This window comes from Bacillus sp. AFS012607, assembly GCF_002558005.1.
GTDB classification, from domain to species: domain Bacteria; phylum Bacillota; class Bacilli; order Bacillales; family Bacillaceae_G; genus Bacillus_A; species Bacillus_A thuringiensis_S.
Genome location: NZ_NTVM01000002.1, coordinates 346,027 through 403,697 on the forward strand (window position 1 = coordinate 346,027; position 57,671 = coordinate 403,697).

Consider the following 57,671-nt stretch of genomic DNA (forward strand, 5'->3'; position numbering starts at 1 on the left):
AAAAATCCTGCATGTTATTCTAATTACTGTTAAGTAGCAAGTCTACGTGACAAAACGACTGACACCTATTCGGCGAAGGTGTCTCTTTTCATTTGCAGCCGATATGAATTGCCTCTTTCAGGCACATTCAATTTTTGACACTACACACTCAACACCATTCCCTGTATCAGGCTGCTTTAGCAGTCTTTTACTCTACATACTCCGTTATTTTAAGAAAAAAAGAGAGCTTAGCTCCCTTTTCTCGCCTTATACAATACACCTTTTTCAGCATAGAGATATTCATCAGCTAATGTAATTTTCCCATCCAGTTTTAGTTCGTCTAATAATCTTGATAAATAAAATTGATGCAACATCTTTTTCGTGAATTTTCCTTCATGATGCGAAACGATATGTTCTTGAATATCTAACAATGATATCGGCTTATCTTGCTCTATCATATATTCATAAACTGTACTACGCAGTTTTACGTATTTTTCGAGTGTCACAGTAATGCGCAACCCCTTTCTTCTTAATATAAATTTTCGTAATCGGTTTTTTTGCAATAAAAAAACCTCTCCGATAAGAAGAAGTTACGTATATATCTTCGTCTTATCTCCCAGAACAAATATGTTCTGCTGGAATTAGCACCTGCATCGCGGTTGCTGGGTTTCATCGGGCCAGTCCCTCCACCTCTCTGGATAAGAAAATATTCACTTAATTCTTACTATACGTAATTCCACTTTAATTGTCAAACAAATATAATAAATATAACAAATTATATTTTCTTCCTTACTGTTCATACTACCCATATACGAACATGCAAGGAGGATTATGAAATGCATCAAAATGCTCGCGGATATGTACAAGATTCTTTTCAATCATTACAAGAAGCTAAAAATTGTTTAGAAGAAGCGCTCGAAACAGTTGAAAAAGATTTTAATCGCGCTCGTATTGAACAATCACTTTATGCTGTTGAACAAGCTATTCAACGTTGCGAGTACACCGTTCACATTTTAGAAAAAGATTAAAAACTTCCCATCTATTGATGGGAAGTTTTTTCAAATGGCATACTTCATAATTATTGCCGTTATGATTAAAAAATATACAGAATTAGCAATTTCTAAAATTCCTACTTTTATAATAGAAATTTTTTTGCCATACAACACAATTGCTCGAATGACACTTGGTATAAAAATAAGAGAACACCACGGATTAATCGCAAATACAATTATCGTTAATAAGATATGATATCCCCAAGATATAAGACGATACTTCGGGTTATTTTTTTCACGAATCATCGTTTTCACATAGAACGTACTACCTAAAAAGTATAAAAATGAAATAAGTGCAATGAATAAAGCTGTATGATCGATTTGCTTCATTGAAAAGTAATAACTAATTAACCCACCGATACAAAACACAATGATTGCACAAATATCATTTAATAGTGCTCTTTCATTTTTTTGACGGGCGTAATACATATTCACTATAAATAATGGAATCATTACTATTAAGAATAAAAGAATTCGCCACTCATATAATAAAGAAATCATCCCAAATAGGAACGCAATGCTGAAATAAACAATGGCAGCTTGTAAAAACTCTTTTTTTCGTCTTTGCTTTATGTACGTAAGAAATGGATACGTGGCTAAATAGATAAAAAACCACGCTAAAAACAATGGAATATGATAAATAGTAGGTTTCCCAAGTACGACACTTAATAAAAAAGGAATAACAAGCATGGCCCATGCACCATGTTGCTTCGGAATAACTAACTTCATTAACTATACACCTCACTTTTGAAAAAAGTTCTCACCTACCATTATACAAATAATTTTATATAATAACGGATGCATATTAAATCAATTTTTTGACAAAAAAATGCTCCTTACAATATGTAAGAAGCATGAAAGAGGCAAACGAATATGTAAGTCGCGACCCTACCTTATATGAGTATGCTTTTCTATGTCACGTTATGCTCATCTAATATACCGTATTTCTTTTTAAATCTTGTAAGAATCGTAATCCATGAAGTACTAAATAGTAATAAGAAAATAACATTCGAAATCGCATGGCTCAAATCAAAGTAAAAACTTGCGATATAATACGAAATGACAGTTTCCCACGTTGCTTCTCGTATAAAACCGAGAAGGCCCCAGAAATTCATAATCCAGCCAAATAAAAAGCCAACAATTACTCCGTAAAGAAGTCTTCCCCATAGCTTTTTCATAAAAAATGTATTACGAAGTAGACCTGCTATAAAACCAATCATGCCCCATGAAAACATTTGCCACGGTGTCCATGGACCTTGTCCTAAAAAAATATTGGATATGATTGCTGCTGTAGCACCAATCATAAAACCAGTTTCACTTCCAAATACAATTGCAGAAACGATAATGACAAAAGAAGTTGGTTGTACACTTGGTAAAATAGAAAATGGCACCCGGCTTACTGCTGCAATTGCCGCTAATACAGCAACGAGAACAATTTCACGTGAAACAAACGCCTTCCTTTCAAAACGGATATAGAAAGGTAACATAATAACAACTAATAAAAACAAACTACTTAACATGTAATAACCGTCCATAATAAGTGTAGTAAAGAGTAATGTGCCTATTATTACTGCAAAAATACATATTATGAATGCAACATATCGTTTGGACACGCTTCGTACACATCCTCCCACGTTAATGCATATGGTAATTCTTTTCGAATGAATCGATTAATAGATGTTGTATAAAAGAAGTTACCACTAAAAAATTCTTTCGGTGCATCATTCATAATGACTGTCCCATCAAATAACATCATACATTGATCCACGTATTTCGCTGCAAACTCAATATCATGCGTTGCCATTACAATTGTTGTACCTTCTTTTTGTAGCTTCCTAAATAGCTCTCCTACTCTTTCTTTCTTCCACGGATCTAGCCCCTTTGTCGGTTCATCCAGTAATAATAAAGTTGGCTTTGATAATAATGTCGTACATAACGCAAGTAATTGTTGCTCTCCTCCGCTACAATCGTGCGGATGGCGTTCTTTAAGCGAGTACAACCAAAACTGTTTTAGCGTATCTTCTGCTATTTCTTTTCCTTGTTCTCCGTATAATTCACGTGCACGTTCATACACCTCATCCCACACTGTATCAAATGTAAAATGATAATATGGATGCTGCGATACATACCCAATACTTTTAAATCGTTCTTTCGAATCAATTTTATGTATCACTTTCCCATTCCACTTTACTTTCCCTCTTCTCACTTTTTGCAAACCAGCTAAAAGCGTTAACAGTGTAGACTTCCCTGTCCCATTCTTTCCAACGAGCGCTACCCATTTTCCTTTTTCAATCGAAACTGATAAATCACGTAAAATAAGCGGACTATTTTTTTCGTACTGGAACGAAATATGCTCTGCGCTTAAAATTACCTCTTGCTTTTCACTTTGTGCTATTAGCTCATTTACATATGATATCGCTGAAAAATTATTCATTTTCATTTGCGCCTCTCGCACCGTAAACGGAATATCTCTCACATTCCACTCTAAAAATAGCCTTGGAATTTGCGGAATAAATGGACGGAATGTTTCTACTCCCCACATATTCGTAATAACAGTTTTAGGACTACCATCATACATAATACAGCCATTATCCATACAAACAACGCGTGTTGCAAGCGGGATAACTTCATCTAAACGATGTTCACTTAAAATAATCGTAATTCCAAGTTCTTCATTAATCCGTTTTAATAATCCTAAAAACTCTTTTGCAGCAATTGGATCTAACTGCGCTGTCGGTTCATCTAATAATAGCAATTTCGGCTGCATAACTAATACCGCAGCTAAATTGACAAGCTGCTTCTGCCCACCAGATAACGTATGAACAGATTGATGCAATAAATCTTGAAATCCTAAAAAGCTAATAAGCTCTGCTATTCTTTTTTGAATAATATGTGATGGTAACCCAATATTTTCTAAAGAAAATGCTAATTCTTGAATAACTGTATCCATTACGAGTTGATTTTCTGGATTTTGAAATACCATACCAATTTCTTGAGCAGATAACAAATCAGGTACATTTTCTAATAAAGTACCATCATAATATGTATCCCCAGTACGCTTACCAATTGGAAGTAATTCTTTTTTTAAATGTTTTAATAAAGTCGTCTTCCCGGATCCTGATCCGCCGGCAAGTGCAATAAACTCTCCTTTTTGAACAGAAAGAGAAATATGCTGTAACGCTTTTTCGTTTTCATCAGCATATACAAATGATAAATTGTTTATTTCTGCATGCGCCACCATAACCATTCCCTTCCTTCCATTATAATTGGCAAACTAATAAACATCGTAAATACGATAAACATCATCCCATCGTATTGCTGAAATAAAATAGATTCGACTTTCGGATAAATGATTAACTTTCCTCCGCCATACGTACTACATATGATAGCAATTATAAATAGAATACTTAAATAACTGAGCGTATACCAATCTCGTTTTTCCATTCTATAGCGAATATATGTCGTACGTTTCGTTACACCAAATCCACGAGCTTGCATAGAATCTGCCGTTTGCAGTGCATCTTCCAATGAACAAATTAATAATACTTGCAGCAATTGCATACCATTTTTGACGCGTTCAATTATCGAACCTGAATCTACCTGCACACCTTTCGTCTTTTGAACGAGTGTGATTTTCTTTAATCGCCTTATAAACAAAGGAACAAATCTCACTGTAATCATCGTTAACAATGCAACTTTCGGTGAAATTCTTGAAAACAAATATAAAAATTTATGACTGGAAATAATATCATTGTATGACGCAAACGTAAACATAACTGCAACTAGTAATAACCCCATTACTATTCCAAACATAATCGCCTCAAGCTTAATACGGCTATCACCTAACCAAAATAATGTCGTTCGGCCTCTATGTGTTAATAACGAATTAAATAAAATGACCATAAAAAAGAAAATAATTGTGCTTGGTAACATCTTTCTTATCTTTTCGCTATTCCCTTGCATCACATTTAAAATAACAATTAATAGTATTGCTCCAATTAAAAAAAGAGGATGAAGACACATCATACATAGTATCATCACCCCGATATAATAGAAAAAATTCACAAAAGGATGTAAAGAAGAAAAACTTATTTTCATAGCCCTTTACCGAATGCCTTTCTTATTGTAATACGTATACCCACTCAATTGTATCTCCTGGTTTTACCGTAGCTACACCAGCACTATGGTTTGGAAAAGCACCGTTCACACGATATTTCCATCCACTAGTATCCGCAATATCTTTTTCATATAAATCATTAATACCTTTTACATAAATACTATCTCTAGATCCGCTTGCATCAACATCTAATCCTGTACGTTGCAATACTTTATACACTGTATCGCCTTCTTGTACATCCATCTTTTTCGCACCCATTATATATCCGTTATTTCCTTTTACCGAGATTGTTACTTGTTTTGCTTTAGGTACTGGTGGTACTGGTGGTGGTACTGGTGGTGGCACTGGGTTTGGTGGTGGTACCGGTGTTGGTGGAGCTGGTACACTATTATTCTCTTCTGACTTTTTCTTTTGCTCCTGCTTCGGTGTTTCTTTCGGCTGATTCACAACCTTTGCTTCTTCTTTTACTTCTGGTGCTTTCGGTTGTTGTTTCTCTTCTTGTGCTTGTTGCTGCTCTGGTTGCTTATTTACAGCCGGCTGTTCTTTCGGTTGTTCCTGTTGTTTCTCTTCTTTCTTTACCTCTGGTTGTGCCTGCGGCTTTTCCTCTTTCGGCTTCTCTTCTACTTTTTGTTCTTGTTTCTCTTTCTGCTCTTCTTGCTGCTTTTGCTCTGATTCAGCTTGCTTTTCTTCTGTTTTTTCTTCCGGCTTCGCTTCATCTTTTTGTTCTTCTTGTTTCGCTACCTCTTCTTGCTTCGGTTCTACCTTCTTCTCAGGCTTTACAGCTGCCTCTTCACATCCGGCAAGTAGCCCAAGCGAAAGCAGTAAAGAAATGAACCATTTCACCTTACTCATCCTATCTCTCACCTTTCATACGAAAATTAGGAGCAAATAATTGCTCCTAATTTTTTGTTAAGCTGCTTTACGTCTCCATAATACATATGCAGAAGCAATACATAATACACCCATACCTACTTCTGTTGCTGCACTATGAGAAGATGCTCCTGTTTTTGGTAGACTGTTACCGTTTCCGATTTTTTTATTCTTAACCGGTTCGTTATCTACAACTACTTTTAGATTTTCATCTTTTGTTTCTTGTTGTACTTGGTTTTGTTCTTTCGGTTCTTCAGTAACTTCTTTTTCTACTACATTATTTTCTGGTTCAACGACCTTTTCTGGCTCTTCAATCGGTTTTGGCTTAATTACATCACCAGCGTCTACATTAGACCAATCATAAATAGATTTTCCCATTTCCTTAAATTGAAGTAATGCTAAAAGAGCCTGTTCTGTAGCCATTCCGTTACCATTTTGATCACTTGGTAACCATTTAAATTCACCATTTGAAAGTTGATATGATAATAGGTTTTGCATTGCCTTATGAAGACGATTTTGATCTACATCTTTAACAAGTGATAATCCAATAATTGCTTGCGCAGTACTATTTGAATTTTCTTGTCCATCAGCTGAAAAACCGCCATTTTGCAGCTGTTCGTTATATAAATACGCAACAGCTTTTTGTATAGCTGGTTTCACATCTGATCGCTCTTGATAAGGAGCTAATGCTGATAAAACCATACCTGTTACATCAACGCTACTAGCACTATCTTTACTACCTGAACTATTATAAGTCCATCCACCGTCTGTATGCTGATTATTTAACAGTGCTTCCACTAGAGCAACTCTGTTCCATTTTGATTCAACTGGAATCTCATACTTCTTCGTATCAAATGCAAGTAAAGCAAATGCATAACCTGTAACAGAATTCACTTTATCTGACTCATACAATTTTTGAACTAAATTATGTCCACCTACATTTTTAGGGTCTGCACTCATTGCATTCATCATAATAATTGTTCTAGCTAAATCTGTCGCTGAAAAACGATTAATGCGCTTTTCTACTTTTTCAGTTACTGACTTAACATAATTTAATTTTGCCTCAATTGGCACATTCTTTCCAGAACGAGAAAGCGCTACAGCTACCCAATCACTTTCAATTCCATCTTGTAACATCTTGTCTGATGTTTTAGAAATGGCTTCATTTAATTGTGCACTTGGAACTTGAATGTTCTCTTGCTGTGGTTGTTCTGGTTTTTTCCCATCTGGCGTTTTACCGTCTTGATCACCTTGGTTTTTCTCATCTGGCGTTTTACCGTCTTGGTCACCTTGGTTTTTCCCATCTGGTGTTTTACCGTCTTGACCTTCTGGTTTTGGTTCTTCTGTTTTGCCACCGTTAGGTTCTTCTGTTTTACACGTTCCGAACTTATCTAACGTTTCTTTCAATGTTTCCTGGCTTATATTGCTCCAGTCTGAAACAAAACGAAAGACAACAACGTCTCCAGATTTTAATTTATAACTATCTGCTCCGACTTCTGCAGACTTATCATTTACATCATACAGCCAAGCACTTGTAGCCCCGGCCATTAAACCATCGATGCCTTTTACATATGTTCCAAACGACATCGTTTCAGATTCTACCTTGTCCCCCATGACCTTTTGCAGCAAACTTAAAGCTGTTTCCCCATCTTTAATTTGCTCTTCTTTCGGACATAACATAATGCCTTTTTGTGATTCCCCAATAATTGCAAGTTTTGCTGTATTTCCTTCAGCAAACGTAATATGTACTGTATTCGCAAAAGAAACAAATACAAGTGTCACTGCCATTAACGACGTAAGCAGCCATTTTTTCAACATTGCCATCCCAAAATTTCCTCCCTTACTACCATTTACACAAAAAAAGGCCCTTCAAGGGCGTGCGATTGACACTCTCTTTTTGTAAGTGTCGAACAAAAATGTACAACACCTCCTACCCGCATCATTCGCGGCTATATTTGTATAGGAAAAATAATTTTGTTTATGAACGTATCATTGTGATAACATTCACTTTTCTTGGCACAACTTACTCCCATTTAAGTTATCATAAAACGATAAACCTATACATTCTGTAAATTTTAAATTTCTGTATTATTTTACTATTGACAAAGAATTTTGTCCATGCTTTATCGGATTTATTTTCTAAGAATAATAACTTATTAACTCTTAACTATGTAAACTCTTTTCACTAATAATGACGCCATCTTCATCCGCATAGACATATTCATTTGGATTCCATTCTACTTGTCCAAAGTGCAATGAAATATTTCGTTCTCCTTTTCCTTCTTTCACACTTCTATTTGGCATCGTTCCTAACGCTAAAATACCAATATTAATATTCTTTAGTTCACTAGAATCACGAACATACCCATTCACAATAATTCCTGCTAGCTTTCTTTCTTCCGCAATAGCTGCCAAATTATCACCGAGTAAAGCACAATTCGTAGACGCTCCGCCATCAACAACTAATACTGTTCCTTCTGGTAATGTTTGCAATCCTTCCTTCACTAGTACATTATCATCTTTCACTTTTACAGTTGCAATTTTTCCGTAGAATTGTTCTTTCTTCCCAAAAGACCGAAAAGACTGGCGACATATTTGTAATTCCTTTTCAAATTCATCACATAGATCTGTAGTTTTCCACATCTTGTTCCCTCTTTTCCTTTTTCTTTCTACATAACATATTCTTGGCTTATTATCGTTTCCCTGTCTAATATTGCAATAATTTGTATGTACGGGAAAGGATACAAAAACTATTGCCTTAAGAAGCTACCTTTATTATAATCTATTTCACAGATTAAATTCAGAATATTAAAAATTAACAAAGTGAAGAAGGAGGGATTTTATGCAAATACAAACTGAGGCAAAAAAACAACCTAGTAAACCAAAGTTTAAAATGCCTGATGCGTACGTACTACTATTTTTTATTGCCTTACTTTGCGCCATTGCTACTTATTTCGTTCCTGCTGGAGAATTTAAAAGGGTTACAAACGGGACCGTTACAACGACAATACCAGGTAGCTATCATTCTGTTCCGCAATCACCTGTAGGATTTGTTTCTTTTTTTACCGCTATTGAAAAAGGAATGACACTTGCTGCTCCTATTATCTTTCTAATTTTATTTACAGGTGGAGCCATTGCAATTCTTGAAAAAACAGGTGCCCTTGACGGTTTAATCTATCATGTTATTAACAAATTTCGTAATCAGCAATTACTTTTCATTTGTATCGTTGCTGCACTTTTTTCTATTCTTGGAACGACTGGCATTATCGTTAATTCAGTTATCGGTTTTATCCCCATCGGCATCATCGTTGCACGCACATTGAAATGGGACGCTATCGTCGGTGTAGCAATTATTTATTTAGGTACTTATGCTGGCTTTAATGCTACTATTTTATCTCCCTCACCTTTAGGCATTTCACAAAAGATTGCAGAACTTCCGATGTTTTCCGGAATTGGTTTACGCACCGCAATCTATATATCTTTTTTACTTGCCACTATCCTTTATATAAATTGGTATGTAAAGCGCTTGAAAAAATCGAATAAAGGAAGCATTCTTGGCGATAACTGGTTTCCAAGTAACGCTCTTTCAAGCGAAAAAGAAACAGAGAAAAAAGAAGTTCCTTGGACTATACGTCATAAATTAATTTTACTCGTTTCAGCTTTATCATTAATTGCATTTTTAATAGGCGCTTTTCGTCTACATTGGACGGACGCAGAAATGACCGCTACTTTTATTTTCATAGCAATTACAGCCGGAATAATAGGTGGCATGAAAGCAAACGATATCGCTTCTACTTTTCTAGCGGGCTGCCAAAATCTCATATATGGTGCTTTAATCGTTGGAATGGCTCGTTGTATTTCAGTCATTTTAGAACAAGGAAAATTGCTTGATACAATTGTTAACCAACTCGCACAAGCTCTCGAAGGACAAAGCCCTGTATTTGGTGTTATCGGTATGTACGTAAGTAGTGCCGCATTACATTTCCTTATTTCATCCGGGACAGGAGAATCGGTTATTTTTATTCCGATATTAGCTCCATTAGCTGATTTCATGCACATTACACGCCAAGTTACAGTACAGGCTGTTATGCTTGGAGAAGGTGTAGTCAACTGCTTAAATCCAACTTCCGGTGTTTTAATGGGCGTTCTCGCAGCAAGCGGCATTTCTTACGGCAAATGGATTCGATTCATGGCTCCACTTGCATTCATTTGGTTTATCATTGGACTTGTTTTTCTTATTATTGGGGTGAATATTGAGTGGGGACCGTACTAAAATACCCATATATACTTAACTTGATAAAATATCTATCCTATTCTCCTCTTCAATCCTATAAAAATCATTTATTCTAGTAAACATATAAGAAGGGATTGATCATAATGATCAATCCCTTTTATCAAAATATAATACCTTTAAAAATCTTAGTTCCAAATTTTATTTACCCATTCAGGATGATCAATAAAAGGATTGCGGTTATGTTGATATTTTGTAAAAATCACTTCATTACGCTTTCGCTCTAAATCATCGACCGGGTCTTGTTCATTCCATTTTAATAAAACAGATAGTTTCCCCATGTATGCATCTTTATTGTTATTCACTTTTTCATTTAGTTCTAAATCTATTTCGCCGTTGTCCCCCTCGTAACGAACAGCCATATAAAACAGCATTCTAGCAATATCTCCTTTTACACTATCACGAGGTTCCCAAGAATCACTATCATATTTACATTCTGTCGCTTCAGAATGATTTACACCACCGTTATCAAAATCCAGATTTCCACGTGAACTATTTACAGATACATCCGTCGCTCTTAAATGATGTAGATCTGTTCCAGGTCCTGCAGTCGTTCCAAAGTCACCGTGAGATTTTGCCCAAACATGCTCTCGGTTCCAGTTATTTACTCCTGATCCATTCGTAAGCTTCCCTTGCGAACGACCAGTATATAAGAGTAACACATTATTTTTATTATTTGGATCTTCATCAGTATCTCTTAGTGCTTCCCAAACCGCACTGTATGATAACTTTGTATGATTATCAATAATATTATGCAGTTCCTTCTTTAATTCTAACCCCGTTTTTCCTATTGCGTTATTATAATATGTATCGTCATAACTTTTTACAATAATCTCTTGTGCTGATGCAGGAGCTACTTCACCGTGTATAGTATCTGTGAATGATAGCGATGCAGAACCTAAAATAAAAAATGAAGATAGTGTAATCATAGCAATCTTTGTATTTCGAAACTTCATATACCCATTCCCCTTTAAAATATAATTTGAAGCTATTCACTAAAAAGTGCTTTCTAACCCCCGAAACCTTTTAGAAATCCATACCCCTTTTCTGTTTATTTAATACACGACTCTATCCAGTCTGTATCACTTCTAAACTTTTTGTTTATTCACATTCCAAACAATTTCACTTTTTACATGGAATATCCTTCTCTTATAAAGATTATTAAAATATTCTTTACAATTAAAAAGTAGTTTAATATTAACTTATAAATTTAAATTTATTTATGCAATAATGCATATTTGATAAATACTTTAAAAAACAGTTTGAATAAAAAGCATTCAAAGAAAACCATGCCACAAAACAGATACAATCTAAGACAGAAATAATAAAAATCAAGATGATAGCTCGACTTTTCCCTTTTCTATAACTGTCTTTATTTTTGTGTAAAACCTTTCTTTCTCTGAATAATACGTACAAAAATAGATTGGATACCATGTAGGCACCAATCTATTTTAATTAAAGAAACTGTGTCAATTCTGAGTTCACAACACGTTGTGCAGTAATGATAACACTGTCAGCTGTTAGTCCATAAACACTATATAGTCCACCAGGTTGATTAGGAACAATTTGAACTTCATATTCAAATGCTTGTCCAAAAGCAGGATGAACTAAACTTAGAGTTGCAAAAGTAGAAGCATTAGAATTCACATTGAAGTTTACCTGTTCAATTAATACTAATGAACCGTCAAGTCTAAAAACTCTAGCTACTCCAGTAAGTGGGCCCGCAGTACGGTTAAGGATCTTTACCCTAACTCTATTTGCATTAGCAGGTTGATTTCCTACGTTTTCAATTGGTCCTGTAGTAAGTGCCATATAACATCACCCCCATTATATTATTATGATATTCAACGGTATATATTGACGTTATAGTTTAATTACCCAATTTATTTTAAATAAAAAAGCTTGTTTCTTATATTTTCTATAAGAAACAAGCTTTTTTTTTCAACTACCATTCCTAAGACAAGTTTATCCGTCTCGAAAACATTTACAGTTACTTGACGTTTATGCTGGAGCAGAACTACTACTATTTACTTTGCATTGAATCTATATATTTTTTAACTACTTCATATACATATTCTTGATTTGCGGCTGCTGTATTTGGGTTATATTTCCCGCCGTTTGTTTTATTATTAGATAATACTCGAATCCCTAAAAATGGGACATCATAAGCTTTCGCGATTTGAGCTGCAGCAGCTCCTTCCATTTCTTCTACAGATGTACCGTATTTTGTATGGAACCACTTAATTCTATCTACTTCATTATTCCAAAGGTCTGCTGAGCCTATAGTACCTTCAACCACTTTACCTTTTGTATATTTATCTTTTACCGCATTAGCTGCTGCAAGTAAATCCTTATCTCCTTCGTAGTATCGGATTTTCTCAGCATTTGGATCTTCTCCTGCACTTCCTTCAGAAGCCATTAAGTCCATAGATATCCATTTTGTCGGCTCAATTCCTTGATTCTCATCCATATTTGTTGTTTTTAATGAACCTATATTTGCAACTTGTTTTCCTAATACAATATCAAATACATTTAAATTTGGATCATGTCCACCTGATGTTCCTTGGTTAATAATTGCTGTAGGTTTATATTTTTCAATAGCCACCGCTGTAGCAGCTGCTGTATTCTCCATTCCTTTACCTGTTTTCGCAACGATTACAGGATAATTGTCGACAGTTCCTTTATAAAATACAAAAGTTCCAGACTTTTCTTCTTTCACATTTTTTAGCCTTTTCGCAAACTTTTCTGCTTCTATCGGCATTGGCCCTTGAATTAAGATAGGTTTTTGATTGCTTTTTTCCTCAACTTGTTTCGGACTCGCATTACATCCCACAAGTATCGAGAATGACAATGCAACAGTAGTTACTAGGGCAGCACATTTTTTCAACGTATTCTTCTTCATAAATAATCTCTCCTCTTTCTCTTGTTGTGTTTTCTATACTCGATGCTTTTGGTCCAAACAAAAAAGTTCTAGAAATTGTAGAAGAATCTCTACTTTCTAGAACTACGGTAGTCAAAGTTAATTGAGCAAAAGATAAAACAAATGCCAAATTATAGATCGGTAGCGCTCATTAGCATAGAACGGCCGAATACTTTAACCCGTAGTCCAGTTCTTTCATTGGGAACTAGGTAGAAACGCTCGGACCATATTACCGAGTATATACGAGTGATGTTATTCAAAATTATTATATGGATAATATAACAAACTATTAGTGTGCGCGCAATTAAAACATGAACATTTTTCGTTAAGTTTTTAAAAACGTTCGTTTTTAAAGATAAATCCGATAAAAAAATAACCTTCCCAAATAACTTACATCGTAAAAAAAATATATACTAAACTAGTTTATCCTACAGCAATCGTTAATGAAAATCTTCCTAAAATAAAAAGAAGTCCCATAAAACTAGAACTTCTTTTTATATGTATATTTACTTCGTTACCTCTCCAAACTGCGCTCTCGTCACTTTCGCCAAGTCATCCACTTTCAGCTCAATTTGTATACCAATCTTCCCGCCGCTTACGATCATCGTTTCAAGTGATTGGGCGCTTTCATCGATACATGTAGAAAATAACTTCTTCATTCCGACTGGTGAACAACCACCGCGAATGTATCCTGACACTTTCGTAATATCTTTTACAGGAATCATTTCAATCTTCTTTTCACTTACTGCTTTTGCGGCAGCTTTTAAATTTAATTCCTCATCTACTGGGATGATAAACACATGATAATTTTTACTATTCCCTTGAGCGATTAACGTTTTATATACTTCTCTCACTTCTCGTCCAATTTTCTCGGCTACTGATACGCCATCAATTTTCCCATCGTCTGGATCATATGACATCATCGAATATTCGATCTTTTCTTTATCTAATATTCGCATGGCATTTGTTTTATCTTTTTTCATAACGTTCTCCTTAAAAGATTATTTCATATTATTAAGTTTTATTATACACCCTTTTCCATTTCTCCTACATAACTTCACGTATATTTCAAAACTAAAAATATTGATAATTCAAAAATCATCTGATATAATTTGGAAAAACTTACGTTAAGGAGAGATTTGCAATGCGAAATTTTAATACTTCTTTCCAACTTCATCATCATACGTAACGCCGTGTATCCGAAGAAAAATTTTTCTTCGTGGGTACAGGGCTTTTCCTGTTGACCCACGAAGCGTTCATAAAGCTATGTGGGTATTTTTATACCTGCATAGCTTTTTTTAATTAAAAAAAGGAGTGATTACAATGGAAATGAAAAATGTAAAAGGAACGAAAGACTATTTACCAGAGGAGCAAGTGCTGCGAAATAAAATTAAAAGAACTTGCGAAGATACATTTGAACGATACGGATGCAAACCGTTAGAGACACCAATGTTAAATATGTATGAGCTTATGTCTTACAAGTACGGTGGTGGCGATGAAATATTAAAAGAAATATATACACTTCAGGATCAAGGAAAACGTGACCTTGCCTTACGATACGATTTAACTATTCCATTCGCAAAAGTCGTGGCAATGAATCCGAACATCCGCCTTCCGTTTAAACGTTATGAAATTGGGAAAGTATTTCGAGATGGGCCAATTAAACAAGGAAGATTTCGTGAATTTATACAATGCGACGTTGATATAGTCGGTGTAGAATCAGTCATGGCTGAAGCGGAACTCATGAGCATGGCGTTTGAGCTGTTCCGAACATTAAACTTAGAGATAACGATCCAATATAATAACCGAAAACTGTTAAATGGTATTCTTCAGGCCATTAACATCCCTACTGAATTAACAAGTGACGTCATTTTATCATTAGACAAAATCGAAAAGATTGGGATTGATGGTGTACGAAAAGATGTATTAGAGCGCGGAATTTCTAAAGAAATGGCTGATACAATATGTAATACTGTATTATCTTGTCTAAAGCTTTCAATTGATGACTTTAAAGACGCTTTCAATACTCCAATCGTTGCCGATGGAGTAAACGAATTGCAACAATTACAGCAATATTTAATCGCTCTTGGAATAAATGAAAATGCTATATTCAATCCGTTTTTAGCGCGAGGACTTACAATGTACACAGGCACCGTATATGAAATCTTTTTAAAAGATGGATCGATTACATCTAGCATCGGTAGCGGCGGTCGATACGATAATATTATTGGGGCATTCCGTGGCGATAATATTAGCTATCCAACAGTCGGTATTTCATTCGGTTTAGACGTTATTTATACAGCACTCTCACAGAAAGAAACGATATCATCTACAGCGGATGTATTTATCATCCCACTCGGGACAGAATTACAATGCTTACAAATTGCCCAGCAATTACGTTCTACCACTTCCTTAAAAGTCGAACTCGAACTAGCAGGACGCAAATTAAAACGTGCTCTTAATTATGCCAATAAAGAGAATATCCCTTACGTGCTTATTATTGGTGAAGAAGAACTTAGTACAGAAACCGTTATGCTGCGGAATATGAAGGAAGGTAGTGAGGTGAAGGTTCCCCTTTCTTCTTTAAGTAGTTATTTATAATACGAACCACCCTCGTTTGGGTGGTTTTTCTATTTTATAGATAAGGAAACAATTAGTTAACATAAAATAATTATATTATACTAAAAACCACAAGTGTTTAATATCCAATCACCTATCTTTTTTGGTAATATATAGATATTAATTTTTTTAGGAGGATTTACTTTGAAAACTTACATACAAGCACTAAAGTGGCCTACAGGGATCTATCATCTTTTATTACTTCCTTGCTATTATATATTTCCAAGTCTTGTTAACCTAGATGGGATACCTTTACTACTATTGATTGCTTTACATATCACTACTATTTTATTAGCTAAAAAAGCAGGCATGAATACGTACGCTCATTATATAGGTATTATCGTTACTCTAGTTGCCTTCTTTCCTTATATAGAAATCCTTCTACATATGATAGCAGCCATTTTTCTTTTATTAGATGCTGTTTCTATGAATGCAAAAGAAGTGTATGATTCATAGATGGATAAAATGAAACTTTAATCCATAGAGTTTTGAGATAGGTTGGCAAAAAGGATTTACTTTTTAAGTAAACCTTTTTTTCATTTTTAATTACTTTCCTTACTCAAGACTAATAAAAGAATATTCTGTTTATTTTTTATAAATTTCTAAATATTTATAATACATTCAAATTAACATACATTTTAGTTATGTAAAAAATCTAAGTTTTAAGGAGATGAATCCATGCTGAAAAAGTTGGTAGCAGGTGCATTATTAACTGTTTCGTCGTTAACTGGAGGACTGGGGTCAGTATCAGCTAGTACCGAAAAGGATTATTCGATTAGCTCTTTTGAATATGTAACTGTAGATGAAAAGACTGTAGATTCGTTTAACAAATTGGGTGCTCCATCTAAGGAAGACGTAAAAATAACTGTAGTTCTACCGAAACAAAATCAAAATGGAGACTGGTTATCTTATGGATTTTCGAACAAAGAAAGTTTAGATTCTTTTATTGAAAAAGACAAACAAAGGTTGAATAATACAATCAATCCCCTTGGTGTTGGAGGGAGCGGACCTAATAGTACAGATTTCTATGAACATGCAAATAAAGGTGGCGAGTATTTTTCTCTTAGTAGCGGTTTTAAAAATTTGCCTCCTAATTGGCAAAATAGAATTTCTTCTGTAAGTACAGCATCCCCTACTGCTAGCTATTCGACAACACTATGGGATCGTACTTCAACTGAAGGATATGGTAAAGGTATCGTCTTCAAACACTCTGATTGGTATGGTAAAACTGTAAACTTGAATGACTTTGCAATTTCAGCAGTTGAAGTTAAAAAGTAAAAAACATAGAAATAAAGTGAAACTTTAATCAGTGGGGGTTTTGTTCATCCCCCACCTAACTTCTTTGCTTCCACTGAATTTTGAGGTGGGGATCTTACTGCCCGTTAATGCGGGATAAAAGGTGTCTTTACGTATGGAAAACACCTTTTATTTTTACAACTCTTAACTATTATTTTTCGTATTCCTACTTTCCAAAACTTTCTCCATATTATGAGTCGCCCATTCCATCATTAATAGAATCATTGGACGTAGTGATTCACCAAGCTCAGTTAACGAATATTCTACTTTAGGTGGAACTTCACGGTATACTTCACGATGGATGATGCCGTCTGCTTCAAGTTCTCTCAGCTGCAGTGTTAACATTCTTTGTGTGATATTAGGTTTTAATCTTTTTAATTCATTAAACCGCTTTGTACCATCTAATAAATGATACAAAATAACCCCTTTCCATTTTCCACCAATAACCTCAACCATAGCTTCAACTGGACAAGAATATTTATTTAGAAATGGGTAATTTATATTATTTTCATTCGAACAATCCATCATAACTCCTTTCCCTTACCAATAGTATCTTTTTTGATACTATAACACAAAAATGTGCGTACTTGTGTCTATGTTACTTTAAAAATATAATTTACTTACAAAATAAATTAACGAAAAGAGGAACTTTTATGACAAATACAAAAGAAATTACAAAAGAGAAAATTATGGAGGCTTTTCATTTCAGACATGCATGTAAAGAGTTCGATCCTATGCACAAAATTTCAGAAGAGGATTTCAAATTCATTTTAGAAACAGGCAGATTATCTCCTTCTTCTTTTGGATATGAGCCTTGGAAATTTATTGTCGTACAAAATAAAGAATTAAGAGAAAAACTACAACCGTATTCATGGGGCGCTGGTGGGCAACTTGCAACAGCTAGTCATTTTGTTATTGTTCTTTCAAGAAACATTAAAGATATGCATTATGATGCAGAGTATATTAAATATATGATGAACGATATTATTGGATTGCCTGAAGACACTCAAAAAATTAGATATGAATTCTTCAAAAAGTTCCAGGAAACAGATTTTAACTTATTACAATCCGATCGTGCTGTATTTGATTGGGCATCCAAGCAATCTTATATCGCTTTAGGTAATATGATGACGAGCGCAGCTCAAATCGGTATTGATTCTTGTCCAATAGAAGGATTTGATAAAGAGGAAGTAGATTCTTTACTTCGTCAAGAAGGCATTATACAAGGCGATAATCTTGAAGTATCAGTTATGGTTGCCTTTGGTTACCGTAAAGAAGAGCCAAAGCGTGATAAAACAAGACAGACTATGGATACAATTGTTGAATGGATTAAGTAATATAGCACAGACAAATAATGCTCCTAATAGCTGTATACTCATACTAAAGAAGAATCAATTGTTTTCTTACGTATGAATTTGGTTTTTCATGGAAAGATATGTTAGTATGTATACAGTTTGAGTGCTCTATTTTTAGAGTCGAACAGGAGGAGAATGAATATGTCTGATATTGAAGTTGGCGAAGTGTTTACTCTTAGTGATGAGAATAACGAAGAGCAAGAAGTAGAAGTACTTGGAGCGATGGATGTCGAAGGCGCAGAGTATATTGCAGTTGCCTTTGTTGAAGATATCCAAACAGAAACTGAGGAAGACATTGATATTTTCTTTTTAAAAGTAGAAGAAGATAATGAGTTTTCATACATTGAAAATGATGAAGAGTTTGATAAAGTATCTGCTGCTTTTGATAAGATTTTAGATGAACAAGAACAAGAGTAAACACGAGGGGGATGCATATCCACCCTCTTTTTTTATTCATCACTCATTCAGTGATTTATGCAGTAACTCCAGTACATCTTTCATCGCAAAAGGTCCATCTTTTTTAACATGCTCCGCAAATTCTGAAACGAGACGTAATGTTCTCACACTTTCGATTGGATGTTCTCCTGATGCACTTTCAGCTGAAAGCATAACTGCATTCGTCCCGTCCAGTACAGCTTGAAACACATCAGTCACCTCTGCTCTTGTTGGAATAGAATGATCTACCATAGATTGAAGCATTTGTGTTGCTGTAATGACATATGTATTCGTTCGATTACATTCACGAATCATCATTTTCTGTAAAAGGGGAATACATTGATATGGTAACTCTACTCCTAAATCGCCCCTTGCAATCATAATTCCATCTACTTCTTTACATATATCTTGAAAATTCTCGATTGCTTCCATCGTTTCTATTTTAGCGATTAAACTTGGAGAAGTTTCTTTATACTGTTGTATAAAATCTCGTATTTCTTTTATATGACTAGGTTTTCGTACGAAAGAACACGCAATAAAATCAACATCCTCTTCTAAAAGAAACTGAATATCTTTTTTATCTTTCTCTGTAATAGCTGGTAAACGAACAGTCGCACCTGGTAAATTAACTCCTTTATGAGATGAGATATTGCCACCTGTTTTAACCTTTGTTTCTATTTTGTCCGTACTTATCTTTTCAACAATTAATTCAACTTCTCCATCATTAATCAAAATTCTACTGTCTACTTTCACATCATTCGCAATTCCTTCATAATCAACACTTGCTTCTGTATTACTCCCTGTAACTGGTTTTGTATGTAAAATAAAAGAATCTCCTGCCTGAAGTGTAATTTGCTCTCCCTTCACTTCACCTAATCTTATTTTAGGACCTTGTACATCACCCAAAAATTTAATAGAGTCATCTAATGATTTCACTAAACGAATGATGTCTTTATGACTTTCATGCGTGCCATGCGATAAATTCAGTCGAACAATTTTCATACCATTCTTTATTAACTGTGCTAACGTTTCTTTATTATTACTTGCGGGTCCAATTGTACAAATTCGATCGATTGTCATTTTTGTCACCATCCTTTTTTTAATAAGTTTCCCATATGAACTTAAAAATAACAGAGATAATGACATGAATAGATTCAAATTTACACGAATTTCATAAAATTATACCTGTATCCCTTGCTGGCTAAGCATTAGAAGATATATTCGCTTTTTTGCAAATGAAGACATGTTGAATCGAAAGTAAAAGAAAAGTTAAGTATGGGATAAACCATTGAGAGTTTCGAAATTTTCATATATTGTTTGAATTGAGTTCGAACTCAAAAATTTAAAAAGGTGGGAAAATTAGTGAATATGAAAAAATCTTTATCGGTGACAACTTTAGGGTTAGCGGTTTTAGGTTTTGGTTTTACTAATAACGCAAGTGCTTCAGAGGTCGATACTGTAGACAAGCAGCCCGTTTTAGTTGACTTTGATACAATTCAATCAACAAAAACATCTAGTGTTCCTAGTTTGACTGTTGCAGCTGCACCTAAGAATGACTCTAACATTAGCGTATATACTCCCTTTTTTGGTAACCCATATGCAGTTGCGAAATCGAAATCAACTACGACCGAAGACTATGTTTATGCAAAAGCAAGAACTTTCAATGGCGATGGCTCATTAGTAAATACGAAAAGTAATAGTGCAAAAAAATCATCCTTTGTAAATGCTACAGCGACCAACACAAGCGTTTATTATGGAGATGATTACGCTATCGGTAATCATACCTATAAATTAAGTGGTTATAATGATGTAAATCACGAAACAAAAGCCTTCTGGTAAGAAAGAGAAAAAAGATATGCATCTTGCATATCTTTTTTCTCTAATACTTTACATATATTGAGGTGCTATTTATGAAACAAATATATATTATTAGCGGTGTTTTACTTATTTCATTACTTACAATTTATATTTTGTTCAATACTTCAATCATACAACCTCATCCTCTTTCCATAGAAAATAAACGAGAGCAACAAACCAATACTATTTCTTACGGATTGAAGGATAATCAAGGCCAACATATCAACAATGGCAGTACAATTACTAGTGAGGATAATAAAATTAATGTAACATTATCATTCGTACATACTATTAATGAAAACCGAAAATATGGATTAATTGTTCTAGAAGATTACGAACAAAAACCTTTTAGAATAGAAGATACTACTAATGAAATATCACACTATTTTTTTGATATGAAACCAAACAGTTCAATTACTACGAAAATCTCTTTACACACCTCTCCTAATGGAAATGAATTAACCTTTTTAATAATTAAAAAACCTGAATACAAATTAAAAGATAATAACTTAAATAAAGCAGCAATTTTAGAAGATATTCTAAGTATGCGATATTCAATGCATCCTTTTCAGAAAGAAAACGAAAAAATAAAACTCTCCCTTATAGATCCAGATGCTATTTTAAAAGATGGTCTTTACGAACCATTATTTGTTACGAACCGTGAAGAGAACTTACAAACTGTCTTCTTTGAAAAGGAAGGCAAGCAATTAACCCTATCAAACGGTAATGAAACGAATGATGAAATGACTTACGCAATCGTAGCTTTTAAAGATTGGAAACAAGTTGAAATATTTAACAATAGAAAAGTCGTTTATACTAAGGTTGCACCTGAAACAAGACAAATCTTTAATTTCACATTGCCTTCAGTGGATCAGGAAAGTAATTTTCAACTCGTTGCTTTTCCATTTCCTTTTAAAGTTAGCGAAGAAGATTATATCAGTCAACAAGCATTCAGTTCCTTTCGCATCGTAATTGAAAATGATAATAAATAAGTTATACTGTGCACATTACAACAACCTAAAAAAGGCCTACTCACACGAGTAGGCTTTTGAAACTATGAAAGTTTCGTCAATAACTGATTTAAATCTTTTTTCGTTTTCGTCGTTAATGATTTCATTTTATTAATATCGATTTTTTCTTTCTCCGCTCCTACAATTAACGGATACATACTTTGACCGATTGTTTTAGAATCCGTCGGATGTGATGCTTCTAGCTCTTTTTCAATCACGTCCCACTTTTCATTAATTTGTTTGCCAAGCTTATTCACTGTTTCCAATTTTGGATTAGCAGCTAACTGCTTGTCCAAGCTATCAATTAATGCCACAACTTCTTTAACGTTCGTTTTCACAGCAACACTTTTCTTCGGATCTTTCGTTGTCTTTTCGTTATTGTTTGTGTTTGAGCTTGTACTTGTGCTTTGATCTGCTGTTTTCCCGCTAGTCGTTTGGTCATTCGTTTTTCCTGTCGTTTCTTTTTCTTTTGTTTTCACATTCTCATTTTGAGTTGACGTTTTGCCGTTACTTTCTGTTCCTGATGATTCTTTCGTATTTTTTGCATCTTTATCTGTTTTTTCATTTGAAGAAGTATTTGTTTCTTTTTCAGTATCTTTCGTTGTTTTGGACGCTTCATCTGCACTTGTCGTTTTTGCTTCTCCTTCATTTTGCGCTGTTACTTGCTCTTTCTTTTCTGCCTCTTTATCTGCTGATGGACTACAAGCTGCCATAGTAAGCATTGTACCAATTGTTATCGATGCGATAGCGACCTTTTTCATTTTCATATAAATCCCCCTATGTTTACTTTATTTATCCTCCCCTTTACGATTCGATTTCCCCTTAAAAAATCCCTTTTCATACGAATTACCATCTTTCCGACAGTAATCTTCATAATAATACGGACAAAAACTGATAAACTCATTTTAATATTCGAGTTTCTTCTACTTCATTTTTCTGCTCGTAAGTAAAAGAAAAAGAGTATATTGTCACATTAAGAATTACTATCTTTATATGACGATATACTCTTCTATCAAATTTTTATCTTTCTTGACATTTTATTTATACAAAAAAATAAAATTTCCTTTCGTTTTTTGTTTCTCAACATTTGTTAACATAATATTTTTATGAATAACCACCATTCGAGTGAATAACTTGCCCAGTAACCCATTTCGCTTCTTCACTTACTAAAAAAGAAATTAAGCGCGCAGCATCCATTGTTTCTCCAACTCTACCTTGCGGGAATTTCCATACTAAATAATGTTTTAATTCCTCTGTAATCCACCCTGTATTTGTTGGTCCTGGATCAACGGCATTAACAGTAATCCCCTTCTCCATCGCTACTGGTGCTACTGACTTTGTAAATGCTTCAATTGCCCCTTTCGTTGCTGCATATGCTAGTTCATCTGGCATTGGACCTACTGACTGTCCTGAAGTAAGATTAATAATACTCCCGCCCGTTTTAAGTGAATAATGTTTTATAAACAATGAACTTAATAGCATAGTAGCCCGAATATTAACTGTATAATGTTTATCCAACTGCTCTACATCTAATTCCTCAATTCTCGTATGAGTAGAATATACTGCATTATTAACTAGAATAGATGGATCACCTAACCGTTCTGATACCATATAAAACAAACGATTTGGCGAATAAGACTGCGATAAATTGATTTCTGCCATTTCACATCGAACATCGTAACTTTCAATTTCCTTTTTCAGCAAAAAGGGTTCTTGATCACTCATTCCCCATGGCATCGCTTTATCATACTTTGGCCAGTACGTGAAAAAAATGTCTATCCCCTTTTGAGCAAGCACCTTGCATACAGCTGCACCAATTCCATTCAGACGAGTTGCCCCTGTTACAATTGCTATTTTCTTCACCTTTTTCTCCTCCATCTATACACAGATCCCCTGCATGAATACAGAGGATCTATCTTCTTATTGAATATTTGACAGTATACGTTCAGCACCTAATTTTAACATTTTAATAAAGATATAATTTACAATCGTAAACATTACAAATAAAACGATAAACATAACCCACAGTCCGACATGAAGGAAGAAGTATAATACACTTACTCCCCCCACAATAATTAAAGCTATTAAAATATTAACTAAAAAATTCCACAAAGTGGTATATCGGCTCTTAAATAATTTCTGCTCTGTATCCCAATGAATATCTGCAGTTTGCGCGTCCCAGCGTGTTCCGATTAAATTAATTAATAACAACCCGTTCGCACTTAGTAAAAACCACAGTATCATAAAGACTGGAGAAATCCGAGCTACAACTGCCATCGTAATACCGAATACTGCTAAAATGATCACATTAATTAACCAAGCAGTGATTGCTTTCGCAAAAAAGATATCCGAAGCCTTTACTGGTAAATAACGATTCACAAACCAAGAGCTTCCATCTCGCGAAAATGACGTTGTTGCAATGACGTTACTACCCATTAAAAATAACGATGCACAAAGACCAACACCAATTGCAAATCCTGTTGTCTTTGGATTGTTAATATACTCTGTAATAAACTTTAAATTTCCATCTTGCACAAATAAAATAAAGAACAACATAATTGGCATAACGAAAGTTTGTACAATGCAATTTAAGAAAAATTGTGGTGTACGGAATAACGTTTTAAATTCTTTTTTCACATACGCTTTTAAATGCGAACTTTGTACTGTTGATTTCTGTAAACCTTCCGCCGAAATAACTTGTTTCTTTGCTGTACTCGTTGAAAGTCCAATAACCCCTTTTAAATATGTACGCTCTGCTATGTAATAAAACAACACAAAGAAGACAAATGAAATAACTGCAAAGATTATTACATATAAAGGTCCCTTCCAATTTGCATTTTCTACTAATGCCACTGCTCCAAAATATGTAGTTGGAAAATAATTTGTCATTTGTACTAAAAGAGAAGATTGATTATTTACAAGGTATTCCGCAGCCCCATCTCCAGAAAACGCACTTTTATTTCTCCACTGCATAAATACGTTAATTCCTACAATAAATAATATACTTACGATTCCAATAAATATATTTCCTCGATCTTTATTTTTCGCTATATTTGTATACCTCATAATAATTGTCATCAGTAACGAAGCTAATACTAACGGCACGATTGGGAAGAGTAAGTAAATAAAAATCATATATATGTAATATGTAATAAATGCGCCACTTTTTAAACCGTACGTAATGAAGATTGGTAATAAAATGAATGAACTCATTACGTATTGTGTAATTAATACCGTTAAAAATTTTGCCGAAATAATTTGCGCTGGTTTTAATGGTAACGGCAGTAACATTTCAATATCATTGCTGTAGTAAAATACAGTTAAAATGTTCGTTATACTCATTAAAAATACCCATATACTCGCAATCGCAAGTCCCATTGCAATAATCATTCCCGGCCCTTGCCCTAATTGTTTCAGACCTTCATACATTCCGTGCGTCATCGAACCAAATATTAAAAATCCAACAAATAAAATAGCTGCAAATGAAAATAAATACGCCCATCGCTTCTTCTTATCTGCTATAAAATCTGCGTAATTTAACTTTAATAGTACCTTCGTTAACGTCCAAATTTTACTCATTGCCCGTCATCTCCAAGAACATTTTTTCAAGTGATTCATTGGATTTAAAATGATCTCTCATTTCATCTAAATTTCCTTTAAACTGCAAATTCCCCTTATTAATAATAGCAACCCGGTCACATATTTTTTCCGCTACTTCTAATACGTGTGTAGAGAAAAATACAATCTTTCCTTTATCCGCATGTTCTCTCATCATTTCTTTTAAAATATATGCAGATTTCGGATCAAGCCCTGTTAACGGTTCATCTAAAATCCATACATCTGGTTCATGCACGAGCACACCAATAATAACGATTTTTTGTCTCATACCGTGCGAATAACTTTGAATTTGATCAGATAATGCATTATAAAGATCAAACTTCTTCGCTAAAGACTCTATTCGTTCTTGTCTTACTTCTTTCGGCACTTCATACATATCAGCCATAAAGTTTAAATATTCAATTCCTTTTAAACGTAAAAACATATCTGGGCTATCCGGCACATAACCAAACGTCTTCTTCGCTTCCATCGGCTCTTCCATAATATTTTTTCCGTTAATCGTAATCGTCCCTTTGTCCACCCCGTGAATGCCAGTAATCATCTTAATTGTCGTGGATTTACCCGCACCATTCGGTCCTAAAAATCCAAAGATTTCGCCGCTAGGTACAGATAAACTTAAATCTTTTACTGCATAGGTAGACCCATTATAACTTTTTGACACATTCGTAATTTCAATCATTCCATCCAATCCTTTCCTTAATTACCAAATAACTATATTGATATTATAGCATACTTCTATTTTAAGATTTTTACATTTTTCAGTTTATTTAACCTTTAAAATAAATATACACCCCTAATCCAACAACTAAAACGACAGCTAGTATAATATAAATCATTGTTAATCGTTTAATATTCCCCTTTGTCGCTTTGCTATAATTTGCATCACCATTCCGCCCAATTAACACCGTCGCAATGACAGTAATCACTACAAGTAATACAACGATCATGATCCAAGTTGGCATTTCTTCCTCCCCCTCCTTACAACCATTTTACAATATTATCCTCTTTATTTCGCAGCATATTTCCTCTTTTTACTATTATTATGAAGCAAACTGGAAAACTATTATTACCATTCCTATCCAATTGTGATATATTTGTAACATAACGTGACTTATTTCTAACAACGTAAGGAGGACCTATCATGAAAACAACTTGGATAAAATATTTAGGATTTCTCGGTTTCTTCGGTTTCCTCGGATTTTTTTATGAAAAAGGATTGTTTACTATGTTCTGTTTCTTCTCCTTTTTCACATCGTATAGAACAGTTCAACACGATGAACTGTTTGAACAAATTGTCAATAAATCGTGTCGCAATGCATTTATCGTTACATTACTAACTACCGCTATCATTATATTTATTGAAATGTTATTTCCAAACCCGGCGCTACAAGAAATTGATATCGCTCTTATTTTCGGCACACTCATTATTACGTTCGGTTTTTCTATGTTCTTTTATGATAAACCTGTTGATGAAATGGAAGATGCACCATGGCGTTCGTAACGAAGATAAAAGAATACCGCGCAAAATTGAACATGACACAAGAAGATTTAGCGAAGCAAGTTGGTGTACGCCGTGAAACAATTAGTCATCTCGAAAAAGGTAAATACAATCCTTCCTTACAACTTGCTCACGATATAGCGAAGGCACTACATAGTACAATTGATGAGATTTTTATTTTTGAGGATTGATTAAAGGCGTCCTGTCACCAGAATCACATAAAAAAATACCGTCATTCTTTCCAAGAAGAATGACGGTATTTCTCATTGATTATCCATATAAAACCGCATGAAATACGCCTAATAGTAAGTATTGATCCTCCATGTAATCTCCAGCATATGCATTCATCTCGATGTAATACGTATCTTCCTCAAGACGAATATTCCAATCTGCAATTACATAGCCTTTTCGTAATAATTTCCCCATTCCAAATGAAGTTTTATGAACAACATATTCTTCTGCCTTATATGTAAAGGTAAATATGAAATTTGCATCCAATAACTTTCCGTCACATACAAGTATTTCATGCTCTGCATCATTATTATCGATGTACGTTACTAAAATCTTTCTTTGGCGCTGCCTACTTACATCCTTTGCAATGATGCGAATATTGCCCTTACTATCCTTTATTTCATAAATGATATTACTACCAATTTTCGGAATAAAATCCAGCACTCTCATCAGCGTATTTTTATAATAGCCCCGTACTACGCCTACTTGCTCGCTTCCATTATAAACCTCTACCGGCGTCGTATCTGCTTTGCTATCACACGGTCGTTTGTAAGAAAGCTGCATCATTCGCTCTCCTCTTAAGTACTGATCAAACGTCACAGGATATTCTATCATGCGCAGTTCTTTATTTAGCTCATACAAATAGCGTTGAACACTCTCTATTAATGTTGTAGTAGCTATACGCTCTTGAAGTTCAAATTCTTGCCAGCTGGAAGAAACATTCCATTGATTATGATCCTCTTTATAGAAGAAACCAAGAATTACCTCTTCACGGTCAGCCGTTTCATATTTCATAGGCACGTTTTGCCCGTGTTGAACTTGTTCCATCCACTGACCTAAATAAATGCCCAGCTCTGCAACCTTCATACGTGACTTTTGAAAAAATACTCTGTCATCCATACAGATTGTTAAATCCCCTTCGATAAAACCATTTGTATAAGCAACATACCGTGGCTCATTCGTCTGCGGAATAACCTTGTCTAACTCAAATAAAAACGTTAACATCCTTCATTCACCTCTAGTTGTTACACTAATCATACATGACATCGCATCACTCTGAGAAACTATTTATATACGTATATTTAATTCACGCATTATAACACGTGAATGACCTTGTATAGTAGCGTTATTTTTTGTTCTATATCTTAGTATATGAACTTATATGAGCGATTTTTCAAATATATCTATCGCAACTTACAATATATCAACGATTTTTCAAATATATCTATCGCAACTTACAATATATCAACGATTTTTTCAATATATCTATCACAACTTACAATATATCAACGATTTTTCAAATATATCGATTTTTCGACAAATATCAGCACAATTAAAATGAAGCTACCTTTTCTTCAGCCACTTCTACAATTTCTAAAATTTGTAGCAGACTCTCCACTTCATAAGTCGGATTAACACTCGTCTTATTCTCTTTCAAACTCGGATTATACCAACACGTATCAATGCCGAAGTCTTCTCCGCCTTTCATATCAGAAGTTAGCGAATCTCCGACCATTAGTACACTTGATTTATCCGTAATTCCAAATTTCTCAAATGCATAATCAAAAATCTCACGCGCTGGTTTTTGATGACCAACTTCTTCAGAAATAATAATGTGATCAAAGAAATTACATAAAGGTGAATTTCCGATTCTTGATTGTTGCACCTTCGTATATCCATTCGTAATAATACCTAACTTGCAATCTTGTAGATTTTCACATAATTGTACTGCGCCTTCTATAAGGTGTACTTCTTTCCCTAAGTTTTCAAGATATACATCACTAAATTGCTGCGCATCTACGTTTATATTATGAAGTGCAAATAATTGTCTAAATCGATCTACTGCTAATTCACTTAGCGTAATCATTTTATTTTCTAAATCTCTCCATAATCCATTACTAATCTCTTTATAACTTGCAAGATAATCATTATACCCTGTAGGCATACCAAACTGTACAAACGCATTATGTAATGCGTGTCTTTCCGTTTCAGGGAAATCTAATAATGTATCATCTACGTCGAATAATATAACTTTGTATTTCATGATGTTTTCCTCAACTCCTATATTCTCATAGCTTAATTATAACAACAATAAGAAAAGGAGGCTAATTAAAACCAGCCTCCCTTCTTCTTACTTATCTTCCAGCAATAACTCTTTCATTTCCTCTAACGACTCTTTCGTAAAGCCAAGAGCCCTTTCAGCGTATGCTTCAACTGATCCGTATTGCTTTTGAATTTCACCAATCGCAGCTTGCAAGTATTCAGCACGTGCTTCAAACATTGCACCTAATATCGCTCTGCTCTCATCGTTTTGTAATTTCGCACCTAAAAAGGCCATCATTTTTTCATTTAGCTTTTCACGAAATCCGTTACTTAGTAAGTAGTCTTCCATTACTGTTTTTTCTGGTACACCTAGTAAAAGTAGTAATAATGCTGAACCAAATCCAGTACGATCTTTTCCAGCTGTACAGTGGTTTACTAACGGTAAGTTTTCCGGGTTTTGCGCTAAGTTTAAGAAGCTCACGAATGCCTCGTTACCACTTACGAAACCTTGGTTCATTTTCACAAGATATTCACCTGGTTTTCCTAACATAGAAAGGTCACCAACTTGGAAAAATTCATTTATATTTAAGTCTTTCGCTAAGTCTTGCATAACTGGTAAGCACACTTGACGAGCACCCGTAATTTCTGGATTCGGCTTATGCTTCACTTCAAAGTCTGTACGATAATCGCAAATTAACTTTAAGCCAGACTTTTGCAAATAGGCAATATCCCATTCAGTTAGCCCTGCTAATTCTTCAGAACGATATAATTTGCCCCATTTTACTTTACGGCCTTCAGTCGTTTCATATCCTCCCATATCACGGAAGTTAAACGCACCTTGTAATGGCAATCTACGCTCGGCTACTGTTACTGCTTGTCCATTACTTCCTACTAATCTAAAATATGGACGTTCATTTTCACTCGGGTTTTCAATTGTATATGATAATTCTCCATTTACCGTTGCAAGTAGTTCTCCATTTTCTTCAATATGATCTGGTGAAGTACTCCAATAAATACGAACTTCTTCTATATTATTTTCCCACTTTATTTGTAACGTATTATCTTCAATTCTTTCTACAGTTGCTTGTAGCCAATTTCTTTGCTGCTCCATTCTTTCACCAACGCTTTCTCATATAATCGAATCTTTCTTTATTGTATTATAGGAATATCTATTTTGTCGTTCTCATTTTTCTTTTTATCTTACAAAGAGGCAAAAAGTTCTTTTACTTGTTCATAAGTTGTACACGGATTCCCTCGAAAGACATATGCAATTTGTTCATCACCTAAATCTTTATATACAACTGTCCCGCGATCAGGGTGCGAATAAATAGTCCCCTCCCGCTATACGAGTTCGAGAATATAGACCATTCATCCTCCTAAAACACCCTCACATACCGCTCAGTACAACTTAGCAGCTGACATCCATTCTTTTCAAAAACATCCTTCATCCATTCATTTTGTATATTTGTCTCACCAATATAATAAGATGCACCTATTTCCTTTAAGACAAACAACGCACCTGCAAATAATGCAGCTTCATATCCCTTATTACGCATATTTGGAGTAACTGCGAAGTACATAAGTTTCCCTTCTTCTAACGTACCTCTTTCAATATGCGGGATTACAATTCCTATCGGCTTTTCATCGACATTCGCTGTTAAGCAATGTTCTTTCCATTGCTCACCAATTTCTTGTAGCATCATATGCACAAATTGATCATGAACGACTGGTTCTCCCGTCGCTTCATTCCACAGTGAATAAAAAGCCTCTTCCCCTACTTCTTCAATTAACTTAAAATCAACTTCACTTTCTATATCTTCTACTCCGTATATATCTTTAAATACAATCATGCTTTCCGTAACATATTCAAATGAATACGTTTCAAAACATTTTTTATACACATCATAATTTGGGCTTTTTGAAGAAATTTCAAAATGTAGTTTTTCTAATTCACCTTTTTTAGCTTCAGCAACGCAATATTGCATCATTTCCTCTAATTGCTCTTCTGTAAAAATCTCTGCATTATTTTCTTTTATCATAATAGAAGAAGCACTTCTTCTTATTTTAAAATGTTTTTCTAACTGTTCTATCGTCGTCATATTCTTCCCTCATCTATATCATACTCGAATTTCTAATCGTTCTCCTTGCATGAGCAGGATTGTCCTTGAATATATAGAATACTAGAAAAGATCGCATCTTTAAAGTGCGGAGGAGGTTCTCCAGTGGATATTACAGCATTGCAACAACAGTTAGAGCTTATACAACAAAATGACTATACGCAACTACAGCATATAGACGTAAATGAGTTAACTTTGAACATGCTTCAGTATATCGGAACGACTGATAGCTACGTTCGTTACCAACTTATATATAAATGTTTTGCGCATTTCATTCATCATGAATTCCTTATGGACGATCAGCTGAAATTACTTCTGCAAACTTGTTTAAGTGATGAGTATTTATATTGTGACATTTACTCCCCACATACAGATGGGGTTTTCACACGTTCTTACACTGTTTCGTTAATTGCGTTAATACTCCAATTCGCTAATTCGCACTACTTTTGTACAGAGGAGGATATCGAAGAAATAAAAAATAAACTCATTACATATACAAACTTAGAAACGGATTTTCGAGGCTATATTGAAAACAAAGGATGGGCTCATTGTCTTGCTCACGTATCTGATGCTTTCACCGAAATTGTTCATAATACGTATACGACCTTTGAATGGTACGAAGAATTAATTCATTGTTTATTAAATAAAATTTTTATTCCATCTGACCTTTTTCATAATAATGAAGATGAACGCATTGTTACTCCATTACTAGCAATGCTGTATCATGATTTTCCTCAAAACGAGTTAATTTCTATTATTCATAAAAAAATAAAAAGGCTTCCTCAAATTAGAAAACGCCTTTCACTTAATGAGTATTGTATTTTATGCGCCAACATTAAAACCTTTTTACGCACATTATTTTTCAGAACGAAAGATGACCATAACTTAGCTTTTACAGCGCGTAAAACAGAAAGAATGTTAAAAGAACTCCCTAACTATTATTAAATACAAGGAGCAAAAATATGGGCTACATTGAAGACATGAGAAATCTAGTAGGAAATCATCCACTTATTTTAATAGGATCACATGCCATTATATTAAATGAAAAAGATGAAGTATTACTGCAGCTTCGGACAGATTTTAACCGATGGGGCATTATTGGGGGTGCCTTAGAATATAACGAAACGTTAGAAGGTGCTTTAAAACGAGAAGTATTTGAAGAAACTGGACTTATTATTAAAAATCCAGAACTATTCCGTACATACTCAGGGCCAGATTTCTTTCAAATCTATCCAAACGGCGATCAAGTACATGGTGTACTCGTTGTTTATATTTGCCGCGAATTTCACGGGGAGCTTATATGTGATAAAACTGAGTCAAAAGAATTACGTTTCTTTCCGTTTGATGAGTTACCTAGTACTCTTCATCCAGTCATTGAGGGGATTCTTCGCGATTTTCATCACTCTAATTAAAAATATAAATAAAACAACCTCATTTCCCGTCATTACAACGTGAAATGAGGTTGTTATCGTTCACCGTAAATCCCTATTTCCCCAAAATGATATTAACGCTCTCTTTCTACAACTTTATATCCCTTTATAAAAAGGATAGTTATATAAGAAACAATAAATGAAAGAATAGTATACATGCCAACCCAAAAGAAAAATGCTGGATCGTGCACTGTAACACTTAACATAAGAAAAATAAGAAATGTTACAATTGGCATCGCGTAAAATGTACCTACTTTATATGTCACAGCTATTGAAAAAATACAAATAAGCAATGGATATATACAGAAAATAAAAATGATTTCACTCAATGTTATGTCCCCCTTTCTGCAGAAATAATAGGTTTCTCGTAAACATTTGGGGGAACAATAAAATTTTATTTTTTATTAGTAAATATAATGTTAGATTGTTATCTCAATCTGATTCCCTTCAGGATCACTTACTACACTTTCATAGTAACCATCCCCTGTAGTTCGTGGGCCGTTTAACACAGGGTACCCTGCTTCTCTTAATGTATGAGTTAATTCGTTCACCTTTTCTTTATTACCTACAGAAAAAGCAATATGCGCATATCCTACTGTTTGTGTTTTTATTTTATCGTCTATCCCTACTTGTCTCATAAGTTCTAGACGCGCACCACCTTCAAAAGTTATGAAATAAGATTCAAACTGCTTTTTCGGATTGTGATATAAGCTATTTTCTTCACCACCGAAGTACTGTTTATAGAAATCACACATTCCTTCTAAATCATTCACCCAAATTGCTACATGTTCAATTTTCATAATCGACACCTTTTCTTTTATGTTATTCAACTGGCAATTGGATGCTTCATTGCCAGTACATTTAATTTTCTTTATTTGTTCTCGTAATCATAAGATCAAGTCCAAGGCTTTTTAACCCATATAAATAATCTTCTTTCCAGTTGCTCACTGTTATTTTCGGAATATGTTCTGCCGGAATGTACTGCGGACAACTTTTTACAATTTGATCTATTACAAATTGATTCACTTCATCATCACAGAAGATAAACGTATGAGGGTTAATAATAGCTATACATGTAGCTATTAAACGAGTAATAGCATCTATATTATATTCCTCTGAATTATGCGAATCCCCACTTCTCAAAGCTTGTAAGAAATTTTTATTATCATACTGCGGAACGAAAGATATCTCTCCTGAGAAAAATGTACTTCCGCGTACGACATCTCCATTTACCATAATCCCCGCACCTGGGCCATTTTGACCTGAATACAAATATACAAGAGAGGAATTGTCATTATTCCTCGTGTTTTTATGATACCCGAGCACTGCAGCATTCATATCGTTTTCTATTACTACTGGTATAGAAAACAGTTCCTCAAAGTGACTTTTCAAATTAAAATTTTGAAACTTTTCATATCCAGGAATATAGAAAATACGCCCATTATCGACCGCACCAGGGACACCAATTGATATAGAACTTATTTTTGGAAACATAGCTATAAGACTTTCTATATGTTCTGTTAATACGCTTAGTCCCGCATCAATTAATGCACTTGAAGTACTCCCTTGTTCTTTTACTTCCCCTAAACAGTTAAAAATTGTATAATTCGTCTCATTTTTTTCTAAAAATATCGCTAATCCTAACATATATTCTGGATTATACGCATATCGTTTCGCTCTTCTTCCGCCACTTGAATCATCTAAACCGACTAAAGTGACTTCACCATCTTGTTTCATATTTTCTATAAATTTACTTATCGTTGGAAAACTAATTTCTAATGTATTACTAAGTTCAACTTTCGTCGCACTTCCTTGCTCTAGAAGAGCCGTACGAATGCCGCGAAGGATCGTCTCTTTAATTGATTTTTGAGTAACAAATTGTTCACTCAAATCGCTCACCACCTTAATCAACATACTTATTAAACACTTTTAATAAGTTGCGTTGACAATATATCATACATCATTTTCTAAAGCAATAGAGATGATATATTTCCGCTGCATGCAATCCTTATTTAGCTCGGTGTATTCTCTCTTGTAATAGACGATACAATTCCAGACAAAAGAACAAATAATAAAACCGCTAGCAAGGCATTACGTATTCCGAATGCTTCCCCAAGTATCCCTAAAAATGGTGGTCCGACTAAAAAGGCTGTATAACCAATGATAGAAACTGCAGCAACATTAGAAGTCGCATTTTCACGGTCATCTCCAGCAGCTGACAGACCAATTGGGAAACCTAGCGCTGCACCAATCCCCCACAGTACTACACCAAATGCTAGAAAATACGAATTACTCCCAAATATTACGATTGAAATTCCTAGAATCGCCATCATAATAGTGGCACGTACGACAGCGACACGACCGAATCGATCAAGGAAATAGCTGCTACACATACGAGTTAACGTCATTGCTAATACAAAAATTGCGTACATAATAGAACCTGCCACTATACTTTGCTCATGTCCATCTACCATCACGATAGGTAGCCAATCATTTGCACTACCTTCTGCAAATGCCATTCCAAGCACAAAAAGACCAATTAAAAGCACCTTTTTTTCCATACGTAAGGAAGTACGCTTCTCTCTCCTTTTGTTCCGCGATTTCTCCTTCTTTCCTGTTCCATGCGGAAGAAAACGATACACCATACATACAAGTAATAGAAATATGACCGAAATCACAAGAAACTGATACAGAATCGGGATGTGAAGCGACGCTGCGACAGAACCACTGAGCGCGCCTACTAAAGTTCCTACACTAAAAAAGCCATGGAATTTCGGAAGAAGAGTTGTTCCTAATTTCTGCTCAATAGAAGAACCTTCTACATTCAATGCGACTTCCGCCAATCCGTAGCCTACTCCAAATACTAGTAAGCTACTAAAAGCCCCCATACTAGAAACAAAATAAATATTTATACCTAAACAAATCAATCCAACAATCATAAAAAACATACTGCCTATAATAACGTCTCTAGCTCCCTTACAGTCAATGAAGCGGCTTGCACTCAGTAAACCAATTATTGAACCAACAGATAGTCCGAACAAAATCCAGCCCATTTCTGCATTTGACACTGCTAACATATCTCGAGTAGTTGCTGTTCTTGAAATCCATGTAGCAAATGCCACACCTGGCAAAGCAAATAAGAGAAAAAGAGCATTTCGAGAGGCAAGTAATCTCTTTTTATGATTGTCCGCACTATATTTCTCCATATGAAACACCTTTCACATTGTCTATACGATAATTTACGAACTGTTGAAAACGCCCTTTATTCTTCTATCGTTTTAATAACTTTAGCTGGATTACCACCAACTACTACATTATGAGGTACATCTTTTGTCACAACTGCCCCTGAAGCAATTACAGCGTTGTCTCCAATTGAAATACCAGGGTTAATAATAGCTCCCCCGCCAACCCAAACATTGTTACCTACCTTTACTGGCTTTCCATATTCTTTACCAGAGTTCCGCTCTACCGGATGCAACGGATGCGTAGCAGTATAAATGTGAACACCTGGTGCAAACATACAATTATCACCGATTCGCACTTCACAAACGTCCAAAATCACACAATTAAAATTTGCGAAAAAGCTCTTTCCAACATGGATATTGTAGCCATAATCACAACGAAAATCAGGATTAATTTGGGCTTTCCCATCAGCTGAAGAACCTAAAAGCTGATTTAATAACGTAAAACGTTTTTCATCTCCTATCTCCATCGCCTCATTATAAAGGCGTGTTAAACGTTTTGCTTCAGTTCTATCAGCTACTAACTCTTCATCATCTGGCATATACATTTCTCCTGCCACCATCTTTTCTTTCTCCGTTTTCATACATTCATCTCCTTTTTTATTGAATGAGATCCACTTATTAAACTTCTTTAATAAGTGACTTAAATTATACTTATTAAACACATTTAATAAGTAACCCTATATTAGCATACTTTTTAACATATGCAACTAATAAGTTTTGAAAAGAAGTGCGAATTCCTTGCTCTACATATCAATATGAAGAATATTATATAGATAAACAAGGGAACGCTCAGCGCCCCCTCTCAAATCCAATCCGTTTTTTAATTTCAGCTAAATTTACCTTCGCGATTTCTCTTGCCCGCTCAGCACCTTTTTCTAACGCTTCGTATAATAAATTTGGCTCATTCATATACCTAGCGTATTTCTCACGAGGTCCAGCTAACTCACGATCTACAACGCGAAACAACTCTTTTTTCACATCACCCCATCCGATTCCAGTCTCATATTTTTCACGGATCGACTGTATTTCAGCCTCTGTCGCAAATTCTTTATAAATTATAAATAACGTTTCTAGTTCTTTCGGTTCATTCGGAAGTGAAGAATCTGTTTTGATTTTAAATATTAACTTTCGTAGTTTTTCTTTCTCTGCAAATAATGGGATTACATTCCCGTAACTTTTACTCATCTTTCTTCCATCAAGTCCTAGTAATATTGCTCCTTCTTCTTGTATGACATACTCCGGAAGTGTAAATGTCGTGCCGAATGTATGCTTAAAATACGTCGCAATATCACGTGCAATTTCAATATGCTGAATTTGATCTTTCCCAACTGGTACATGAGTAGCTTGAAATAGTAATATATCCGCCGCCATTAAGATCGGATACGTATATAATCCCATATTCACTCCTGCATCTATCTCTAAACCCGCTTCTTTATTTTGCTCCACCTTCGCTTTATACGCATGAGCACGGTTCATAAGTCCTTTCGGAGTTAAGCAAGCTAATATCCAAGCTAATTCTAGAATCTCCGGCACTTCTGTTTGTCTATAAAAAATAACATCTTCCCCAAGTCCAAGCGATAACCAAGTAGCTGCTACCTCTTTCGTATAACTGCTGAACTTTTCTGAATCATGCACAGCATTTAATGCATGATAATCAGCTATAAAGTACAATGCTTTTCCTTCATTATTCTTTAACATTTGTAATGCAGGTTTAATCGCGCCAATATAATTTCCTAAATGCGGATAACCTGTCGGCTTAATTCCTGTTAACATTATTTTTTCACTCACACTAACTCCTCCTTTCTCAAAATAAAAAGAGCCTCTCATCCTTAAAAAGGACGAGAAACTCCCGCGGTACCACCTTAATTAGCTATCATTATAGCTCACTTCAACTTCTTAACGTGAAGTAACCGTCTTTACCTACTCATTTCAGTTAGAAGCTCCAAAGCCCATTCCATATTCATCCCTTACTGATTCTCACCACATATCAGCTCTCTGAAAAGTTTCGAATATGTACTCTTCTCTTTCATTGCTTTTTCGTTATTTTTTTACAGTTTATCACATTCCACTTCCAAACAAACCCGAATTTTCTATTTTATATAGCAGGAATTTCCACTTCAATTGTCTAATCTTATATAGGTTTGCAGAAATATTCAAAACAACTTTGGAGGTTTTTTCATGGTAAAATATATATCCATTTTAGGTTCCACAGGATCCATCGGCACATCTGCATTAGATGTTATTTCAGCTCATCCTGAACATTTCAAAATCGTCGGTTTAACCGCAAATTATAACATTGATCTTCTTGAGCAACAAATCAAAACGTTTCAACCTCGTATTGTAAGCGTTGCGACAAAAGACTTAGCAGACACGCTTCGTACGCGTATTTCAGCAAATACAAAAATCACACACGGGACTGATGGCTTAATTGCAGTAGCTACTCACCCTGATTCAAATCTTGTATTAAGTTCTGTTGTCGGTGTTTCAGGATTACTCCCAACAATTGAAGCATTAAAAGCGAAGAAAGATATCGCTATTGCTAATAAAGAAACTTTAGTTGCAGCTGGACATATCGTAACTGAACTAGCGAAACAAAACGGATGTCGCTTAATTCCAGTAGATAGTGAGCATTCAGCTATTTTCCAATGTTTAAACGGAGAAAATAATAAAGAGATTGAGAAGTTAATTGTAACAGCTTCCGGTGGTGCTTTTCGTGATAAAACACGTGAAGAAATGCAAACGTTACAAGCTAAGGACGCTTTAAAACATCCAAACTGGTTAATGGGCGCAAAACTAACGATTGATTCTGCCACATTAATGAATAAAGGATTCGAAGTAATGGAAGCGAGATGGCTATTTGATATTCCGTATGAAAAAATTGATGTAATGATTCATAAAGAAAGCATCATTCATTCTTTAGTAGAATTTATTGATGGATCAGTTATGGCACAGCTCGGTGCTCCTGATATGAGAATGCCTATTCAATATGCGTTTCACTATCCTACTCGGCTACCTTCTTCCTATAAAAAATTAAATTTATTAGAAATCAGTAGTTTACATTTTGAAAAACCAGATTTAGAGAAGTTCCCTTGTCTACAATACGCATATGAATGTGGCAAAATCGGTGGTACTACTCCCGCTGTATTAAATGCAGCAAATGAAATTGCGAATGCACGATTCTTAAAAAATGAAATTGTCTTTTTCGATATTGAAAAAACAATTTACAAAACAGTTGAAGCTCATCATAACGTAAAAGACCTTTCACTAGATGCTATATTAGAAGCGGATCAATGGGCGCGCCAATATGCAAATGAATTGTTAATAAAAAAGAGCTAAAACAGTTCCCACTGTTTTAGCTCTTTTTTCACGTATTCAACTTAATAAATCTATAACCGTGCGTAACTAACACTTTTAATATCGCGTATCCTGGAATGGCTAAAATAATGCCCATAATCCCGAATAAGTTTCCGGCAGTTAAAATGATAAATATGATTGTAATTGGGTGAATATCTAGCTTTTTCCCCATTACTTGAGGAGAAATAAATTTACCTTCTGCTAATTGTACAACCATCATAACAATGATTACTTTTAACACCATTGCTGGCGAGTCAATAAATGCGATAATTAACGCTGGTGTAATAGCAATAATTGGTCCTACGTACGGAACGATATTTACAATCATCGCTAAAATCGCAAGTAGTACCGCATATTTAATACCGATAATAAGATAACCGATTAATAGCATAATACCGATAAACAAGCTCACGATAATTTGCCCTCTAATATACGAGCTAATCGCATAGTGCATATCATCTAGTATTCTCATTGCTGCTGGTTGTCTTTGTTCTGAAATGAATTTTAAGAAGTGATTCGGCAATTGTTCGCCATCTTTTAAAAGATAGAACAATATAAATGGAACCATTACAAATGTTAAAACAACCTCTGTAACAGTACTCAAGAATCCAGTTACATTCCCAGTTACTGATGATAATGACTTTGTAAAATCAACTGTATAGTCTTTTACCATATTCGCAACATTAATATTTAAATTCTCCTGAATTTTACCAAGTAAATTACTTTCCCCGAATCTACGCGCTGCTTGTTCAATCTCATGGCCAAAGTACGGTAAGTTATCAATTAATGCATCAATTTGATCTTTAATAATAGGGATAACAGTTACAACTAAAAACACAAATAATCCGATTACTATTAAGTATATTGAGGCTATCGATACGATTCTTGAAACACCTTTCTTTTCTAAAAGTGAAACGAATGGATGCAAAATATAGAATAGCACGCCTGCCAATAGTACTGGGAAGAAAATTGTTTTTAAAAATACGATAAACGGTGTAAAAACAAATGATATTTTTGTTAGTAATAAAATATTAATAAACAATAACGCAAATCCAAGCAATACCGCCAAATAATTTTGTTCTCTAAAAAACTTTCTTAACTTATCTCTTTTTCTTATATTTATTTTCTCCAATGAAACCACCTCTTCGAATGATGAAAAGCCCTTATTCAGGGCTCTTCATCATAATCTATATCTCTATTTCCTTGCAGCTTTCACTACAAATGATACAATAAGAATTAACACGATTGCACCTAATAATGCCGGCACGACATGAATCCCACCAAATGATGGCCCAAAGGATCCAAATAATCTACCACCTAACGAAGCACCTAATAAACCTGCGATAATATTTCCGAACATACCACCTGGGAAATTTTTACCCGTTATAGAACTAGCAATTGCACCTATAATAGCACCAACTATTAATGTGATAATCCATCCCATTTTTAGTCCTCCATTTCTATTATAGTTTGTATGATTCAATACAAACATATGTATTTATCATTGCTAATCATATTTCACTATAGAAATATATTTACTACTATTTTACATATGGAGATACATATATTATATGCAAAAAAGAAAAATATTGTCAAACTCACCCATAAAGCAATTATATTAATATACCATATTCAAAGGAGGCTTCATTATCTATGATTCTTAAGTTAAATTCCACTTCTTTTGAAGTAGCAACATCCATTTTACAAGTTCAAATTCCAGCCTATAAAGTTGAAGGGGACTACTTAAATAGTACTGCCATACCCCGTTTATATGATACTGTAAACGATATTCAAAGTTGCGTTGAAACATTCTATGGATATTTTTCTGAAAATAAACTTGTCGGCTTTATTTCTTTTGTACAAGAAGAAAAACTAATTGATATCCACAGGTTAGTTGTATCGCCCGATTTTTTTCAAAAAGGAATTGCGACGAAACTCCTAATTTATATATTTAACATGTTCCCTTCTTCTATGACATACATTGTACAAACAGGTAAAGCAAATACCCCTGCTATCGCATTATATAAAAAACACGGCTTCCTTGAAGTAACATACACCGAACTACCTGATGGAATAGTACTTACACAACTAAAAAAAAACAGAAAAAATAAAATAATTTGACTAATCGTTTTATTTATGTTACCTTTTACCTTATAATACCTTTTGCTGAGTCCAAATTTTGGAGCGGGGGAACCAATTTTGTAGCTATGCTACTTGGGGCGAATCTTTTTTTAAGTAGGGAAACTCTCACTTCCCGAGTCCGACAGCTAACCTCGTAAGCGTAATGGGAGAGGAAGGTGCTTTTTGCCTATGTTACACATTTTGCCTCCTTAATTATAAATATGGGATCGATATCAAATAGTCACCTATATTTATAGAAAAGGAGATATGTATTATGTTACGTTTATCTGATCACGCAATAAAAATGATGGAGCAAAGACTTCGACTCGAACAACATCGCACATATCAAGCAAATAAAATTGTAGATAACTTACATCACAAATACTTCTTTCAACATATTTTTCAGCCAAAAAGATAAAGCAAAACTTTAATCAGTGGGGGCATCCCCACTGATTATTAGTTAAACCAATCGGGCTTTTACGGTCCGTTGATCTATCACCTAACTTCTTTACTCTAGCTGAATTTTGTAGCGGGTGTCTTACTGCCCGTTAATGCAGGATAAAAAATTGTTCATTTAACATCAAAAACACAAGGTGTGTCTAAAAAGACATTCCTTGTGTTTTTATATTTCTTATAATATTCTCACTACATTTAAACTTGCCGTAATCGTACCTGCTATTGTAGTCACATGCCCAACACCGAGCGGGCCATTTTGTAATATAAACGTTGAATTTGCACTAGCTACATTTACAAGAAGCGTATTTGAAATAGATGGTTCCAATACTACAGTTGATGTCGTTACATTTTGTATAAAACTCCCTGTTACTTGTGTTCCATTTAATAGTAATCTTACAGATACTACTTCATTCCCACCAGTCGCGTCCCCTTGGAAATAGTAGCTTACTAAATATATTCCTGGCGTCGATACTGTGACAGTTGTAGCACTAGTTAAAGATACACCAGTTCCATATACAGTGGATCCCGAGTTAATTGGAATATTGGCACTTGCTGCAATTGTGCTTGTTGATGTAGAAAAGAAATAGCCACCACCTGTCGATATAGCAGATGATCCTGTTGCTCCAGTTAAGCCGGTTGGACCAGTGGCGCCGGTTGGGCCTGTTACTCCCGTTCCCCCTGTTGCTCCAGTTATTCCTTGTATGCCTTGTATTCCAGTCGGGCCAGTGGCACCAGTCACTCCCGTCTGGCCGGTTGCTCCCGTCGAACCTGTTATCCCTTGGAGACCTTGGATTCCTTGAAGACCTTGGGGACCCGTTTCTCCAGTCGGGCCGGTTGCTCCCGTTGGACCCGTTATCCCTTGGGGACCTTGGATTCCTTGAAGACCTTGGGGACCCGTTTCTCCAGTCGGGCCGGTTGCTCCCGTTGGACCCATTTCTCCTTGTGATCCTTGAATTCCTTGAGGACCTTGGGGACCCGTTTCTCCAGTCGGACCGGTTGCTCCTGTTGGACCGGTTGGGCCCGCCTGGCCGGTTATTCCTTGTAGACCTTGAGGGCCGGTTGGACCAGTTGGGCCGATTGGACCTTGCACTCCTTGTATCCCCTGAATTCCTTGGGGACCAGTTGGACCAATCGGACCTTGGATTCCCTGAATTCCTTGAGGACCCGTTGCCCCTGTCGGACCTGTTGGACCTTGGGGACCTTGCACTCCTTGTATTCCTTGAGGACCGGTTGGGCCTATACTTCCTTGCGGTCCCTGGATACCTTGTATTCCTTGAGGACCGGTTGGGCCTGTTATGCCACTCGGACCTTGTACGCCTTGCACTCCTTGTGGGCCAGTTGGGCCACTCGGACCTTGTACGCCTTGTAGACCTTGTAAACCAGTTGGACCTGTCGCTCCCCTTACTCCTTGCTCACCTTGTATACCTTGAACCCCTTGTGGGCCGGTTGGACCGATTGGACCCTGTGCCCCTTGCACTCCTTGGGGACCTGTCGGACCGGTTGGGCCGATTGAGCCTTGTAATCCTTGTAGACCTTGCGGACCTGTCGGGCCGGTTACTCCTTGTATCCCTTGTGGACCTTGAATGCCTTGGTCACCCGTTGGACCTGTTGCCCCCATCGGCCCCTGTACCCCTTGCAAACCTGTTAAACCGGTTGCTCCTGTTGGACCCTGTATTCCTTGCACTCCTTGGATTCCTGTTGCTCCTGTTGCTCCTGTCGCCCCTGTTGCCCCTGTTGCTCCTGTCGCCCCTGTTGCCCCTGTTGCTCCTGTCGGACCAGTTGGACCCCCTGGTGATCCTGCTGGACCGGTTGGACCGGTTGGGCCTCCCGGAGGACCGGTTGGACCGGTTGCTCCTGTTGGACCCGTTGCAGAACCAGTCGGACCGGTTATCCCAGTTGATCCGGTTGATCCAGTTGGACCTGGATCCCCTTGTAAACCAGTTGCCCCTGTCGGACCGATTACACCTTGCACTCCTTGGATTCCTTGAGAACCGGTTGGACCTACCTGCCCCATTTCTCCCTGGGGACCTTGTAAACCTTGAACACCAGTTTCCCCTTGTGGCCCCATTGGCCCCTGTTCCCCTTGGATTCCTTGAGAACCTGTTGGGCCTGTTGGACCAATTAGACCCTGTATTCCTTGTATTCCTGTTATACCTTGTAAACCACTACTTCCTAAATTACCTTGAACACCTTGTATACCAGTATTTCCAGTCGGACCTGTTGGACCATTGTCCCCTTGCACTCCTTGTATACCTTGTATTCCTGTTGGACCTGTCGGACCGACTTCCCCTTGCATTCCTTGTATGCCTTGTATTCCTGTTGAACCTGTTGGACCGATTGGACCAGGAATTCCTTGTATCCCCTGAATACCAGTTGGACCTGTCGGACCTCTTTCGCCTTGAATTCCTTGAACACCTTGTATTCCCTGTGGGCCTTGTTCTCCCATAGGTCCTTGACTACCTTGAGAGCCTTGTGGTCCAGTTAAACCTGTTGGACCTGTTGGACCATTTTCTCCCTGTACCCCTTGCACCCCTTGTATTCCTGTCGGACCTGTTGGACCGATTGGACCTTGTACGCCTTGTATTCCCTGCGGTCCAGTTGGTCCACCTAAAGCACCTGTTGGACCGGTTGGTCCAGTGGGCCCCGTAATACCTGGCGGCGGAAAAGGAATAGGTGCTTGAAACTTACTACACTTATCTTGATTCTTCACAAGCATCTCCTCCCGTTTGTAACGCATCAAACTATTTGTAATATGTTTAAGCTAGCTGTTATTACTCCCGCTAATGTCGTTACATGCCCAATAGCTAATGGACCATTTTGTAATGACAAAGTGGAATTTGGAGAAGTAACTTCAATTACCATCGTATTTGAAATCGCTGGTTCTAATATAAAATTACCTTTTGTAACATAAAGAATAAAACTCCCTGCGACTTGCGTTCCGTTTAAAACAAGCCTTACCGAAATCGTTTCATTCCCCAAAATTGCATCCCCTTGAAAATAATAACTTATTAAATATATCCCTGGCGTACTTAACGTTATAGTTGTCGCATTTGTTAAACTAACTCCTGCTCCAAAAATTGTAGAACCAGAATTAATTGGTATTAGCGCACTCGCTGCAATTGTACTCGTTGCAGTGGAAAAGAAATAACCGCCCCCACTAGGTAAACCAGTCGCTCCAGTCGCTCCTGCTATCCCCGAGAAACCTATTGATCCTACATTACCAGTTGCGCCTGTTGGTCCAACCGCTCCGTTTTGCCCCTGACTACCTTGCGCTCCAACTGGGCCTATACTACCACTAGCACCTGTCACCCCACTTGCTCCAATTGGGCCTTGCAAACCTTGAATTCCTTGTATACCTTGTATTCCTTGCGGACCCGTTGCACCTATATCGCCTGTCATTCCTGTTATTCCTTGTATTCCCGTAATCCCTTGAACACCTTGCACACCTTGTGGTCCAGTTGACCCGGTTGCTCCAGTAGCTCCAGTTTCACCCGTTGCACCAGTAATTCCAATATTCCCTTGTGGGCCTTGGGGTCCTTGACTACCTTGTGCCCCTTGGACTCCTTGAGGGCCAGTTATACCGACCTCCCCTGTATTTCCTTGGGGACCTCTAATTCCTTGTGCTCCTGTTGGACCGATTATTCCTTGCACTCCTTGTATTCCTTGCACTCCTTGAACTCCTGTTGGACCCGTTATTCCTTGTAATCCTTGAGGACCTTGCAAACCAATAGCTCCAGTCGGACCGATTATTCCTTGCACTCCTTGAAGACCTTGTGCACCTTGTGCACCCGTCAATCCCGTAGTCCCTTGTATCCCTTGAACTCCTTGAGGACCTTGTGCTCCAGCTGCTCCTGTTTCCCCTTGAATTCCTTGTACTCCTTGTATACCTTGCGCTCCAGCTGGACCAGTTGCTCCTCGGATTCCTTGTTCACCTTGAACTCCTTCCGCTCCTGTAACACCAGCTGGACCGGCTATCCCTTGTACTCCCACCATTCCTTGTGCACCTGTTGGGCCTATTACACCTTGAATACCTTGAATACCTTTAGGGCCTTCTGCACCTGTCGGACCAGTTACTCCACGCGTACCTTGTATTCCTTGAGAACCTTCTGCACCCGTTGGACCCGTTATACCTGGGTTACCTTGAGGACCTTGTGCCCCTTGGACTCCAACTGCTCCAACTACACCTTGGGAACCTTGGACTCCCCTTACACCTTGAGGACCTGTTGGACCTGTTATACCTTGCACTCCTTGCGCTCCAATTGGTCCTATCCCTCCGCTTACACCTGTTGAACCAGTCGCACCCGTTGGACCTGTTGGACCTCCTGGCGGGCCGGGTGGACCTGATGGACCAGTCACTCCACTAGATGGACCAATTGGACCGGTTGTTCCCGTCGGACCACCCGGTGGTCCTTCTGAGCCTTGTGTACCAGTAGGACCAGTTGCTCCTGTTATCCCTCGTACTCCTTTTGCTCCTTGAAAACCTGTGGATCCACTTACTCCTTGTATTCCTTGAACTCCTTGTGGACCTTGAGGGCCTGTTACACCGGTTATTCCCTTTATTCCGCTTATACCTTGAGGACCTTGTATTCCAGTAGAACCAGTTGGTCCTACTACACCTTGTGCCCCTTGATCACCTTGGTGTCCTTGTTCTCCAGTAATTCCTTGTATTCCTTGAGCGCCGTCTTCTCCTTGTATACCAGTAGCCCCTTGCTCTCCTTGTATCCCTTGAACACCTTGAGGACCTTGGGAACCAGTTACCCCTGGAACTCCAGTTACCCCTCTCTCTCCTTGTATTCCTTGTGCCCCCGTTTGTCCTCGCTCACCTACTTCCCCTTGTATTCCTTGTATGCCCTGTATTCCTTGACTACCAGCAGGACCCGTAGCTCCCTGTGTTCCTTCTAATCCTTGTACCCCAATATCACCAATTGGACCTTGGTTTCCGATTAATCCTTGAGCACCTTGGAGGCCAGTTGGACCAGTTATACCTTGCTCTCCGGTATCACCAACAGCTCCTTGTATTCCCTGCGCTCCTGTTGTCCCTCGCGAACCTTGTATTCCCCTGATACCTTGAGGTCCTTGGGGACCAGTTGCTCCCGTCGGTCCAGTCGTCCCTGTTGGACCAACAGGACCTTCATGCCCTCCAGTTGGACCTACAGGGCCACTATTACCTATTGGACCAGTTGCACCTATAAGCGGAAGAGGCAGTGCCACTCCGAATTTTTTGCAATTTTTATGATGACGCACAACAATCCCCCTTCCCTAAAATCATTACACCTTTTATATGAAATGCATTTTTAAAAAAAAAGTACACCTCTGACCTTATTTTTTAAAAATAAAGAAGCCTATCATTTCAACTATTTGAAACGATAGGCTTCTTTTTATAAAACAATTTATTTCCTCGCCTTAATAATAAAAGTAGTTGGTACCATCCTAGCTTTATATAAAGAATAATATTTCGTAGACGGCTCAGCTAGTTCTCCATCAAACGAGCTCGATGGTTCAGGCTCTTCTATTCTCTCAATTATAAAGCCTGCTCTATTTAACTCATTTATATATGTACTTATTTTTCTCTTATATAATATCGCTTGTACATTTTCTCCTTTAAATGTTTCAAACGTAATGGACGTTTCCTCATGATAAGAAGACTTTATAGCAACTTCTTCTGTACCATATTGTAAGTTTGAATATACTGGGTGCTCCCAACTAAAAATAAAACTTTCTCCTGGCTTTAAATAGGAATATATAAACTCTACTGTTTTTCCTAAATTTGAAGTCCAACCTAATGCATAAATGGAATATATAATATCAAAATACCCTTTCTGAATATCTCCTTCTTCTTCCATTGCTCCGCATATTAACTTTGGATTCCAACGCTTTTACGTTTTATTCGCTGTTTTAATTTGTTCACTTGAAAGATCAAGACCCCATACTTCCTCTGCCCTATGCTCTGCCATATATTGCAACGAATGTCCACTTCCACACCCAATATCAAGAACTTTTTTATTTCTAATTGAATCGAACAAATGAATCTCATCTTCAGACGCCGTATACGGACCATATTTCGGTAAACAATCCACTTGAAAGAAATATGGTGCAACTGTATCCCAACACTTTTTGTTTAAAGCTAACATTTGTGTGCCTTCCATATCATTCCCCCCATCCATTTTTCTTTCTCTAATATTACTTACATATCATAACCAGATCGCCCTTTTCTCTTCGCCCGGTAGTTTTTCACTTTTGCAATCGTCCCGCATGCTCTTCCTCCTTCTTCTCCAGCATACATACCGCACCATCTTTTACTTCCATTTCGCGAATAATCATAAAATACCCAGCGACAATCTGGACATGCTTTTAACCTTCCCCACACATTTTCTTGAATTGACATTAACACAATGCTTAGCACTTTTGTATACACATTCTCTTCATATACTGGTTCATATGTAATACCTTTCATATCTTCCTTTATATGTACATGAAATGGGTATTCCTCTAACCATTTTTGCAATGATCCTTCGCCTTCAATTGTCATCCGAATATCTTCTCGAAAACCTCTTAATTCCTCTATCGTATGAAATGGAAACTCTTCATCAAAATATTCTTTCATAAAGAGCTTTATATCTTCTTTTGTTTGCAGCAAATCAATTGGCTCTCTCGTATCGTTTGGTATTCTCCATGTATTTAAAAATTCCCGAATATATTCTAGTTCATTTGGAGCGTTTTGATTCAATTCGATCCACCTTCTTCTTAAAATTTACTTTTTTCTGACTTTATGTATAATTATAGTATAAAATAGTTAACCATCAAATAATTTTACTGGTTACATAATTAGGGGGATTTCTATGAAAAGTTTCTCAACACCGATACGTTTCATGCTTATTTCTTCATTTTTTATGTCTTTTGGGTATTTTGCAGTATACGCATTTTTAGCTATTTATCTATTAACCTTTCTTCATTTTTCTGCTGTCCAAGTAGGAACAGTGTTGACGGTTATGACAATTACATCACGAGTTATCCCATTATTCTCAGGGTTAATTGCTGACAAAATAGGCTATATCATTATGATGATAGCTGGTTTATTTTTGAGAGGAATCGGATTTATCGCTTTAGGAATATGCTCTGATTTCTATACAATTTCTATTTCTTCTGCACTTATTGGCTTCGGAACTGCATTTTACGAACCTGCCGCTCGCGCTATATTTGGCTCACAGCCAGCTCATTTGAGAAAAAATTTATTTACATATTTAAACCTTAGCTTTAATTGCGGTGCAATAATCGGACCAATTGCAGGAGGGTTCTTACTCTTACTCGATCCACTCTACGCTTTCTCTCTAACAGGATCTCTTATGCTGTTATTTGCTTTTATCTTTTCCTTACTTAAAAATCACTTCCATGTCACTACTGAAAACACGTCTATTACATTAGGAATACAGGCCATCTTACAAAACAAGTCTTTCCTTCTGTTTTCCTTTATCATGATTTTCTTCTATATTATGTTTACTCAGCTTACTGTCGCACTTCCACTTCATATGAAAAACATTAGTAATAGCAATCAACTTGCTACACTCGTTATTACGATAAATGCGATAACAGGCGTCATATTTATGGTATTATTCCGAAAATTATTCCACAAATACAACACACTTTCGATTATTAAATACGGTGTTTTATTAATGAGTATTTCCTTTTTACTCATTCCTTTATTTCAACACCCATATTGGCTCTTTATTTGTGTAATTTTATTTACAATCGGTGAAACACTCGTATTACCTAACGCTGATATCGCTATTGCAAATTACAGTAATGAATCATATACAGCCACTTTCTTCGGATTTTATCAACTATCACTCGCATTTGGTTTTATCATCGGTAACTATACCGGGACATCGTTTACATCCAATTTAAACGGAATGTATACACCATGGCTTATTTTCGGCGGAATAGGAGTTATTGGTTTTATTTCACTCCATATTTTAAATATTAAAAAAGGGAGCTCTAAAGAGGATATATACCTATGTAATGAGACGAAACCTCTTTAACACATTACAATTGAAATGGTACCTTTAGACAAGCAACCTATAATAAAAAAATTCGACCATCATACTTGACAGTCGAATCTTTTTATTTTTCATATTCAAGATGATTATGTCTTTTACAACTAAATAAATAGCCCCCCCCTAAATGATAAGTTTCAAATTCTAACCCTGGAACATATCCAGATTTGATACGTTCTATCATTGTTTTATAACAATTATTCTCTTCTGTATATTCCTCAATTAACTCTTTCTTATCTTTTTCTGTCCAGTTTTCTTCTACTTCTTCATTCTGAACATCTTCTATTTCTGATGTTTTCGCTTCGATAGATTCCTGTATAACTTCATTTATACGGGAGAAATTATTAGCTTTATATAGAGCATATACAAACCTACCAATCCAGTTAGGACTTTTCCAAACTTCTTTGTATCCCTTTTCGAACCATTCAATTGCTTCGTTATAGCAATTCAACTCAACATATAAATCTGCTACATGAATTTCTCCTAAAAAATTATCAGATTTCCTGTTAAAAGCATCTAACTTCTCTTTCGCTTCTGTCGTTCGCCCTAAATCAATTAAGCATTTTACATAGCTATACATTATATAGTCCGAATCCCCTGCAACTCGCAAAAAAAATTCCGAAGCTTTTTCTAACTCTCCAAGGTTATAATGCGCTACAGCTACATTGTGAAATGCTTCATCCGATGGTTGCATCGAAATAGATTTTTGCAATACTTCTTTCGCTTCTTCCCATTTTTCTTGTTTCGTGTAAATTTCCCCTAAGATGTTATAAGGAAAGTATGAAGAAGGATTCAACTTAACAACTTCTCTTATTAATTCAAGAGCTTTATCATCATTCTCTTCCTCATAAAAGTACATCCAAGCCAGATTATTGAGAGATTGTACGTCTCTAGATTCATGTACTGCTTGTTGAAACAGTTCCATTGCTTCCTGATATTTATTTTGTTCAAACATTTCAATTGCCTTCTCATTAATGTTCAAATAACTACCTCCGAAGTAAATGAATTCATCTATTCCCTATCATTATTGTAAAATGTAAAAATTATAATTTCTATAAAAAAATTTCTTTCTCTCGTCTACATTTCGATTGAAATAGAAGCTAAAACACACGAATTTACAACAATCAGTAAATTTTTTAATCTCCCTTAAATTGGATATACATCCTGTTTTAATTTACATATTATGGTACAATTAAAAGGGTACTAACTAAACATTTACGCTCCACACTAGTAATCTAGCAATACCAAAATCAAAATTCACATGGAATTGAGGGATGTTATGAAACAGAAATTAGCTGTTCTTCTATTCACCGGAATCATATTATCCGGATGTTCAGCTATTGCAGGAAATTCTTTAGAAACTGGAAACGGCAGTATGGAATTATTAACACCAACCATTACAACAAAAGATAATGAATTAGAAATTAAGACCGAGGGCATTGATGAAAATAAAGTGACCTTTATTTATGTTGCTAATAAAAAAGTATTGGAACAAAAAATTAATAATGGTGAATCCTACAAGCTTAACATTAAAGATATCGAACACGCTCATAGGACGGACTACAAGCCAAAAGTTCAACTTTTGCAAACAAAAGATGATGATAAAGATGGAGAAATGGTAACCTTTAAACAAGTTAGGTATACAGTTAAAAAAAATTAATTTTATAGGCATTTCATTATAAATGTAACGAACGAAAATTTACTTTTAACAGTGGGTAAATATAAGGGGTGCTAGCATGAAAAGAAGATGGATTTATTGGTGGATTGGTAACATATTTTGGATTATAGCTTTCGGGATATTGACAGCTATCATTTTGCTAAGAGAGGTTGATGGGACCGGTGTTACTCAAACACCTGAGCTGAAATTAATAGCCTTTATCGTTTTATTAATTGCATTTATATTACCAATAATTATTCAAGTTGTATGGTTACTTGTTAATTTAAGAAAGAGTAGAAAAAAATAATACATAAAAAAGAGAGGAATCTTTTTCAAACTTGATTCCTCTCTTTTTATTTTGGGATTATGCCATGCTTTTAAAGCTGCACTACCCCCTTTTCTTTACGATGCATGTTCATCTTTCTTCTTCATTAACGCTCTCTTCTTCATCGCCTTCGTTAAATATCCGCCTTTAAATGAACGGATTTCATAAGAAGACATAAACGCTTTCGGTGCAATTTTATTAATGATTTCTAACAGTTCTTTCTCTCTAGAGCGCTTTGCAACGATATCTAAGCGATAACGTATAGAATTAATTCCTTCGCCTTCAAATACCGTAACACCAAATCCAGAGTGACGTAGTTCATCTACTAATTCATTACAACGGTCTAGTAAACTAACTTGATACGTAATATAACCAATTGCTAATTTATTCTCTATATAACCGCCTAATAAAAGTCCTGTACTAAAGCCAATGACATAGGCAACGATGTTCATCCAATTTGATAAATCTTGAAACACAATACCTAAACTGACAATGTAAATAGCTCCTTCTAACAATCCAACACCAGCAGCGGATCTTGTTTGATTCTTTACAAGCAAAATCGTACGGATTGTTAAAATTGGAACATAAATAATTTGAAGCACAAAAATAAGTAACGCTTGTAACATTGGTATCCACCTCTTTCAAAAAGTCTTTTGTCATAATAACATACATAACCTTTAGAAATCGATGGGTTTTTAAATTTTTTTACATTATTTTTCATACTATTGAAAAACGAAAAAAAGAAGCGTATTATATTTGTCGTAAAATTGATTCCTTTCATTAGCTCACTTAAACACAAAAAAGGAACCCCATTAGGCCCCTTTCATCATAGCTCTATGTTTTTCGAAGCATGTTCCCTTTGCTTCTCTTCCTCTTCCTCTTTCACTAACTGCATATTCGCATAAGCTAAATTTGCAATCATTAAAAAGTGACCACCTAAAATGCCTGTACCAAATGCCCACATTTCCATTTCATGCTCAATTTCATACATGATGATTGCTCCTAAAATGGCAGCTGCAAATCGGTTTAGAACTCCTAACCCAGGAGCCTTTTCCTTCATTACGATACTTTTTCCGAGTTTCTCCACCCTGCGAGCTAATAACCAAAGACAATAGGCGCTTACTGCTAATCCAATACCAAACCCTGTCACTTGTTTTCCAAACGGAGTAATCGTCCACATAAGTAGTAAACCACTAAAGATCACATACAATTGTAATCGATATACACGTAAGGCTTCTTGAATCAAAATATCCGCTCCTAAGTTCTCATTTTTTGTACTTTAGAAGAAAAGCAGCAACTTACACAGTTGCTGCTTTCTCTTCTTCTTGTTCTTGTTCCATCTTACGAATTTCAACACGTTTAATTTGGTAAGCGTCTTTTTCTAACACTTTAAATTCATAACCTTCCGCCTCAACGTGTTGTCCTTCTTCGATTTCATGATTTTGCATCATAATCCATCCACCGATTGTATCCACATCATCTTCTTCGATGTGTAATCCAAATAAATCTTTCACTTCTGAGATAAGCACTTTTCCATCAACAATGATATGTTGCTCGTTCACATGTTGAATTGGTGGTGCTTCATCTTCATCATATTCGTCACGAATTTCGCCGACGATTTCCTCCAAGATATCTTCAAGCGTTACAATTCCGGCTGTTCCTCCGTACTCATCATATAAAACAGCCATCGGAATTCGCTTTTTCTGCATTTGAAGTAATAAATCGTGAATTGGAGTCGTTTCCATCACTTCAATAATCGGACGCATATACGAGCGAATAAATGATAAATCTTTTTGATCCTCGGTCATATATCGAATAAAGAAATCTTTTACGTTGACCATACCGATAATATCATCTTTATCTTCCCCAAAAATCGGATAACGTGTGTATCGCTCATTTTGGATTACTTTCATGTGTTCTTCTACTGAATCTTCCAGGTAGAAACCAATGATTTCTGTTCGCGGTACCATAATCTCTTTCGCAATACGATTATCAAATTCAAAAATGTTATTTACATACTTGTATTCAGCTTGATTAATTTCGCCGCTTTCATAGCTATCTGAAAGGATAAGACGTAATTCTTCTTCTGTATGAGCTACTTCATGTTCTGAAGCTGGCTTTAAACCGAATAAACCAGTTATCACACGAGCTGAACCGTTCAATACCCAAATAAATGGATACATTACTTTATAGAACATCATTAATGGACCTGCCAATAATAACGTTACCCTTTCAGCCTTTTGAATTGCCATCGTTTTCGGAGCTAATTCCCCTACTACAACGTGTAAATACGTCATAATCATAAAAGCAAGACCAAATGTTAATACTGATGAAATAGAAGGATTTAAGTTCCATTTCTCAAATAACGGGTGTAATAACTTTTCGATTGTCGGTTCACCTAACCAACCTAATCCCATAGCTGTAACTGTAATACCTAATTGACAAGCAGATAAATATTCATCTAAATTTGTTGTTACCTTTTTCGCTGCTAAAGCACCGCGTTTTCCTTCCGCAACAAGCTGATCGATACGGCTTGAACGTATCTTTACAATCGCAAACTCTGCTGCTACGAAAAATCCAGTAAATGCGATTAAAATCGCAACCATGACTAAATTAAATATTTCCAATGAATCCCCTTAGTTAAAAAACTAAGGTGTCCACCTCCTGTATACTATAATGTTTTCTTATTTATTTGTTAGAAAACATAGCCCGATACAAAAATTAAAGAGGTCGGATTTCACTTATTCTATAATAATAGAGCAAGTGTCTGTATTAAAGCTGTCGTTTGACCTGATAAAGATTTCGATATTTTTTCACGTTGTGAATCAGTCAATTCATCTAAAAGCGGTTTTAACTCAGTAAGCTCCACTTCTAATCGGTGAATATGGTCTGTCACTTCATTCACTTGTTTCGAAACGTGTTCATTGATACCGAGCAGCTTCTTCTTCTCCTCGATTTTCTCTTTAATCTCACAAAGCGGCATATGCATTTCTTTGCACTTCTCAATAAATTGTAATGTCTCAAATGCTGTTTCGTCGTAATAGCGATAATTAGATTGAGATCGCTCCGCTTTTAAGATACCTAGATTCGTATAATAATCAATCGTTCGTTTCGACACGTGAGCCATGAGAGCCAACTGTCCGATTCGATACACCTTCCCAACGATCTTCCCCCCTTGTTTATATTACTTACATCATACAACACATAAACTGTACAGTCAAACGTGACGGTTTATTATTCACAATTTATACACAACTTCATATATTTTCTTAAACTTATAGAATATGATTCTACTTATATAATTAAATTATTAAATTTCATTAATTACGTGCTAGCCAAATATATTTATGAAATCACCTGTTCTTTTCAAATTTTCTTATTTTAGAACATACCGTTCTATTTCTAAAAAAATAACCCAGTACAATAAACTGAAAATTAAGTTATAATATCATTATAAAATATGAAGGAGGAATGCACTCATGTACTACAACACTTCATTCGAAAACGATCAGCCTGTAGGCCGTCTATAAACTAAGACGGGCATTCATTTAGCACATACACTACGCCTCGTCTTAGGGAACTCATATTACCCTAAAAATAGACGGAGGTACTTTACATGAAACAAACAATTTTAGGAGCTATATATTTATCACTAACAGCAAGTATATGGGGTGGTATGTATGTTGTTAGCAAATACATACTCGATTTTATCCCACCACTGACACTCGTTTGGTTACGCTTTATTATCGCTTTTGTTGTTTTGTATTTCATTTTGAAAATAGCTGAGAAAAAGCAAAAGAAAAAAGCAACCATTCGCAAAAAAGATTGGCTATTATTCGCTTGGATTGGATTTATCGGCTATTTCATTTCAATCACATGCCAATTTATCGGAACAAAATTATCCGACGCTCATACAGGCTCGTTAGTTACATCAGCTACACCTGCATTTATGGTTATATTTGCAGCGCTCATTTTGAAAGAAAAACTAACTGCTCGTAGACTTTTATCTACTATAATAGCGACAATCGGTGTCATTATCGTAATCGGATGGGATATTGAAATCGGCTCCTATTTTATCGGAACAATCATTTTAGTTGGAGCCGCTATTACGTGGGCTTTACTATCTATTTATGTAAAAATCGCTTCAATCCAATTTTCATCCTTAGTTATTACAACGTACGCAATTTTCTTTTCACTCTTTTTTATTACACCTTTTATGATATGGGAGCTACAAGCGGCCTCTATCGGAACAGTAAATACGTACGTAATATTAGGCGTATTATACTTAGGAATCGTCTCAACAGCAGGTGCCTTTTTCCTTTGGAATAAAGGATTAGAATTACTGGATGCAAGCATCGGTTCCTTATTTTTCTTCTTCCAACCTATCGTTGGATCGTTACTTGGTTGGTTGCTCTTAAATGAAACATTAAATAGTAACTTTTTCATTGGTGGTATTCTCATTATATGTAGCGTTTTAATTACTACTTTTGAAAAGAAATAAAAAGCAGGCAGAGATTCTTAGTCTCTGCCTGTTCGTATAATTGGATCTTGGTCGTGAAAACCAATACAAATCGGTATATTACTTTGCACTTCACTACGTACACTTATAAAACTACACAGCGTTTTAGCAATTAAATATAAAGTTATACCGATTGCTTTTTCACTTGTGTCAAAGCCATTTTCATTATACATATCCGCTAATTCTACAGACCCCGGCCCCTCAATATTATATGTCCATTCTGAAGCCCAATTATCGTCCTCTTCTTCCATTGAAACATATTCCTCACAAATATAAAGTGAAACTTTAATCAGTGGGGGCGTTCTTCATCCCCACTGATTATTAGTTGAACCAATCGGGCTTTTACGGGCAGTTGACTTCCCACGTAACTTCTTTGCTTTCGCTGAATTTTGAGGTGGGGGTCTTACTGCCCGTTAATGCGGGATAAAACTGACTATTCCACTCGTTATCAAGATCATACTCAAAATAAATCGCCTTTGCTTCTTCATTAGTAGCCATTTCTACAGCTGCATCCAAACCTACTCTAATACTTTCCTTATATGACTCTAAATCAATTGCTTTAATTCGTTCTGCATATTCTGTAGACGCCAACATGCAACAAATATCATAATACTTCGCTTCTATTTGCTCTACTGCTAACGAAAAGGCATCCTCTTGCACCTCTTCTAAATACTGAAATATATCCACACTAAATACTCCTCACTCTTTACGCACTCCAATGCGATGGACGAGACAATAATTTCGGTAATTTCGTATGTTTGTCCCCTCTAGCCGCATTAACTTGAACTTGCGTCAGGAAAATACTATTTGTAAAATCAGTCCCGCGAATATCTGCATCTCGTAAATCTGCTCCGATGAGATCTGCCCCTCGTAAGTCTGCTCCATTTAAGTTTGCCGCAATTAAATATGCTCCTCTTAAATTTGCACCTTGTAAATCTTTCTTTTTCAGATTTGCTCCCATAAGGTCTGCACCGCGGTGTATGATTCGTTTCTTACGCGCAGTATTCATTTCCTTCCATACTAATTCGCTCGTTTCTAAAAGAAGAATGTTTACCTCTGCCCTATGCACTGGAACATTTATTTTCATTAACTCATCTGGATTTAAATTCGAAAGTCGCTCTGTCTCCTCAATTGCGGTCTTCAGCTCTTTATGAATTGGCTGTGTTGCCTTTAAAAGAATCGCTTCATTCAAATACCAAAGCATT

At 36.0% G+C, this 57,671-nt stretch carries 60 protein-coding genes, 2 pseudogenes, 3 riboswitches and 1 other annotated feature (1 of these 66 running past the window's edge); of the genes and pseudogenes, 20 read left to right on the top strand and 42 right to left on the bottom strand.

Going from position 1 to position 57,671, the window contains the following annotated elements:
• Positions 1 to 227 precede the first annotated feature (227 nt).
• On the bottom strand, positions 228 to 485 hold the full coding sequence (locus tag CN409_RS02140; protein WP_000171476.1) for a hypothetical protein: 258 nt from the start codon (positions 483 to 485) through the stop codon (positions 228 to 230).
• A gap of 100 nt (positions 486 to 585) precedes the next feature.
• A riboswitch (SAM riboswitch) is annotated at positions 586 to 684 on the bottom strand.
• Positions 685 to 815: 131 nt separating this feature from the next.
• On the opposite strand from CN409_RS02140, the gene CN409_RS02145 reads away from it, so the two are divergent.
• Positions 816 to 1,007, top strand: coding sequence for a hypothetical protein (locus CN409_RS02145; RefSeq protein WP_000554032.1), 192 nt, complete (start codon positions 816 to 818; stop codon positions 1,005 to 1,007).
• A gap of 30 nt (positions 1,008 to 1,037) precedes the next feature.
• Here the strand turns inward: CN409_RS02145 and CN409_RS02150 are convergent, their stop codons facing one another.
• From CN409_RS02150 to rraA, 7 genes are all read right to left on the bottom strand, one after another.
• Positions 1,038 to 1,760: a YwiC-like family protein gene (locus CN409_RS02150; protein ID WP_000779995.1), complete on the bottom strand. Its 723-nt coding sequence runs from the start codon at positions 1,758 to 1,760 to the stop codon at positions 1,038 to 1,040.
• 182 nt (positions 1,761 to 1,942) lie between these two features.
• On the bottom strand, positions 1,943 to 2,644 hold the full coding sequence (locus CN409_RS02155) for an ECF transporter S component (RefSeq protein WP_000044893.1): 702 nt from the start codon (positions 2,642 to 2,644) through the stop codon (positions 1,943 to 1,945).
• A complete protein-coding gene (locus CN409_RS02160; RefSeq protein WP_140159755.1) occupies positions 2,617 to 4,278 on the bottom strand; it encodes an ABC transporter ATP-binding protein in 1,662 nt (553 codons plus the stop codon). The genes CN409_RS02155 and CN409_RS02160 overlap by 28 nt, the downstream gene beginning before the upstream one ends.
• A complete protein-coding gene (locus tag CN409_RS02165) occupies positions 4,251 to 5,129 on the bottom strand; it encodes an energy-coupling factor transporter transmembrane component T (protein WP_041488131.1) in 879 nt (292 codons plus the stop codon). Before CN409_RS02165 ends, CN409_RS02160 begins: the two co-directional genes overlap by 28 nt.
• Positions 5,130 to 5,151: 22 nt before the next feature.
• On the bottom strand, positions 5,152 to 6,000 hold the full coding sequence (locus CN409_RS02170) for a DUF4430 domain-containing protein (RefSeq protein ID WP_000048890.1): 849 nt from the start codon (positions 5,998 to 6,000) through the stop codon (positions 5,152 to 5,154).
• Positions 6,001 to 6,057: 57 nt separating this feature from the next.
• Complete coding sequence (locus CN409_RS02175) at positions 6,058 to 7,842, bottom strand: DUF4430 domain-containing protein (RefSeq protein WP_097826416.1); 1,785 nt, start codon at positions 7,840 to 7,842, stop codon at positions 6,058 to 6,060.
• Positions 7,843 to 8,181: 339 nt separating this feature from the next.
• Positions 8,182 to 8,661, bottom strand: coding sequence for a ribonuclease E activity regulator RraA (gene rraA / locus CN409_RS02180; protein WP_000266049.1), 480 nt, complete (start codon positions 8,659 to 8,661; stop codon positions 8,182 to 8,184).
• Positions 8,662 to 8,860: 199 nt separating this feature from the next.
• Here rraA and CN409_RS02185 point away from each other — a divergent pair, with 199 nt between their 5' ends.
• Positions 8,861 to 10,291: a YfcC family protein gene (locus tag CN409_RS02185; protein WP_086396903.1), complete on the top strand. Its 1,431-nt coding sequence runs from the start codon at positions 8,861 to 8,863 to the stop codon at positions 10,289 to 10,291.
• Positions 10,292 to 10,437: 146 nt separating this feature from the next.
• Here the strand turns inward: CN409_RS02185 and CN409_RS02190 are convergent, their stop codons facing one another.
• From CN409_RS02190 to ybaK, 4 genes are all read right to left on the bottom strand, one after another.
• Positions 10,438 to 11,265, bottom strand: coding sequence for an endonuclease I family protein (locus CN409_RS02190; protein WP_000672181.1), 828 nt, complete (start codon positions 11,263 to 11,265; stop codon positions 10,438 to 10,440).
• Between the two features lie 499 nt (positions 11,266 to 11,764).
• Positions 11,765 to 12,121, bottom strand: coding sequence for a hypothetical protein (locus CN409_RS02195; RefSeq protein ID WP_001229421.1), 357 nt, complete (start codon positions 12,119 to 12,121; stop codon positions 11,765 to 11,767).
• Between the two features lie 211 nt (positions 12,122 to 12,332).
• Complete coding sequence (locus CN409_RS02200; protein WP_000742458.1) at positions 12,333 to 13,211, bottom strand: 5'-methylthioadenosine/S-adenosylhomocysteine nucleosidase; 879 nt, start codon at positions 13,209 to 13,211, stop codon at positions 12,333 to 12,335.
• Between the two features lie 180 nt (positions 13,212 to 13,391).
• Positions 13,392 to 13,495: riboswitch (purine riboswitch) on the bottom strand.
• Positions 13,496 to 13,735: 240 nt separating this feature from the next.
• Entirely contained in the window at positions 13,736 to 14,212 is a 477-nt protein-coding gene (gene ybaK / locus CN409_RS02205; protein WP_000710860.1) for a Cys-tRNA(Pro) deacylase, read from the bottom strand.
• A gap of 340 nt (positions 14,213 to 14,552) precedes the next feature.
• On the opposite strand from ybaK, the gene CN409_RS02210 reads away from it, so the two are divergent.
• From CN409_RS02210 to CN409_RS02220, 3 genes are all read left to right on the top strand, one after another.
• Positions 14,553 to 15,830, top strand: coding sequence for a histidine--tRNA ligase (locus tag CN409_RS02210; RefSeq protein ID WP_044782782.1), 1,278 nt, complete (start codon positions 14,553 to 14,555; stop codon positions 15,828 to 15,830).
• 162 nt (positions 15,831 to 15,992) lie between these two features.
• Positions 15,993 to 16,304: a hypothetical protein gene (locus CN409_RS02215; protein WP_000860703.1), complete on the top strand. Its 312-nt coding sequence runs from the start codon at positions 15,993 to 15,995 to the stop codon at positions 16,302 to 16,304.
• A 222-nt stretch (positions 16,305 to 16,526) separates the two neighbouring features.
• A complete protein-coding gene (locus CN409_RS02220; protein WP_000914419.1) occupies positions 16,527 to 17,126 on the top strand; it encodes a hypothetical protein in 600 nt (199 codons plus the stop codon).
• Positions 17,127 to 17,288: 162 nt separating this feature from the next.
• Here the strand turns inward: CN409_RS02220 and CN409_RS02225 are convergent, their stop codons facing one another.
• Positions 17,289 to 17,669, bottom strand: coding sequence for a winged helix-turn-helix transcriptional regulator (locus CN409_RS02225; RefSeq protein ID WP_000340656.1), 381 nt, complete (start codon positions 17,667 to 17,669; stop codon positions 17,289 to 17,291).
• Positions 17,670 to 17,797: 128 nt separating this feature from the next.
• On the opposite strand from CN409_RS02225, the gene CN409_RS02230 reads away from it, so the two are divergent.
• Together CN409_RS02230 and CN409_RS02235 are read left to right on the top strand one after the other, a co-directional pair.
• A complete protein-coding gene (locus CN409_RS02230; RefSeq protein WP_000185605.1) occupies positions 17,798 to 18,481 on the top strand; it encodes an NAD(P)H-dependent oxidoreductase in 684 nt (227 codons plus the stop codon).
• A 153-nt stretch (positions 18,482 to 18,634) separates the two neighbouring features.
• Positions 18,635 to 18,916 carry a DUF1292 domain-containing protein gene (locus tag CN409_RS02235; protein WP_025118598.1) on the top strand — a complete coding sequence of 94 codons (282 nt, stop codon included), beginning with the start codon at positions 18,635 to 18,637 and terminating at the stop codon, positions 18,914 to 18,916.
• A 39-nt stretch (positions 18,917 to 18,955) separates the two neighbouring features.
• Here the strand turns inward: CN409_RS02235 and CN409_RS02240 are convergent, their stop codons facing one another.
• Positions 18,956 to 20,014 carry a pyruvate kinase gene (locus tag CN409_RS02240; RefSeq protein WP_140159756.1) on the bottom strand — a complete coding sequence of 353 codons (1,059 nt, stop codon included), beginning with the start codon at positions 20,012 to 20,014 and terminating at the stop codon, positions 18,956 to 18,958.
• Positions 20,015 to 20,296: 282 nt separating this feature from the next.
• Between CN409_RS02240 and CN409_RS02245 the strand changes: the two genes are divergently transcribed.
• Complete coding sequence (locus CN409_RS02245; RefSeq protein WP_001056355.1) at positions 20,297 to 20,773, top strand: hypothetical protein; 477 nt, start codon at positions 20,297 to 20,299, stop codon at positions 20,771 to 20,773.
• A gap of 71 nt (positions 20,774 to 20,844) precedes the next feature.
• Positions 20,845 to 21,783 (top strand): hypothetical protein, encoded by a 939-nt coding sequence (locus CN409_RS02250; RefSeq protein WP_000810164.1) that lies wholly within the window; start codon positions 20,845 to 20,847, stop codon positions 21,781 to 21,783.
• Between the two features lie 62 nt (positions 21,784 to 21,845).
• Here CN409_RS02250 and CN409_RS02255 read toward each other — a convergent pair whose 3' ends face one another.
• From CN409_RS02255 to CN409_RS02280, 5 genes are all read right to left on the bottom strand, one after another.
• Entirely contained in the window at positions 21,846 to 22,568 is a 723-nt protein-coding gene (locus CN409_RS02255) for a hypothetical protein (RefSeq protein WP_000782525.1), read from the bottom strand.
• Positions 22,569 to 22,905: 337 nt separating this feature from the next.
• Complete coding sequence (locus CN409_RS02265) at positions 22,906 to 23,664, bottom strand: SDR family oxidoreductase (protein WP_002082465.1); 759 nt, start codon at positions 23,662 to 23,664, stop codon at positions 22,906 to 22,908.
• A gap of 57 nt (positions 23,665 to 23,721) precedes the next feature.
• Entirely contained in the window at positions 23,722 to 25,380 is a 1,659-nt protein-coding gene (locus CN409_RS02270; RefSeq protein WP_086390676.1) for a putative ABC transporter permease subunit, read from the bottom strand.
• A complete protein-coding gene (locus tag CN409_RS02275; protein WP_000570204.1) occupies positions 25,373 to 26,098 on the bottom strand; it encodes an ABC transporter ATP-binding protein in 726 nt (241 codons plus the stop codon). The genes CN409_RS02270 and CN409_RS02275 overlap by 8 nt, the downstream gene beginning before the upstream one ends.
• A gap of 88 nt (positions 26,099 to 26,186) precedes the next feature.
• The gene (locus tag CN409_RS02280) at positions 26,187 to 26,381 is read right to left on the bottom strand and encodes a hypothetical protein (RefSeq protein ID WP_086396911.1); all 195 of its coding nucleotides are present in this window, start codon (positions 26,379 to 26,381) and stop codon (positions 26,187 to 26,189) included.
• Between the two features lie 179 nt (positions 26,382 to 26,560).
• On the opposite strand from CN409_RS02280, the gene CN409_RS02285 reads away from it, so the two are divergent.
• Together CN409_RS02285 and CN409_RS02290 are read left to right on the top strand one after the other, a co-directional pair.
• Positions 26,561 to 26,920: a DUF3796 domain-containing protein gene (locus tag CN409_RS02285; RefSeq protein WP_000859207.1), complete on the top strand. Its 360-nt coding sequence runs from the start codon at positions 26,561 to 26,563 to the stop codon at positions 26,918 to 26,920.
• Positions 26,908 to 27,108, top strand: a complete 201-nt coding sequence (locus CN409_RS02290) for a helix-turn-helix transcriptional regulator (protein ID WP_063675548.1) — start codon at positions 26,908 to 26,910, stop codon at positions 27,106 to 27,108. Before CN409_RS02285 ends, CN409_RS02290 begins: the two co-directional genes overlap by 13 nt.
• Before the next feature lie 79 nt (positions 27,109 to 27,187).
• On the opposite strand, the gene CN409_RS02295 is transcribed toward CN409_RS02290, so the two are convergent.
• From CN409_RS02295 to CN409_RS02320, 4 genes are all read right to left on the bottom strand, one after another.
• A complete protein-coding gene (locus CN409_RS02295; RefSeq protein ID WP_063675549.1) occupies positions 27,188 to 28,153 on the bottom strand; it encodes a tubby C-terminal domain-like protein in 966 nt (321 codons plus the stop codon).
• Between the two features lie 328 nt (positions 28,154 to 28,481).
• Positions 28,482 to 29,192 (bottom strand): YjjG family noncanonical pyrimidine nucleotidase, encoded by a 711-nt coding sequence (locus CN409_RS02305; RefSeq protein ID WP_000875913.1) that lies wholly within the window; start codon positions 29,190 to 29,192, stop codon positions 28,482 to 28,484.
• An 87-nt stretch (positions 29,193 to 29,279) separates the two neighbouring features.
• A complete protein-coding gene (locus CN409_RS02310) occupies positions 29,280 to 30,302 on the bottom strand; it encodes a tyrosine-protein phosphatase (RefSeq protein WP_017763419.1) in 1,023 nt (340 codons plus the stop codon).
• A gap of 265 nt (positions 30,303 to 30,567) precedes the next feature.
• Positions 30,568 to 31,290 (bottom strand): GNAT family N-acetyltransferase, encoded by a 723-nt coding sequence (locus tag CN409_RS02320; protein ID WP_086396917.1) that lies wholly within the window; start codon positions 31,288 to 31,290, stop codon positions 30,568 to 30,570.
• A gap of 123 nt (positions 31,291 to 31,413) precedes the next feature.
• On the opposite strand from CN409_RS02320, the gene CN409_RS02325 reads away from it, so the two are divergent.
• Both CN409_RS02325 and CN409_RS02330 read left to right on the top strand, forming a co-directional pair.
• Positions 31,414 to 32,253 carry a DUF2785 domain-containing protein gene (locus CN409_RS02325; protein ID WP_000355454.1) on the top strand — a complete coding sequence of 280 codons (840 nt, stop codon included), beginning with the start codon at positions 31,414 to 31,416 and terminating at the stop codon, positions 32,251 to 32,253.
• Between the two features lie 17 nt (positions 32,254 to 32,270).
• The gene (locus tag CN409_RS02330; protein WP_000540466.1) at positions 32,271 to 32,720 is read left to right on the top strand and encodes an NUDIX hydrolase; all 450 of its coding nucleotides are present in this window, start codon (positions 32,271 to 32,273) and stop codon (positions 32,718 to 32,720) included.
• Positions 32,721 to 32,812: 92 nt separating this feature from the next.
• Here CN409_RS02330 and CN409_RS02335 read toward each other — a convergent pair whose 3' ends face one another.
• The 6 genes from CN409_RS02335 to CN409_RS02360 all read right to left on the bottom strand — a co-directional run bounded on the left by CN409_RS02335 (position 32,813) and on the right by CN409_RS02360 (position 37,771).
• Positions 32,813 to 33,067, bottom strand: a complete 255-nt coding sequence (locus CN409_RS02335) for a YbeF family protein (protein ID WP_001289513.1) — start codon at positions 33,065 to 33,067, stop codon at positions 32,813 to 32,815.
• 90 nt (positions 33,068 to 33,157) lie between these two features.
• On the bottom strand, positions 33,158 to 33,538 hold the full coding sequence (locus CN409_RS02340) for a VOC family protein (RefSeq protein ID WP_000687550.1): 381 nt from the start codon (positions 33,536 to 33,538) through the stop codon (positions 33,158 to 33,160).
• Between the two features lie 61 nt (positions 33,539 to 33,599).
• The gene (locus tag CN409_RS02345; RefSeq protein ID WP_000003031.1) at positions 33,600 to 34,628 is read right to left on the bottom strand and encodes an ROK family transcriptional regulator; all 1,029 of its coding nucleotides are present in this window, start codon (positions 34,626 to 34,628) and stop codon (positions 33,600 to 33,602) included.
• Positions 34,629 to 34,750: 122 nt separating this feature from the next.
• Positions 34,751 to 35,944, bottom strand: coding sequence for an MFS transporter (locus CN409_RS02350; protein WP_000417593.1), 1,194 nt, complete (start codon positions 35,942 to 35,944; stop codon positions 34,751 to 34,753).
• A 56-nt stretch (positions 35,945 to 36,000) separates the two neighbouring features.
• On the bottom strand, positions 36,001 to 36,564 hold the full coding sequence (locus tag CN409_RS02355) for a maltose acetyltransferase domain-containing protein (protein ID WP_000845634.1): 564 nt from the start codon (positions 36,562 to 36,564) through the stop codon (positions 36,001 to 36,003).
• 208 nt (positions 36,565 to 36,772) lie between these two features.
• A complete protein-coding gene (locus tag CN409_RS02360; RefSeq protein WP_017763422.1) occupies positions 36,773 to 37,771 on the bottom strand; it encodes a tryptophan--tRNA ligase in 999 nt (332 codons plus the stop codon).
• Between the two features lie 43 nt (positions 37,772 to 37,814).
• Positions 37,815 to 38,022 (bottom strand) — a binding site (T-box leader).
• Positions 38,023 to 38,161: 139 nt separating this feature from the next.
• On the opposite strand from CN409_RS02360, the gene CN409_RS02365 reads away from it, so the two are divergent.
• On the top strand, positions 38,162 to 39,319 hold the full coding sequence (locus tag CN409_RS02365; protein ID WP_000241772.1) for a 1-deoxy-D-xylulose-5-phosphate reductoisomerase: 1,158 nt from the start codon (positions 38,162 to 38,164) through the stop codon (positions 39,317 to 39,319).
• Positions 39,320 to 39,347: 28 nt separating this feature from the next.
• Here the strand turns inward: CN409_RS02365 and CN409_RS02370 are convergent, their stop codons facing one another.
• The gene (locus CN409_RS02370) at positions 39,348 to 40,469 is read right to left on the bottom strand and encodes an AI-2E family transporter (protein WP_140153343.1); all 1,122 of its coding nucleotides are present in this window, start codon (positions 40,467 to 40,469) and stop codon (positions 39,348 to 39,350) included.
• A gap of 63 nt (positions 40,470 to 40,532) precedes the next feature.
• Complete coding sequence (locus tag CN409_RS02375; protein WP_000539733.1) at positions 40,533 to 40,781, bottom strand: GlsB/YeaQ/YmgE family stress response membrane protein; 249 nt, start codon at positions 40,779 to 40,781, stop codon at positions 40,533 to 40,535.
• Positions 40,782 to 40,990: 209 nt separating this feature from the next.
• On the opposite strand from CN409_RS02375, the gene CN409_RS02380 reads away from it, so the two are divergent.
• Both CN409_RS02380 and CN409_RS31680 read left to right on the top strand, forming a co-directional pair.
• On the top strand, positions 40,991 to 41,458 hold the full coding sequence (locus tag CN409_RS02380; RefSeq protein WP_016098737.1) for a GNAT family N-acetyltransferase: 468 nt from the start codon (positions 40,991 to 40,993) through the stop codon (positions 41,456 to 41,458).
• Between the two features lie 33 nt (positions 41,459 to 41,491).
• Positions 41,492 to 41,635, top strand: a riboswitch (cyclic di-AMP (ydaO/yuaA leader).
• Between the two features lie 97 nt (positions 41,636 to 41,732).
• A complete protein-coding gene (locus CN409_RS31680) occupies positions 41,733 to 41,876 on the top strand; it encodes a hypothetical protein (RefSeq protein WP_000945244.1) in 144 nt (47 codons plus the stop codon).
• 213 nt (positions 41,877 to 42,089) lie between these two features.
• Here CN409_RS31680 and CN409_RS02390 read toward each other — a convergent pair whose 3' ends face one another.
• The 4 genes and pseudogenes from CN409_RS02390 to CN409_RS02410 form a co-directional block, all read right to left on the bottom strand.
• Entirely contained in the window at positions 42,090 to 44,630 is a 2,541-nt protein-coding gene (locus CN409_RS02390) for a BC_3345 family exosporium-associated protein (protein ID WP_097981016.1), read from the bottom strand.
• A 20-nt stretch (positions 44,631 to 44,650) separates the two neighbouring features.
• Complete coding sequence (locus CN409_RS02395) at positions 44,651 to 47,158, bottom strand: collagen-like protein (RefSeq protein ID WP_140159758.1); 2,508 nt, start codon at positions 47,156 to 47,158, stop codon at positions 44,651 to 44,653.
• A gap of 146 nt (positions 47,159 to 47,304) precedes the next feature.
• Positions 47,305 to 48,060: pseudogene (locus CN409_RS32225) on the bottom strand (class I SAM-dependent methyltransferase).
• Between the two features lie 38 nt (positions 48,061 to 48,098).
• Complete coding sequence (locus CN409_RS02410; protein ID WP_141527677.1) at positions 48,099 to 48,641, bottom strand: CGNR zinc finger domain-containing protein; 543 nt, start codon at positions 48,639 to 48,641, stop codon at positions 48,099 to 48,101.
• Between the two features lie 112 nt (positions 48,642 to 48,753).
• On the opposite strand from CN409_RS02410, the gene CN409_RS02415 reads away from it, so the two are divergent.
• Positions 48,754 to 49,950: an MDR family MFS transporter gene (locus CN409_RS02415; protein ID WP_097981019.1), complete on the top strand. Its 1,197-nt coding sequence runs from the start codon at positions 48,754 to 48,756 to the stop codon at positions 49,948 to 49,950.
• A gap of 82 nt (positions 49,951 to 50,032) precedes the next feature.
• Here CN409_RS02415 and CN409_RS02420 read toward each other — a convergent pair whose 3' ends face one another.
• On the bottom strand, positions 50,033 to 50,947 hold the full coding sequence (locus CN409_RS02420) for a tetratricopeptide repeat protein (protein WP_086396926.1): 915 nt from the start codon (positions 50,945 to 50,947) through the stop codon (positions 50,033 to 50,035).
• Between the two features lie 297 nt (positions 50,948 to 51,244).
• Between CN409_RS02420 and CN409_RS02425 the strand changes: the two genes are divergently transcribed.
• Together CN409_RS02425 and CN409_RS02430 are read left to right on the top strand one after the other, a co-directional pair.
• On the top strand, positions 51,245 to 51,625 hold the full coding sequence (locus tag CN409_RS02425) for a hypothetical protein (protein ID WP_000810640.1): 381 nt from the start codon (positions 51,245 to 51,247) through the stop codon (positions 51,623 to 51,625).
• Positions 51,626 to 51,701: 76 nt separating this feature from the next.
• Positions 51,702 to 51,929 (top strand): DUF3923 family protein, encoded by a 228-nt coding sequence (locus tag CN409_RS02430; protein ID WP_000830329.1) that lies wholly within the window; start codon positions 51,702 to 51,704, stop codon positions 51,927 to 51,929.
• A gap of 95 nt (positions 51,930 to 52,024) precedes the next feature.
• Here the strand turns inward: CN409_RS02430 and CN409_RS02435 are convergent, their stop codons facing one another.
• The 4 genes from CN409_RS02435 to CN409_RS02450 all read right to left on the bottom strand — a co-directional run bounded on the left by CN409_RS02435 (position 52,025) and on the right by CN409_RS02450 (position 55,101).
• Entirely contained in the window at positions 52,025 to 52,573 is a 549-nt protein-coding gene (locus CN409_RS02435) for a DUF2179 domain-containing protein (protein WP_000938443.1), read from the bottom strand.
• 200 nt (positions 52,574 to 52,773) lie between these two features.
• Positions 52,774 to 53,193, bottom strand: coding sequence for an ATP synthase subunit I (locus CN409_RS02440; RefSeq protein ID WP_000613871.1), 420 nt, complete (start codon positions 53,191 to 53,193; stop codon positions 52,774 to 52,776).
• A gap of 52 nt (positions 53,194 to 53,245) precedes the next feature.
• Complete coding sequence (locus CN409_RS02445; protein WP_000402254.1) at positions 53,246 to 54,574, bottom strand: hemolysin family protein; 1,329 nt, start codon at positions 54,572 to 54,574, stop codon at positions 53,246 to 53,248.
• A gap of 119 nt (positions 54,575 to 54,693) precedes the next feature.
• Positions 54,694 to 55,101, bottom strand: a complete 408-nt coding sequence (locus CN409_RS02450; RefSeq protein WP_000285639.1) for a MerR family transcriptional regulator — start codon at positions 55,099 to 55,101, stop codon at positions 54,694 to 54,696.
• A gap of 462 nt (positions 55,102 to 55,563) precedes the next feature.
• On the opposite strand from CN409_RS02450, the gene CN409_RS02455 reads away from it, so the two are divergent.
• Positions 55,564 to 56,448, top strand: a complete 885-nt coding sequence (locus CN409_RS02455; RefSeq protein WP_000814767.1) for a DMT family transporter — start codon at positions 55,564 to 55,566, stop codon at positions 56,446 to 56,448.
• Positions 56,449 to 56,465: 17 nt separating this feature from the next.
• On the opposite strand, the pseudogene CN409_RS32730 reads toward CN409_RS02455, so the two are convergent.
• A pseudogene (locus CN409_RS32730) lies at positions 56,466 to 57,153 on the bottom strand (hypothetical protein).
• Between the two features lie 19 nt (positions 57,154 to 57,172).
• Positions 57,173 to 57,671: the 3' portion of a pentapeptide repeat-containing protein gene (locus CN409_RS02470; protein ID WP_000181441.1), read on the bottom strand. It continues 323 nt past the right edge of the window; the window shows 499 of its 822 coding nt (coding positions 324-822); the start codon falls outside the window, past its right edge — the gene reads right to left on this strand; its stop codon occupies positions 57,173 to 57,175.

Bases quoted from the DNA above. Each gene is read 5' to 3' on its own strand.
- CN409_RS02290 (WP_063675548.1), top strand. From the start codon at position 26,908: ATGGCGTTCGTAACGAAGATAAAAGAATACCGCGCAAAATTGAACATG.
- CN409_RS02280 (WP_086396911.1), bottom strand. From the start codon at position 26,381: ATGCCAACTTGGATCATGATCGTTGTATTACTTGTAGTGATTACTGTC.
- CN409_RS02270 (WP_086390676.1), bottom strand. From the start codon at position 25,380: ATGAGTAAAATTTGGACGTTAACGAAGGTACTATTAAAGTTAAATTAC.
- CN409_RS02235 (WP_025118598.1), top strand. From the start codon at position 18,635: ATGAATATGTCTGATATTGAAGTTGGCGAAGTGTTTACTCTTAGTGAT.
- CN409_RS02455 (WP_000814767.1), top strand. From the start codon at position 55,564: ATGAAACAAACAATTTTAGGAGCTATATATTTATCACTAACAGCAAGT.
- CN409_RS02295 (WP_063675549.1), bottom strand. From the start codon at position 28,153: ATGTTAACGTTTTTATTTGAGTTAGACAAGGTTATTCCGCAGACGAAT.
- CN409_RS02170 (WP_000048890.1), bottom strand. From the start codon at position 6,000: ATGAGTAAGGTGAAATGGTTCATTTCTTTACTGCTTTCGCTTGGGCTA.
- CN409_RS02220 (WP_000914419.1), top strand. From the start codon at position 16,527: ATGCTGAAAAAGTTGGTAGCAGGTGCATTATTAACTGTTTCGTCGTTA.
- CN409_RS02425 (WP_000810640.1), top strand. From the start codon at position 51,245: ATGAAACAGAAATTAGCTGTTCTTCTATTCACCGGAATCATATTATCC.
- CN409_RS02365 (WP_000241772.1), top strand. From the start codon at position 38,162: ATGGTAAAATATATATCCATTTTAGGTTCCACAGGATCCATCGGCACA.
- CN409_RS02255 (WP_000782525.1), bottom strand. From the start codon at position 22,568: ATGAAAATGAAAAAGGTCGCTATCGCATCGATAACAATTGGTACAATG.
- CN409_RS02355 (WP_000845634.1), bottom strand. From the start codon at position 36,564: ATGAAAACGGAGAAAGAAAAGATGGTGGCAGGAGAAATGTATATGCCA.
- CN409_RS02230 (WP_000185605.1), top strand. From the start codon at position 17,798: ATGACAAATACAAAAGAAATTACAAAAGAGAAAATTATGGAGGCTTTT.
- CN409_RS02430 (WP_000830329.1), top strand. From the start codon at position 51,702: ATGAAAAGAAGATGGATTTATTGGTGGATTGGTAACATATTTTGGATT.
- CN409_RS02225 (WP_000340656.1), bottom strand. From the start codon at position 17,669: ATGGATTGTTCGAATGAAAATAATATAAATTACCCATTTCTAAATAAA.
- CN409_RS02330 (WP_000540466.1), top strand. From the start codon at position 32,271: ATGGGCTACATTGAAGACATGAGAAATCTAGTAGGAAATCATCCACTT.
- CN409_RS02415 (WP_097981019.1), top strand. From the start codon at position 48,754: ATGAAAAGTTTCTCAACACCGATACGTTTCATGCTTATTTCTTCATTT.
- CN409_RS02250 (WP_000810164.1), top strand. From the start codon at position 20,845: ATGAAACAAATATATATTATTAGCGGTGTTTTACTTATTTCATTACTT.
- CN409_RS02200 (WP_000742458.1), bottom strand. From the start codon at position 13,211: ATGAAGAAGAATACGTTGAAAAAATGTGCTGCCCTAGTAACTACTGTT.
- CN409_RS02435 (WP_000938443.1), bottom strand. From the start codon at position 52,573: ATGTTACAAGCGTTACTTATTTTTGTGCTTCAAATTATTTATGTTCCA.
- CN409_RS02340 (WP_000687550.1), bottom strand. From the start codon at position 33,538: ATGAAAATTGAACATGTAGCAATTTGGGTGAATGATTTAGAAGGAATG.
- CN409_RS02145 (WP_000554032.1), top strand. From the start codon at position 816: ATGCATCAAAATGCTCGCGGATATGTACAAGATTCTTTTCAATCATTA.
- CN409_RS02210 (WP_044782782.1), top strand. From the start codon at position 14,553: ATGGAAATGAAAAATGTAAAAGGAACGAAAGACTATTTACCAGAGGAG.
- CN409_RS02240 (WP_140159756.1), bottom strand. From the start codon at position 20,014: ATGACAATCGATCGAATTTGTACAATTGGACCCGCAAGTAATAATAAA.
- CN409_RS02375 (WP_000539733.1), bottom strand. From the start codon at position 40,781: ATGGGATGGATTATCACATTAATAGTTGGTGCTATTATAGGTGCAATT.
- CN409_RS02195 (WP_001229421.1), bottom strand. From the start codon at position 12,121: ATGGCACTTACTACAGGACCAATTGAAAACGTAGGAAATCAACCTGCT.
- CN409_RS02165 (WP_041488131.1), bottom strand. From the start codon at position 5,129: ATGAAAATAAGTTTTTCTTCTTTACATCCTTTTGTGAATTTTTTCTAT.
- CN409_RS02350 (WP_000417593.1), bottom strand. From the start codon at position 35,944: ATGGAGAAATATAGTGCGGACAATCATAAAAAGAGATTACTTGCCTCT.
- ybaK (WP_000710860.1), bottom strand. From the start codon at position 14,212: ATGAAAAAAGATAAAACAAATGCCATGCGAATATTAGATAAAGAAAAG.
- CN409_RS02160 (WP_140159755.1), bottom strand. From the start codon at position 4,278: ATGGTTATGGTGGCGCATGCAGAAATAAACAATTTATCATTTGTATAT.
- CN409_RS02320 (WP_086396917.1), bottom strand. From the start codon at position 31,290: ATGACGACGATAGAACAGTTAGAAAAACATTTTAAAATAAGAAGAAGT.
- CN409_RS02275 (WP_000570204.1), bottom strand. From the start codon at position 26,098: ATGATTGAAATTACGAATGTGTCAAAAAGTTATAATGGGTCTACCTAT.
- CN409_RS02285 (WP_000859207.1), top strand. From the start codon at position 26,561: ATGAAAACAACTTGGATAAAATATTTAGGATTTCTCGGTTTCTTCGGT.
- CN409_RS02175 (WP_097826416.1), bottom strand. From the start codon at position 7,842: ATGGCAATGTTGAAAAAATGGCTGCTTACGTCGTTAATGGCAGTGACA.
- CN409_RS02190 (WP_000672181.1), bottom strand. From the start codon at position 11,265: ATGAAGTTTCGAAATACAAAGATTGCTATGATTACACTATCTTCATTT.
- CN409_RS31680 (WP_000945244.1), top strand. From the start codon at position 41,733: ATGTTACGTTTATCTGATCACGCAATAAAAATGATGGAGCAAAGACTT.
- CN409_RS02150 (WP_000779995.1), bottom strand. From the start codon at position 1,760: ATGAAGTTAGTTATTCCGAAGCAACATGGTGCATGGGCCATGCTTGTT.
- CN409_RS02380 (WP_016098737.1), top strand. From the start codon at position 40,991: ATGATTCTTAAGTTAAATTCCACTTCTTTTGAAGTAGCAACATCCATT.
- CN409_RS02185 (WP_086396903.1), top strand. From the start codon at position 8,861: ATGCAAATACAAACTGAGGCAAAAAAACAACCTAGTAAACCAAAGTTT.
- CN409_RS02390 (WP_097981016.1), bottom strand. From the start codon at position 44,630: ATGCTTGTGAAGAATCAAGATAAGTGTAGTAAGTTTCAAGCACCTATT.
- CN409_RS02305 (WP_000875913.1), bottom strand. From the start codon at position 29,192: ATGAAATACAAAGTTATATTATTCGACGTAGATGATACATTATTAGAT.
- CN409_RS02310 (WP_017763419.1), bottom strand. From the start codon at position 30,302: ATGGAGCAGCAAAGAAATTGGCTACAAGCAACTGTAGAAAGAATTGAA.
- rraA (WP_000266049.1), bottom strand. From the start codon at position 8,661: ATGTGGAAAACTACAGATCTATGTGATGAATTTGAAAAGGAATTACAA.